A 46,023-nucleotide genomic window follows, 5' to 3' on the forward strand; every position below is an offset into this window, starting at 1 on the left:
CAAAGTTTTCAATATTAAGTCCTGTTCTTCCTAATCCAGATATAATTCCAGATGTTACAGTTTCACCTAAACCATATGGATTTCCTATTGCTATTGCATAATCCCCAACTTTTAAATTATCAGAATTAGCTATTTTTAAACTTTTTAAATTTTTTGTTTTATCTTGAATTTTTATTAAAGCAATATCCATTTGTGAATCTTGACCTATAATTTTAGCTTCATAAGTTTTACCATTATTTAATTCGACTGTAATGTAACTAGCATGATTAATAACATGATTATTAGTAACAATTATACCTTCTTTAGAATTTATAATTACACCAGAACCAATTGCATGAAACTTTTGTTCAAGAACATTATTATTATTTCCACAAATAGGAGTATTTTCATATGGTGATCCTTCTTTACATAATGAAAAATGTTCATTCAAATATTCTTGTATTTTAGGAGGTAATCTAAATTGTGATACAAAAGTACTTCCTTGAACATCAATACTTACAACTGAAGGAGTAACTTTTGATAATACTCTTGATAAACTTGGTAATGTATTATTATTGCATTTTTTTATTAAATTAAATGGTAACAATTTTGCATTAACATGTTGTTGTATTGTTATTCCAATAATAAAAAAAAATATATAAAAAAATATTTTAAATTTTTTCATAAAAAATCTCTTAATAGAGTTTAGTTTATTAAAGAAAATTTATATAAAATTATTTAATTTTAATTAAATATCATTTTTAAAATAAATTTTAATTTAAAATTTTTAAAATAATTAAAATATAAATTTTTTTACAAATTATTATACTTAATATAATATAGATTTTATCTTATATAAAGATATAAATATGTATGTTTAATAAATTAAAAATTATTGCAGCAAAATCAGCAATAAAATATATTAAAAATAATAATATTATTGGAATCGGATCAGGAACAACAATATCTCATTTTATTGATATTTTATTTACTGAAAAAAAAAATATTAAAGGTATAGTATCTGCTTCTAAAACTTCTACAAAAAAATTAAAAAAATATAATTTTAATATCTATCAAATTAATAAAATAAAAAAAATTGGAATATATTTTGATAGTGCTGATGAAATTAATAATAAAATGCAAATGATAAAAGGAGGAGGTGCCGCATTAACTAATGAAAAAATTATATCTAGTTTTTCAGATATATTTATTTGTATAATTGATGAATCAAAATATGTAAAAAAATTAGGTATATTACATCCAGTACCAATAGAAATTATACCTTTAGCAGAAAAATTTATTATTAGAAAATTATTACATATAGGAGCAATTGCTAAAAAACGTATAAATACAATTACAGAACATGGAAATATAATATTAGATGTATATAAATTAAATTTACATAAACCTATGAAAATAGAACAATATATAAATAATATTCCTGGTGTTGTAACAGTTGGTTTATTTGCACGACGATGTGCAGACATAGTTATTATAAGTAAAAATAACAATACAATCTCAATAATAAATAAAAAAAAATAAATTTAACTTAATAATTTATTTTAATTATTTAAATTTTAAAATTTTAATACATTATATGAAAATAAAATTTACAAAAATGCATGCATTAGGGAATGATTTTATTATTATAAATAATATAAAAAATATTTTCTTTTTAACAAAAGAAATAATACAAAAATTATCCAATCGATATTTAGGAATAGGATTTGATCAATTATTATTATTAGAATTATCATTAAATAAAAATATTGATTTTCATTATCGAATTTTTAATTCTGATGGTAATGAAGTAGAACAATGTGGTAATGGAGCGCGTTGTATTGCGCTATATTTAAAAATAAAAAAATTAACTTTAAAAAAAAAAATATGTTTAAGTACAAAAAACCGTTTAATATATTTAAAAAATTTAAATAATAATTTAATTTCTGTAAACATGGGTGTTCCTTTATTTAATCCAAAAGAAATTCCATTTATAACTAATAATATTAAAAATACATATAAATTTTATTTTCAAAATAAATATATTTATTTTAATGTTGTTTCGTTAGGAAATCCACATTGTGTTATTCAAGTAAAAGATGTATTAGATACTCCAGTATCATTAATAGGGCCATTTTTTGAAAATCATAAATCATTTCCTAAAAAAATTAATGTAGGTTTTATGGAATATTTAAACATTAATAATATAAAAATAAGAGTATTTGAAAGAGGAGTAGGGGAGACTATGTCTTGTGGATCTGGGGCATGTGCAGCTGTAGCAATAGGGATAAAGAAAAATATTTTATCAAAAAAAGTATATGTACATCTTACTGGAGGAATTATTATGATATCTTGGCAAGGAGGTAATCATGATTTATATATGCAAGGAAGTGCTAATTATGTTTATGATGGTAAAATATCATTATAAGAAATTTTATTTTAATTCTGGTATTTTAGTTAATGAAAAATTTTAATTTGTTAAATAATTTAAATAATAAACAAAAAGAAGTTGTATCTGAAATAAGAAAAAATCTATTAATATTAGCTGGAGCAGGTAGCGGAAAAACACTTGTATTAATTCGTAGAATAGCATGGTTAATTTATAAAGAAAATTGTTCTCCTAAATCTATTTTAGCTATGACGTTTACAAACAAAGCAGCATTAGAATTAAAAAATAGAATTAAATCTTTAATAAAAAACTATCAGAAAAATAATAATATTTGGATAGGTACATTTCATAGTTTTGCTTATTATATATTAAGAATTTATTACTTAGAAGCAGGATTAACTAAAAATTTCCAAATTATAGATACTTTTGATCAAAAAAATTTTATTAAAAAAATTTTAAAAAAATTATCTTTACAAAATAAAAATTTTTCTATAGAAAATATTTTAAAATATATAAATAATTTTAAAAATAATTTTTTTAACAAAAATTATAATTTTTTTAATGAAAATAATTCTTCTTATAATCCAATTTTTTCTAAAATATATGTTGAATATGAAAATTATTGTAAACTAACAGAAGTCATCGATTTTAATGATTTAATATTATATTTATATAAATTATTTTTATATAATCCTAATATATTAAAAATATATCAACAAAGGTTTCAAAATATTTTAATTGATGAATTTCAAGATACAAATGATATACAATATAAATTTATATCTTTATTATATAGTAAATATTATAATACTAAAATTTTTCTTGTCGGTGATGATGATCAATCTATTTATGGATGGAGAGGAGCACAAGTTGAAAATATGCATCGTTTTTTAAAAGATTTTGATAAAGTTAAAATAATTTTATTAGAACAAAATTATCGTTCTACTTCAAATATTTTAGAAGCTGCAAATAAATTAATTTCTTATAATAATACTAGATTAAAAAAAAAATTATGGACTCATGAAAATAATGGAAGACTTATTTATATATATTCTGCATTTAATGAATTTGATGAAGCTAAATATATTGCAAAATATATATGTAAAAATTTTATAAAAAAAAATATAGAATTAAATAATTGTGCAATTCTTTATAGAAATAATTTTCAATCTCGTATTTTAGAAGAAATTATGTTAAAATTTGCTATTCCATATAAAATTTATGGCGGGATTCGTTTTTTTGAACGTCAAGAAATAAAATATATTTTATCATATTTAAGATTAATATCTAATTATAATGACGATAATTCTTTTGAAAGAATTATAAATATACCTAAAAGAAGTATTGGAGAAAAAACATTAAATATAATAAAATATATTTCTAAAAAATATCTATTAACATTATGGGAATCTAGTATTTATTTGTTAGAAAATAAAAAATATTTAAATACTATGTCATTTAATGCATTAAAAAAATTTATTATTTTAATTAAATCTCTAAAAAGTAATATAAAAAATAAACCATTATCAATTATTATTAAAGAAACCATAAAAGATTCTGGATTATGGGAAATGTATAGTAAAAGTTGTTTTAATGAAAAAAATTTTAATAAAATAAATAATTTAAAAGAATTAATTAATGCTGCTGATGATTTTACAAAAAATTCATTAATAAATAAAAATGAATTATTTTATAAAAATATTAAAGAAAATTTATTAATAAATTTTCTTTCACAAGCATTATTATTAACTGAAGATGTTAATTTAAATCAAACAAATCAAAAAATTAATAATTACATACAAATGATGACTATTCATGCATCTAAAGGATTAGAATTTTCTGAAGTATTTATTATAGGAATGGAAGAAGGTATTTTCCCTAATAAAATTTCTTTTATTAATCAAAATATACATGAAGAAAGACGTTTAGCATATGTAGGAATTACTAGAGCGAAAAAAAAACTAACATTAACTTATACAAAAAAACGTTATTTATATGGTAAAGAAATTAATTCAATACCATCCAGATTTATTAATGAATTACCAAAAAATTGTATAAAAAAAATTAGTTATTTAAAAAAAGATAATATTTTATTTACATCAGATCATATTCTAAACGAAAAAAAATATCACATAGGACAAATAGTTTATCATAAAATTTTTGGGAAAGGAATAATTTTAAAAATAGAAATTATTAAAAATAATATAAAATTACAAATTAATTTTAATAATAAAGTAATAAAATGGATAATATCTGATTATATACAAACTTATATATAAGAAATATTTTTATAAAAAAATTTAAAAATATAAATTTATTAAATATTAATCAAAATAATATCCTAATTAGGAGTTATTATGTTAAATGCTTATAAAATATATAACAAACATTTAATTTATATAAAATTAAATAATAATTATAATAATCTTTTAGATGCAATTTGGATTGATTTAATAAAACCTGAAGATAATGAAAGGAAAAAAATTTTTTCTTTATTAGGACAAAATTTAGCTACTAGACCTGAATTAGAAGATATAGAAGCTTCTGCAAGATTTTTTGAAAATAATGAAGGATTACATATCCATTCTTTCTTTTTTTATAAAAATAAAGATGAATATGCAGGAATAACTACTGTTGCATTTACAATAAAAAATGATAGATTATATACTTTAAGAGAAAAAGAATTATCGACTTTCCGTTTATATAGAAAACGTATGTATAATCATAATACCATGATATATGGTAATCCTTACGAATTATTATTAGATATATTTGATACTAAAATTGAACAATTAGCTGATAAAATAGAAAACATATATAGTGATTTAGAATCTTTAAGCTGTATTATTATGAAAAGACATAAAAGTGACCAAGTTGATAATGCACTTTCTACCTTAGCAGAACTAGAAGATATTGGTTGGAAAGTAAGATTATGTTTAATGGATACACAAAGAGCAGTAAATTTTTTAATGAGAAAAACAAGATTACCTAAAATACAAATAGAACAGGCTAGAGAAATATCAAGAGATATTGAATCACTTTTACCTCATAATGAATCATTATTTCAAAAAGTTAATTTCTTAGTCCAAGCTGCAATGGGTTTTATTAATATAGAACAAAATAGAATTATAAAAATTTTTTCATTAGTATCTGTTATTTTTTTACCTCCTACTTTAGTAGCATCTAATTATGGAATGAATTTTTCTTTTTTACCAGAATTAAAATGGAAATATGGTTATTTTTATGCAATAATTATAATGATAATTTCAGCATTAGCTCCTTATTTTTATTTTAAAAGAAAAAAATGGTTATAATATACAAAATATTTTTATTTAAATTTTATTTAATATTTTTTTAAAAAAATATCAAATAATAGAGTGAATTATTTAAAATAATTCACCTATATTATTTCATTATTGAATATTATTAAAATAATTATTTTAATTTAAACTTATAATTATTAAAATTGTTAATTTAATATAATAATTTTAAAAAATATATTAAAAAATAAAAAAAACAATAATAACCTTTTCTATAAATATAATAAAGATATCATTAATAATGATATTAATAAAAATATAATTTTACAAAAATATTATGAATAGTTTTAATTAAAAATTATTTTAAAATTATCATAATTTTTCATCTTATAAAAAGTAATTTTATATATGTAAAAAAATATTTTCGATAAAAAATCATATTTTAGAATATTTTATAATAAAATATATTAGTGTTTTAATATTTATTAATAAATAATATATATTATAAAATTATTTTAAATATTTACTATTATTTATGTTATTACTTAATTTAAAAATAAATTTACATAATAATCTAATTATAAAAATAATTATCATATTATATATATCTTTATATATATAATTATTACTAATATATAAAATAATCTAAAATTTATTTTGTTATCTTATATTCATTATTTGTAATAATAATTACATATCATATTATACTATATTTAAAATTTGAAATTTTCTCTTTTCTTTATTATTTTAATATTAAATTAGATAATAATAGTATTTACGTACTTTTAATAATTTGAATATAAAAAAATATCTTTTTAAATTTTTTTTAATAAAAAATAAATAGTTATTATTAACAATAAATAAAATTTTTTAAAAAATGATTATTTTACAAAAATATTTTTATAAATTATATTTTATATATATTTTTTTACTAACATTAAAATATAATAAATATTATTTTATTAAAATAAGAGATTATAATGAATAATAATTACTTTAAAAAAAATATTTTATACGAAAATATTTTATATATTGAAAAATTATATAAAAATTTTTTAATAAATCCTAATTCTATAGATAAAAAATGGGTTAATATTTTTATAAATATTAGAGAAAAAAATAAATATTTAAATAAAAATAATAAATTTGAAAACGAATATTTTTATAAAAAAATATTTTTAAAAGAAAAAATTAATCAATTAATAAATAATTTTAGAATTTTTGGCCATTATTATTCAAATATAAATCCTTTAATTTTAAATAAAAAAAAAATAAGTAATCTCTTAGAACTAAAAAATTATCAAATTAATGAAAAAGATTTTCAAGAAAAAATAACATTAAATTCATCTTTTAAAAATGAAAAAATAATTAATATTTATAATTTTTTTAAAAAAAAATATTGTAATTCTATAGGTATAGAATATTTTCATTTATTAGAAAATGAAAAACAATGGATAAAAAAAAATATAGAAATAAAAGATTATAATTTAACCCAAATAGAAAAAAAAATATTTTTAGAAGAATTAATTGCTACTGAAATATTTGAAACAAATATAGGAAAAAAATTTCCAGGAGCTAAAAGATTTTCTTTAGAAGGTTGTGATGTTTTAATTCCATTAATAAAAGAAATAATACGTTATTCAGGTAAATTAGAGAATAAAACAAAAAAAATAATTTTTTCTATGGCACATAGAGGAAGATTAAATTTTTTAGTAAATATAATGGGTAAAAAAATTAAAAATATAATAGATGAATTTTTAAATATTTTACCAGAAAAAGATAATATAGATGATGTAAAATATCATTTAGGTTATTCTTCTATTATTGAAATAAATAAAAGAAAAATAGAACTAGAATTAGCATTTAATCCTTCTCATTTAGAAGTTATTAATAGTATCACCATGGGTGTTACTAGATTTAATAATGATTTATTAAAAAAGAAAAATATTAAAAATATTAATATTTTACCTATAAATATACATGGTGATGCATCTTTTAGTGGTCAAGGGATAATACAAGAAATTTTAAATTTATCTCAAACTAGAGGATATAGAGTTAATGGTACTATTCATATTATTATTAATAATCAAATTGGATTTACTATCTCGAAAAATATTGATATGAGATCTAGTTATTATTGTACTGATATAGCAAAAATGATTCAATGTCCTATTTTCCATGTAAATGCAGATGATTTAGAAAGTGTTATTTTTATAATAAGAATAGCTATAAAGTATAGAAATAAATTTCATAAGGATATTTTTATTGATCTTGTGTCTTATAGGAGACATGGACATAATGAAATGGATGATCCTTATATCACTCAACCATTAATGTATAATTATATTAAAAATCATAAAAAAATACAAGATTTATATTTTAATCAATTATTTTTAAAAAATATTATAGATAATGTAGAAAAAAAAAAAATATATCAAAAATATCAAACTTTATTTGATAAAGGAGATGTTTTTATTAAAACATTATTTCCTCTTAAAAAAAAATATAAAAATATAATTTTTAAAAATATAAAAATTAATGAGTTAAAAAAATTACTTTTAAAAATTAGCAGTTTACCTAAAAATTTTAATATTCATCCTATAGTAAAAAAAATTTATTTAAATAGAATTAATATGAGTAAAGAGATAAAAAAAATAGATTGGGGGGCAGCAGAAAATTTAGCATTTGCAAATATTCTAAATCAAGGAATATCTTGTCGTTTTTCAGGAGAAGATGTTAAAAGAGGTACCTTTTCTCATAGACATTCTGTTATATATGATCAAAAAAATGGAGTATCATATACTCCTTTAAATAATATTAATTTACAGCAAGGAATTTTTGATATTTATAATTCTATTTTATCAGAAGAGGCAGTTTTAGGTTTTGAGTATGGTTATTCTTTAAACAATATAAATGGGATAACAATATGGGAAGCACAATTTGGAGATTTTATTAATGGAGCTCAAATTATTATAGATCAATTTATTAGTTCTGGAGAAATAAAATGGAATTATAAAAGTGGATTAATAATTATTCTTCCACATGGATATGAAGGCCAAGGTCCGGAACATTCTTCTGCAAGAATAGAAAGATTTTTACAATTATGTGCAAAAAAAAATATGAAAATTTGTGTTCCTTCTAATGCATCTCAAATGTATCATTTATTATGTGAACAAGCTTTTAATCCTATAAAAAAACCACTTATTATATTTTCTCCAAAATCTCTTTTAAGAAATCCATTAGCATGTTCTTCATTAAAAAATTTTATAAATAATTCTTTTAAATTAGTTATAGATGAATTAAATGCTAAAATTAATATAAAAAATATTCAACGTCTTATTTTTTGTACTGGAAAAATATATTACGATTTATTAGAATATAGAAATCTTATAAAAAATAATAATATTATTATAATTAGAATAGAACAATTATATCCATTTCCAAAAAAAGATTTAAAAAAAATAATTAAGAAATATAAAAAAATAAAATATTTTTGTTGGTGTCAAGAAGAACCTAAAAATCAAGGATCATGGATATATATCCAAAATTGTTTTAAAACTAAATTAAATTTAAACATTAATTATTTTGGAAGAAATAAATCTCCTTCTCCTTCAACAGGATATTTTATTATTCATAAAAAACAACAACAAAAAATAATACATTCTGTTTTTAATATTGATATAAAAAATAAAAAAATTAATTTATAAGGATAAAAAATGGATAATATTAATATTATTGTTCCTGAATTACCGGAATCAATAAATAATGCAATTATAATCCAATGGTATAAAAAACCAGGAGAAGAAGTAAAAATTGATGATATTCTTCTAGAATTAGAAACAGATAAAGTGGTCTTAGAAATACCATCAACTATTAATGGTTTATTAGAAAAAATTTTAGTAAAGGAAGGTGAAAAAGTAAAATCTCAACAAATTATTGGTATTTTAAAAAAAGAAAAAGATTTAAAAGATAAAAAAATTATTAATAATATCAAAGAATCAAAATTTACTAATAATATTAATAATAAAAAAAAAAATTTAAAAAATTTAAATAATTTTAGTCCTTCTGTTAGAAGAAATATTAAAAAAAATAATTTTTCATTAAATGAAATAAATAATTTTAATAATAAAATTAATTTAAATTTAAAAAATTTTGATAATTTAAAAGAAAAAAAAGAAAAAATTTTAAATAATCATAATTTTGAAAAAAAGAAAATGAGTCCAATAAGAAAATATATTTCCAAAAAATTAATGGATTCTAAAAACAATACTGTTATGTTAACAACTTTTAATGAAGTTAATATGAAAGAAATTATTAATATAAAAAATAATTATAAAAATTTCATTTTTGAAAATTATAATATTAAATTAGGATTTACTTCTTTTCATATTAAAGCTGTTACCAAAGCATTACAATCTTTCAAAAAAATTAACGCATTCATTGATGGAGAAGATATTATTTACAATAATTTATATAATATAAATATTGCAATTGCTACAAAAAGAGGATTAATTGCTCCAATTATATATAATACAAATACATTATCACTAATTGATATTGAAAAAAAAATCAAAAAATTAATTATAAAAAGTAATAATAATCAATTATCTATTAAAGATTTAGTTAGTGGAACATTTACCATTACTAATGGAGGAGTTTTTGGTTCTTTAATGTCTACTCCGATTATTAATCCACCACAAAGTGCTATTTTAGGAATGCATGTTATCAAAGAAAGGCCTATTGTTATAGATCATAAAATATGTATCATGCCTATGATGTATTTAGCATTATCATATGATCATCGTTTAATAGATGGAAAAGAAGCTATAGGATTTCTTATGTTAATAAAAACATTATTAGAAGATCCTATAAAATTATTTCTATAAATTTTATTTAATTATTATTAATATTTTATTTTTTAATGATATTAATTATTATTGTAATAAAAATAAATAATTAAAATATTTATAAATTATTTTAAAAAAAAAATTTGTAAATATTTGAATCATATAAGGATTTATAATGTTAAATGTTATTGATTTATCAAGATTACAATTTGCATTAACAGCAATGTACCATTTTATATTTGTACCATTAACATTAGGACTTTCTTTCTTATTAGCGATAATGGAAACGTTGTATATTTTATCTAAAAAAAAAATATATAGAGATATGACCAAATTTTGGGGTAAATTATTTGGAGTAAACTTTGCTTTAGGAATAGTAACAGGATTAACTATGGAATTCCAATTTGGAACAAATTGGTCTTATTATTCTCATTATGTAGGAGATATTTTTGGTGCTCCATTAGCAATAGAAGGTTTAGTAGCTTTTTTTTTAGAATCAACTTTTGTTGGTTTATTTTTTTTAGGTTGGGATCGTTTAAATAAAATACAACATTTATTTGTAACATGGTTTGTAGCTATAGGTTCAAATCTTTCTGCTCTTTGGATTTTAATTGCTAATGGATGGATGCAAAATCCGATTGCATCTTCTTTTAATTATCAAAATATGCGAATGGAAATGAATAATTTTTGGAAATTAATTTTTAATCCTATAGCACAAATAAAATTTTTTCATACTGTAACAGCTGGATATACAACTGGTTCTATATTTATTATTGGAATTAGCTCATATTATATTTTAAAAAAAAGAGATATAGAATTTTCAAAAAAATCTATTATGATTGCTTCTTGTTTCGGTTTATTTTCTATTATTTCGGTAATAATATTAGGTGATGAATCAGGTTATCAATTAAGAAAAACACAAAAAACTAAATTAGCAGCTATTGAGGCTGAATGGGAAACACAAAAACCTCCTGCATCATTTAATATTATATGTTTACCAAATCAAAAAAAAAAATTAAATAAATTTTCTATTAAAATTCCATATATATTAGGTATTATTGCTACCAGATCTACTAATTTACCTATTTTAGGTATAAAAGATTTAATTAAAAATAATGAATTAAAAATTAAAAATGGCTTAAAAGCATTAATTGCACTAGAAAAAATCAAAAATGGAAATTCATATTTAAATAATATAAAAATATTTGAACAAAATAAAAAATATTTAGGATATGGTTTTTTATTTAAACAATATTATCAAGATATTTATCATATAAATAATGAACAAATAAAAAAAGTAGCCAAAATATCTATACCAATAATTAGTCCTTTATTTTTTTCCTTTAGAATTATGGTTTTATCAAGTTTGATTTTACTTATTATATTAATAATAGTTTTCTTTTTTACTCTTGTAAGAGATAGTATTGAAAAAAAAAAATATCTATTAAAAACATGTTTATATATAATTCCTTTACCATGGATTGCATCGGAATCAGGATGGTTTGTTGCTGAATATGGTAGACAACCATGGGCAATAAAAGATATATTACCTACATATATGGCAGGTTCTTCTTTAGAACTTACAGAAGTATTATTTTCAATAATAACAATTTTTGTTTTTTATACAATTTTATTAATAATAGAATTATATCTAATATATAAAATATCTAGTGTAGGGCCAAGTATTTTAAAAACTGGAAAATATTTTTTTGAAAAAAATACTTTACAAAAAAATATTTTAAAAAAAAATAATTAGGTTATTTAAATGTTGAATTACGAATTTTTATGTTTAATTTGGTCAATAATAATTGGTGTATTAATTACAGGATTTCTAATTACTGATGGATTAGATATGGGAGTTGGTATTTTATTATTTATAATAGGTAAAAATAATATTGAACGTAGAATAATGATAAATACTATTGCTCCTCATTGGGATGGAAATCAAGTATGGTTAATTACAACTGGAGGAGCATTATTTGCTGCATGGCCTATTGTTTATGCAACAATATTTTCTCATTTTTATATAATGATGATACTATTATTATTATCATTATTTTTACGACCTGTAGGTTTTGAATATCGTTCAAAAATTAAAAATAAAATATGGCAAAAAATTTGTGATTTATGTATTTCAATAGGAAGTATAATTCCCCCAGCAATTTTAGGACTAATATTAAGTAATATATTAGAAGGAATCCCATTTTATATTGATAAATATCATCATATATATTCTCAAAAACATTTTTTAAAATCATTTAATTTATCTAGTTTTATTATTAGTTTTACAACTATAATTTTAATTATAAATCACGCTGCATCTTATTTACAAATAAGAATAAAAGATTCTAATCTTAATAATAGATTACAAAAAGTATTAAAATTATCTTCTATATTATTAGTAATATTTGTTCTTTTATCATTTATAAATATTTTATTTTTTATGAAAGGATATAAAATTAATTATTTTATTAATAAAAAAACAAATATTTCTTACGTAAAAGATTATAATATTTTTCATCAAAGAAAAGCATGGATGTCTAATTTTCAAAATTATAAATATTTATATTTAATACCTTTATTAAGTATAATTTTACCATTTTTAACACTGTTATCATCTATATATAAAAAATTATTATTAACATTAATATGTTCTTCTTTTACTATTATTAGTATAATCTTAAATATTGGAATTATAATGTTTCCTTTTATTCTCCCTTCAAATATAAAATATTATCAAAGTTTAACTATTTGGAATGCGACATCAAGTCAATTAACATTAAATATAATGTTATATATAGTTATTGTATTTATGCCTATTGTATTGTTTTATACTTTTTGGTGTTATAAAAAAATGTTTTTTTATCTTAATAAAAAAAAGATCAAAAAAAAATCTGATTTTTACTATTAAAATAAAATAATTATAAATTTTTAATAAATGGATAATAAAAAATGTGGTATTTAATATGGTTATTAATAATGTTATTTACGTGTAGTTTTACCATTTTAATAATTTTAAAAAAAGAATTTAAAAAATAAATATTTAAAATTATTTAATTATAAAATATCAAATAAAATAGGTAATTTATTTTTAAATAAATATGTTATAATATAATAAAATTTTTTATTTTATATATTTAAAACTTAAAAATATTAAAATAATTTATTTATATAAAATATTTATTAAAATTAATTGACTTAAAATGGATTTTTTTTATATTTTAAATATAAAATTATTATATACTTAATAAAAAATGAACCATTTAAATCAATATAACGCAGATTCAATAGAAGTTTTAGAAGGATTAGATCCTGTAAGACGTAGACCTGGTATGTATACTGATCTTACTAGACCTAATCATTTAGCTCAAGAAGTCATAGATAATAGTGTAGATGAAGCATTAGCTGGTTATGCTAAAAATATTTTTGTAACTTTACATAAAGATCAATCATTAGAAGTTATTGATGATGGTAGAGGAATGCCTACTGATATACATTCTAGAGAAGGTATCCCAGCTATTGAACTTATCTTATGTCGATTACATGCTGGGGGTAAATTTTCTAATAAAAATTATCATTTTTCTGGAGGATTACATGGTGTAGGTATTTCTGTAGTTAATGCATTATCAAAAAAAATGGAAGTTAGTATTTTTCGTAAAAATAAAGTTTATAAAATAGTTTTTGAAAATGGATATAAAACTCAAAATCTTTCATTTTATGAAAATATGGATAATCAAAAAACTGGAACTAAAATTAGGTTTTGGCCTAATAAAAAATTTTTTGAACATCATACTTTTTTAATTTCTAATTTAATTAATTTATTAAAAGCAAAAGCAGTTTTATGCTCAAATTTAAAAGTATGTTTTACAAATAAAAATACTAAAGATTATTATTGTTGGATTTATAAAAAAGGATTATCAGAATATTTAATCAATTCAGTAAAAAACGTAATTACAATACCAAATCTACCTTTTATCGGAGAATATTTTAATGATACTAAACATTTAAACTGGGCATTATTTTGGATTCCAGAAAATAATAATAATATTATTACTGAAAGTTATGTTAATTTAATTCCTACTACATATGGAGGTACACATGTAAATGGATTACGGTTAGGGTTATTAGATGCAATACGTCATTTTTGTAATTTTCACAATATGTTACCTAGAAATATAAAATTATTAGGAGAAGATATTTGGTATCAATGTTCTTACGTATTATCTATTAAAATTCAAGATCCTCAATTTACAGGTCAAACAAAAGAACGTTTATCTTCTAGACAATGTACTATATTTGTTGCAAACATAGTAAGAGATTCTTTTATTCTTTGGTTAAATCAAAACTTTAAAATTAGTTCTATTTTAATTGATCTTTTTATTACAAATGCTCAAAAACGTATTAGAGAATCTAAAAAATTTATTAAAAAAAAAAATTACAACACAAACTCAATTTTACCAAATAAATTATCCGATTGTATTATTAATAATAAAAAAGAAACAGAACTTTTTTTAGTAGAAGGTGATTCCGCAGGAGGATCAGCAAAACAAGCAAGAAATAAAAATTTTCAAGCTGTAATGCCATTAAAAGGAAAAATTTTAAATACATGGGAAATAAATTCTGAAGAAATTTTATCCTCACAAGAAATATATGATATTTCTTTAGCAATAGGTATTTATCCTAATAATGAAGATTTAAAAAAATTAAGATACAATAAAATTTGTATTTTAGCAGATGCAGATTCAGATGGATTACATATTGCTACTTTGTTATGTGCTTTATTTATAAAACATTTTTTACCATTAGTAAAAAATGGACATATTTATGTTGCAATGCCTCCTTTATATCGAATAGATTTAGGGAAAAAAATTTTTTATGCTTTAGATGAAAATGAAAAAAATAAAATTTTAAAACAAAATTATCTTAAAAAAGATCAACAAAAAATAAATGTACAAAGATTTAAAGGATTAGGTGAAATGAATCCAACCCAATTAAGAGAAACAACTTTTAATCCTAATAGTCGTCGATTAATACAATTAGTATTAAATAATAATGAAAAAGAAATTCAAAAAACATTTTCTCTAATGGATATGTTATTAGCTAAAAAAAGAGCAGAAGATCGTCGTAAATGGCTACAAAAAAAAGGTGATATTACAACAATAATCAGTATTTAAATAATTAAAAATTAAAAAAAATTATCTATCTATAATATTTGAATAAATTTTAATAAATAAATTATTTTATTATAAAATAGTTAAAATTCAATTATATATTATATAATTTTTTATCAAAATAAGGAATAATGACCATGTCAGATAATTATATTTTTTATAATGACGTGGATCCAATTGAAACAAATGATTGGATACAATCTATAGAATCTGTAATAAAAGAAGAAGGAATTGAAAGAGCTAAATTTTTATTAAAAAAAACTATAATACATCTTAATAAATATGGAATTAATTTTAATCTACATAATAATAATTATGTAAATTCTATTTCTAGAGAACAAGATAATATTTATCCTGGAAATTTAATTTTAGAAGAAAAAATAAGATCTATCATTAGATGGAATTCAATAATGATTATTTTAAGAGCTTCTAAAAAAAATTTAGATTTAGGTGGTCATATTGCTTCTTATCAATCAGCTTCATATATATATGAAGTTTGTTTTAATCATTTTTTTAAAGCATATAATAATCAAAATAATGGAGATATTATTTATTTTCAAGGACATATTTCTCCTGGAATATATGCTAGATCCTTTGTTGAAGGACGTATCAGTGTTAATCATTTAAATAATTTCCGTCAAGAAGTTTTTGGTAGCGGATTATCATCATATCCTCATCCTAAACTTATGCCTAATTTTTGGCAATTTCCTACTGTTTCTATGGGATTAGGACCAATAGCTGCAATATACCAAGCTAAATTTATTAAATATTTAGAAAACAGAGAATTACAAAAAAAAACAAATAGAAAAATTTTTGCATTTTTAGGTGATGGAGAAATGGATGAACCAGAATCTAAAGGAGTTTTAAATATAGCTGCAAGAGAAAAATTAGATAATTTAATTTTTGTAATAAACTGTAATTTACAAAGATTAGATGGTCCCGTGTATGGTAATGGAAAAATTATTAATGAATTAGAGAGTATTTTTAAAGGAGCTGGGTGGGAAGTTATTAAAGTTATTTGGGGTAATACTTGGGAAAATTTGTTATTAAAAGATAAAACTGGCAAACTCATTGAATTAATGAATAATACTTTAGATGGAGATTTTCAAAATTTTAATTCTAAGAATGGATCTTATATTAGAAAAAATTTTTTTGGAAAATTTCCAGAAACATTAGAACTTGTTAAAGATCTCTCTGATCAAGAAATAGAAAAATTAAGTTATGGAGGACATGATCCTAAAAAAATTTATACAGCTTTTAAAAAAGCTTATAAAATAAAAAATAAACCTATAGTAATATTATTTCATACAATAAAAGGTTTTGGTTTAGGGAAAATAGCTGAAAGCAAAAATATTGCTCATCAAATTAAAAAAATTGATATTAATACAATAAAATATATACGTGATAATTTACATATTCCTATTAATGACAAAGATTTATATAAATTACCTTATTTATCTTTTAAGAAAAATTCTTTAGAATTTAAATATTTACATAATCAACGTAAAAAATTAGGCGGATATGTTCCATATCGAAGAATTAATTTTACAGAAAAATTAGTTTTACCTAAATTAGAAGATTTTAATATTTTATTTAAAAAACAAAATAAAATATCTACAACAATTATATTTGTACGTATATTAAATATATTACTTAGAAATAAAAATATTAGTAGTAGAATAGTACCAATAATAGCTGATGAAGCTCGTACATTTGGAATGGAAGGATTATTTAGACAAATAGGAATATATAACTCAAATGGATTAAAATATACCCCTCAAGATAAATCTCTATTAACATATTATAAAGAAGATATTAAAGGACAAATTTTACAAGAAGGAATAAATGAATCTGGAGCATTTGCATCATGGTTAGCGGCTGCTACTTCTTATTCTACAAATAATCTTCCTATGATCCCATTTTATATTTATTATTCTATATTTGGTTTCCAAAGAATTGGAGATTTTTGTTGGGCTGCTGGAGATCAACAAGCTAGAGGTTTTTTAATTGGAGCAACTTCAGGACGTACTACTTTAAATGGAGAGGGATTACAACATGAAGATGGACATAGCCATATTCATTCATTAACCATTCCTAATTGTATTTCATATGATCCTACCTATGCATATGAATTAGCTGTTATTATACATAATGGTTTAAAAAGAATGTATGGTAAAAAACAAGAAAATATATATTATTATATAACAACTATGAATGAATTTTACGATATGCCAGAAATAAATATAAAAAATATAAATGGAATTTGCAAAGGTATATATAAAATTTATTCTAATAAAAATATTATAAATAAAATTACTATACAATTATTAGGTTCAGGAGCAATATTACGTAATATGTTTAAGGCTGCGAATATATTATATTATGAATATAATATTAATTCAGATATTTTTAGTGTAACTTCTTTTACTGAAATTGCTAGAGAAGGACAAGATTGTGATCATTGGAATCTATTACATCCTTTTGAAAAACGTCGTATTCCCTATATTACAAATATAATGAAAAATTATCCAACAGTAGCTGCTACAGATTATATGAAACTTTTTGCAGAACAAATTCGTAAATATGTCCCCACTAATAATTATTTTGTTTTAGGTACTGATGGTTATGGACGTTCTGATAGTCGTCAAAATTTACGTGATTTTTTTGAAATTAATGAATTATATATAGTACTTGCGGTGTTAAATATATTATTAGATTTAAATTTAATTACTTTAAAAAAAATTTTACGTTTTATTAAAAAATATAAAATTAATATAAATAAAAATAATCCTAGAACTTCATGAAAAAGGGATAATATGTATAAAAAAATAAAATTTCCTGATACAGGAATAGAGGAGATGAAGATTACTGATATTTTAGTAAAGGAAGGAGACGAAATTTTAGAAGAACAATCAATTATGACCGTAGAAAGCGATAAAACATCTATAGAAATTCCTTCTACACAAAAAGGGATAATTAAAAAAATTTTTATATCTATAGGGAATAAAATACGTAAAGGAGATATAATATTAGAAATATTAAATAATGAAAAAAATAATTTAATTATTGATTCTAACAAAATATTAGAAAACAACAAAATAGAATTAGATAAGTTAAACTTTTTTAATAAAAATAATCAAGAAATAAAAGAATCTAAAATTTTAGAGAAAAAAAATAATATTATTAGAAATAATAATCTTGAAAAAAATAAAATTTTAAATATAGAAAAAAAAAATTATATATATGCTTCACCTATTATCAGAAAGATGGCAAGAAAATTAAATATTAATTTAGAAAATATAAAAGGAAGTGGTTTAAAAAATAGAATTACTAAAGAAGATATATTAAAATATTTTGATAAAAATAAAAAATTAGATAATAATAATTTTGAAAAATTTTCATCAATTTATACAAAATTTGGATCTTGTGAAAAAATTATTTTAAATAATATACAAAAAACTACTAGTAAAAATTTATCTAATAATTGGAAAAATATTCCTCATGTTACACAACATATTGAAACTGATATTACAGAATTAGAGAAATTTAGAATTAAAAAAAATAATGAATTTCATAAACAACAAAAAAATATAAAGTTAACTTTATTAAGTTTTATAATAAAAATATGTGCACATGCATTAAAAAAATATCCTAATTTTAATTCTTCTTTATCTGATTTAAACCAAAATTTAATAATAAAAAAATATTTTAATATTGGAATTGCTATTGATACAAAAAGAGGTTTATTAGTACCTGTAATCTTTGATGTTTTAAATAAAAGTATTAATGATGTATCTAAAATATTACTTGATTTAGCTAATAAAGCAAAAAAAAATAAATTACATCCTCTTGATATGCAAGGAGGTTGTTTTACAATTTCTAATTTAGGACAATTTAAAGGTAGTTTTTTTACACCAATAATTAATGCACCAGAAGTAGCAATTCTAGGTATATCACAAGCTAATATAAAACCAATATGGAATAAAAATAATAATAAATTTATTCCAAAATTAATGTTACCATTATCATTATCTTATGATCATAGAGTAATTAATGGAGTTGAAGGTATTAATTTTTTAAATTATATTTGTATGTTAATATCTGATATTAGAAATATATTAATATAACTTTTTTTATAAATTCAAACATATTAATTATTAATTAATAGAGATTATATCATGAATAATGTAATAAAAACTCAAGTTGTTGTAATTGGGGGAGGACCTGCAGGATATTCTGCAGCTTTTCGTTGTAGTGATTTAGGATTAAAAACAATAATAGTTGAAAATTATAAAAATTTAGGTGGAGTTTGTTTAAATGTAGGGTGTATTCCTTCTAAAACATTATTACATATTGCAAAAATTATCAAAGAAAATCAAAATTTATTAAAAAATGGAATTTTTAACAATATCCCTGAAATTAATATTAATAATATTATTAAATTTAAATATAATATTATTAATAAACTAACTAATGGGTTAAATTTTCTTTCAAAAAAACGTAATGTAGATATTATAAATGGAATGGGATTTTTTGAAACAGAAAATAGTTTAAATATTATTAATTATGATAGTAAAACTCTTAAAATTTTATTTGAAAATGCAATAATAGCAACTGGCTCACATCCTATTAAATTACCATTTATTCCTTATGAAGATCATAGGATCTGGAATTCTACAGATGCATTATTTTTAAAAAAAATTCCTAAAAAAATGCTGATTGTAGGAAGTGGTATTATTGGTTTAGAAATGGCAACAATTTATCAATCTTTTGGATCTAAAATAGATATAGTAGATATTTCAAATAATTTTTTACCAGAAGTTGATGATGATATTATGCAGGTATATAAAAAAAATATACAAAATAAATTTAATATATTATTAGGTACTAAAGTACTATCAATAGATAGTAATAATTTATTACAAGTTCATATGACTGATAATAATAAATCTATTTATTCAAAACAATATGATAATATTATTATTGCTATAGGTAGAAAACCTAACTCTAATTATATTAATAAAAAATTTAATAAAATTAAAATTAATAATTATGGGTTTATTAATGTAGATAATCAAATGAGAACTAATATTCCTAATATATATGCAATAGGTGATGTTGTTGGAAATCCTATGCTTGCACATAAAGGTATTCATGAAGGACATTTAGCTGCAGAAGTTATTGCTGGGAAAAATCATTACTTTATTCCTAAAGTTATCCCATCAATAGCTTATACTAATCCAGAAATAGCTTGGGTAGGTATAACAGAAAAAAAAGCTATAAAAAATAATATCAATTATAAAATTGCTTCTTTCCCTTGGAATTCATTAGGAAGAGCAGTTTCCTCTAATGAGGAAGATGGATTAACTAAATTAATTGTAGAGAAAAATTCTAATAGAATTATAGGAGGTAGTATTATTGGATATAATGCAGGAGAATTATTAGGTGAAATAAGTTTAGCTATTGAAATGGGTTGTGATATAGAAGATATTGCACTTACCATTCATGCACATCCAACTTTTTATGAATCTATAGGTATAGCTGCAGAAATATATACAGGATCAGTAACAGATATTATTAATATTAATAAATAATTTTTATTATAAAAATTTTATTTTTGAAATTACATTTCAAAAGAATAATTTAATTTTTTATTAAAATATTTTATATAGTAAAGATATTTTTAATTTTAAATTAAATTTTTATTTTAAAAAATAAAAATTTTTTTTATTATTTTATAATATATTTTATATAAAATATATAAATCATTTATATTAACATGTTCATTAATCTTATGAATAGTTGAATTAATTAAACCTAATTCAACAATTTGTGCTTTTGTTTTTATTATAAAACGCCCATCAGAAGTCCCTCCATTATTAATTAATGTGGGATATATATGATTAATTGAATAAATACTTTTTTTGACTATTTCTATTAAATTTTTTTCTTTTATATAATTTTTTGAAGTACTTAAAAATGGTAATCCTGATAATTCCCATTTAATTTCATATTTTATTATATATTTTCTTATAATATTATTAAAAGTTTTTAATATATTTTGATAGCATATTTCATTATTAAATCGAAAATTTATAAATATAATAATATTTCCTGGTATAATATTATTATTTTTAATATCTGAACTAATTCTTGTTATTTGCATACTAGTTTCTGGAAATAAATTATTTTTTTTACTCCAATTAATTAATATTAATTTATGAAGTAAAGGGATAACCATATGAATAGGATTTTTTGCTAAATTATGATATGCAACATGTCCTTGTATACCTATTATTTTTAATTTAATATTTAATGACCCTCTTCTTCCATTTTTAATATTATCTCCAATAATTTTATTACTTGTAGGTTCACCTAAAATACAAAAATCTAATTTTTCTTTTTTTTCTAATAAATGATTTATAATTTTAATAGTACCATTTGTTGCATTACCTTCTTCATCTGAAGTAATAAGAAAAGCTATACGCCCATTATAATCATGATATTTTGTAATAAATTTTTTAGCCGCAAAAATCATTGCGGCTAAAGAACCTTTCATATCACAAACTCCTCTACCGTATAAAATATTTTTATCTAAAATAGCCTTAAAAGGATCAAATTTCCATTTAGTAACTTCCCCAGGAGGAACTACATCTGTATGTCCAGCAAAAACTAAAGTATTATACATAATTTTATGATTATTATGTATTGCCCAAAAATTATTTGTATCTTTAATATTTATTAAATTTATATTAAAATTTAATTTTTTTAAAAGTTTAATCAAAATATTTTGACATCCTGCATCATCAGGACTAATAGAATGACATTTAATAAGTTGTCTAGTTAAATTAACAATTTTTTTTAACATATAAAATTTTACTTTAAATTAAAATATTAATATGGTTTGTTTTGTAAAGCTAATAAAAATACTTCTTCAATATTTTTTACTGTTAAAATTTTTAAATCTGTAATAATATTTTTTGGTATATCTTCTAAATTTTTTTTATTTTGTTCCGGAATTAAAACTATATTAATACCTCCTCTATGAGCAGCTAATAATTTTTCTTTTAACCCCCCGATAGCTAATACTTGACCTCTTAAAGTAATTTCTCCAGTCATAGCTAAATTAGCTTTTACAGGATTATTAGTTAAACTAGATACAAGTACTGTACACATAGATATACCTGCACTAGGTCCATCTTTTGGGGTAGCTCCTTCAGGAACATGTATATGAATATCTATGTTTTTATAAAATTCAATATTAATATTTAATTTTTTTGTCCTTGCTTTTACTACAGTTAAAGCTGTTTGTATTGATTCTTGCATAACTTCTCCAAGAGATCCTGTATATGTTAATTTCCCTTTACCTGGTATACATACAGCCTCAATAGTTAATAATTCTCCTCCAACTTCTGTCCATGCTAAGCCAGTAACTTGCCCTATTAAATTTTCATTTTCTGCTTTACCATAATCAAATTTTTTTACACCTAAATATTTTTTTAAATTCAAACAATCTATTTTAATAGATTTAATATTTTTTTCTATTAAAATAGCTTTGACAGTTTTTCTACATAATGTAGACAAAACTCTTTCTAATCCTCTAACTCCTGATTCTCTAGTATAATACCGAATTATATCTATAATAGCTCTATCATTAATAATTAATTCTTTTTCTTTTAAAGCATTACGATTAAACTGTTTTGGTAATAAATATTTTTTTGCTATATTTAATTTTTCGTCTTCTGTATAACCTGTAATTTTAATAACTTCCATTCTATCGAGAAGAGGTAATGGTATATGTATCGAAGAATTTGACGTTGCTACAAACATAACATTAGATAAATCATAATCTATTTCAAGATAATGATCATTAAAAGCAATATTTTGTTCTGGATCTAAAACTTCTAATAAGGCTGCTGCAGGATCTCCTCTCATATCATATGATATTTTATCAATTTCATCTAATAATAATAATGGGTTTTTTACTCCTGCTTTTACCATTTTTTGAATAATTTTCCCAGGCATAGAACCAATATATGTTCTACGATGGCCTCTAATTTCTCCTTCATCTTTAATACCTCCTAATGCAATTTTAATAAATTTACGTCCTGTAGCTCTTGCAATAGATTTTCCTAAAGAAGTTTTTCCTACACCTGGAGGTCCTACTAAACATAAGATAGGTCCTCTAATTTTATTAGATCTGTTTTGAACAGCTAAATATTCTAAAATATGTTCTTTAACAGATTCTAACCCAAAATGATCTTTATCTAAGATTTTCTTTGCTTTATATAATTTTTTTTTTAATCTACTTTTTATATTCCATGGTATTTGTATCATCCATTCTATATATCCTCGTACTACTGTTGCTTCTGCAGACATAGGAGACATCATTTTTAATTTTCTTAATTCAGAATATGTTTTTTCCTTTGCTTCTTTAGGCATTTTTGCTAATTTTATTTTTTTTTTTAAAATTTCATTTTCATTAGGATGTTCATCTATTTCTCCTAATTCTTTCTGAATAGCTTTCATTTGTTCATTTAAATAATATTCTTTTTGGCTTTTCTCCATTTGATTTTTAACTCTATTACGAATTTTTTTTTCTATTTGTAATAAATCAATTTCAGATTCCATAATAGCCATTAAATATTCTAATCTTTCATTAATATTAGACATTTCTAATATTAATTGCTTATTAGATAATTTTAAAGGAAGATGTGCTGCTATAGTATCTGCTAATTTAGCAGCTTCATTAATATTATTTAATGAATTTAATACTTCTGGAGGAATTTTTTTATTTAATTTTGTATATCGTTCAAATTGATTAATAGATGTTCTTATTAAAATTTCCTGTTCTTTAGTTTTAAGAATTGGAGAAGATAAATATTCTATTTGTGCTGTAAAATAACTATCACTATCAAATACAATAGTTAATTTTGCTCTTTGTAATCCCTCTACTAAAATTTTAACAGTACCATCAGGTAATTTTAACATTTGTAAAATAGAAGTAATTGTCCCAACAGTAAATAAATCATTTAAACTAGGATTATCATTAGATGCATCTTTTTGTGCAACTAACATAACTTTTTTATCATTATTCATAGCAGCTTCTAAACAACGAATAGATTTATCTCTTCCAATAAATAAAGGAATTACCATATGTGGATATACAACAACATCACGTAATGGTAAAACAGGAATTATAATTTTTTCTGAATGCTCAGAATTCATACATTTCTCTCTTTATTAAAATATGTTAAAAATATCTATATATATAAAATAATTAATTTTTTTTATATTTAATAATAGGTTCAGATAAATTATCAATAACTTCACTATTAATTTTAATTTTATATATATTTTTTATTGAAGGCATATCATACATTATATTTAATAATGATTTTTCTAAAATTGATCTTAATCCTCTAGCTCCAGTATTTAATACAATAGATTTTTTAGCAATTGCTTTAATCGCACTATTATCAAATTCTAATTTAATATTTTCATATTCAAATAAAATTTTATATTGTTTAATAAGAGCGTTTTTAGGTTTTAACAAGATTTGTACTAATTTTTTTTCGTTAAGTTCATTTAATGCAACTCTAATAGGTAATCTTCCTATAAATTCTGGTATTAAGCCAAACTTAATTAGATCTTCTGGAAGTACTTTTTTTAAAAGTTTATATCTATTTTTAATTTTATTAATATTTTTTTTTGTTTTCGAATGAAATCCTATATTAGTTGTTATATTAATTCTATTAGAAATAATATCTTCTAATCCATAGAAAGAACCTGCACAAATAAATAAAATATTTTTAGTATTTATTTGGATAAAATCTTGTTGGGGATGTTTACGTCCTCCTTTTGGAGGTACAGAAGCAATAGTACCTTCAATTAATTTTAATAAAGCTTGTTGTACACCTTCTCCAGAAACATCTCTAGTAAGAGAAACATTTTCTGATTTACGTGCAATTTTATCAATTTCATCAATATATATTATACCATATTCTGTTTTTTTTATATCATAGTTAGCATTTTGTAATAATTTTTGTATAATATTTTCTACATCTTCTCCAACATATCCAGCTTCTGTTAAAGTAGTTGCATCAGTAATAGCAAATGGGACGTTAAGAAAACGTGCAAGTGTTTCAGCTAATAATGTTTTTCCACTTCCTGTAGGACCTAATAAAAGAATATTACTTTTTTCAATTATATTATTTTTTTTATTATAATTATTTAATTTTTTGTAATGATTATATACAGATACTGCAAGTATTTTTTTAGCATGTGATTGACTAATAATATAATTATTTAAATAATCAAAAATTTTATGTGGAGTCATAAACTCCAAATTTTTATTTTTAAAAAAAATATTATTTTTATTGATACTTTGTTCTTCTAAAATATTATAATATAATTTAACGCATTCATCACAAATAAAAACCGATTGATTGCTTGAAATTATTTTTTTTACTTCATCTTGATTTTTTTTACAAAAGGAACAAGAAAATTTTATTTTTACATTCTCCTTATTATATGTCATTAAAAACCTCATTTTAATAAATAAAACAATAAATTTTATAATTTATATTTTAGAAAATTTAAAAAATATAAATATTATTTTTTACTCGTAATAATATTATCTACTAAACCATATTCTATCGCTTCTTGCGCTGATAAAAATCTATCTCTATTTGTATCTTTTTCAATAATTGAAATAGATTTTCCTGTATGTAATGACATAAGTTTATTTATAGAATTTTTAATTCTTAAAATTTCTTGAGTGTGAATTTCTATATCTGTTACTTGTCCTTGATAACTACCTAAAGGTTGATGTATCATTATTCTAGAATTAGGTAAACAAAATCTTTTCTTTTTTTTACCAGAAGCTAATAAAAATGCAGCCATGGAACATGCTTGACCGATACAAAGTGTACTAATATCAGAATTTACAAATTGCATAGTGTCATAAATAGACATTCCTGATGTAATGATACCTCCGGGGCTATTTATATATATAAATATATCTTTTTGTGAATTTTGTGAATCTAAAAATAAAATTTGAGCAACTATTAAATTTGCCATATTATCTTCGATAGGTCCAGTTAAAAAAATAATACGTTCTTTTAATAGTCTAGAATAAATATCATATGATCTTTCTCCTATTGAGGTATTTTCGATTACAATTGGAATTGTATTAATTTGATTTTTTTGAATAATTTCATTATTTTTTTTATATGACATTATTATCCTTTCATAAAAAATGTTATAAATTTTTATTTATTCTGAAATTTTTCCCATTCAGATAATGTATAAGTGTTTAATGATAATGAATGAATATTATTTATTTTTTTCCCTAAAATATGATAAATTAGTCTATGCCTAGTAATTAATGTTGTTTTATTAAAAACATTACTCACAATAATAATTTCTAAATGAGTTATTAAATTTTTAATATTATTATTTATATGATTATGATATTGACTATTATCATTAATTTTTAAATATATAGGTTGTAATTTAGATATTATTTTTTTTTTTATTTTTTTTATAATCATTATTATTGTATTTCCAAAATATTTAATATTATTAAAGATAATAAATTATCCTATAAGAAATATTTTAATATTATTAAAGTTAATAATATATATACTTTATAAAATATTTTAAATATTAGAAATTACTAATTTTATAATATTAGAATTACCAGCTAATATATTAGAAGAATTTTTATAATTATAATTTCCAATAAAATCTGTTATTAATCCCCCTGATTCTTTTATTATTAATTCACCAGCAAGTAAATAATTAAAATTTTTTACATTATTATTAATATAACAATTAATTTTATTTGCAGCTAAATAAGCTAAATCTAAAGATAAAGAACCACTAATTCTTATTCCAATTAAATTATTTTTAAATAAATTAAATAGATTAATATTATTTTTTTTTAAAAAAAAATAATTAGTATTTAATGCAAATAATAAAAAATTATTTTCTTTATTATATATATCACAACGTAATTTATATCCATTTAATTGAGCATTTTTACCTCTTATTGCAGTAAATAAATCATTTTTTAATGGATCATATATTAAAGCAATTTCTGTTTTTTCTTTGATACAAATAGCTATAGATATTGAAAAATGAGGTATTTTTTTTAAAAAATTCATAATCCCATCTAAAGGATTGATAATCCATGTAGTTTTTTTATATTTAATAATAAAAAAATTTTCTTTATTTAAAATAATAATATTTTTTGAATATATATTATAAAATATTTTAGTAATTATATTAATTAAATTTTTATTAATTTTTTTTATAAAAATATTACTATCATAATTACTATCAAATATATTGATACTTTGTATCTCATAATTTTTTATAATAAAATTTCCAATATTTCGTATTATACGTATAGCAATATTAAGCATTGGATAACGCATATATTATTTCTCATTTATATTTATTATAATATTATAAACTGAATAATTAAATAATATTTTTTTATTTTATAATAAAAAATTAATATTGAAAATATTTTTTTAATAAAAAATTTTTTATAAAAAATATTGTTTTTTTAAAAAAAACATTTATTATTAAAATAAATATTTTAATAATTTGTTTATTAATTATGTTACAAATAACACAATCAGCACAAGAATATTTTTTAAAATTATTATCTAAAAAAAATAAAAATATATGTATTAGAATTTCAGTTTTAATTAAAAATAATATATTTAAAGGAAATGTTTCTTTTTGTAATATACAAAAAATTAAAAATAATGATATTAAATTAAATTTTAAAAAACTAAATATATTTGTAGAATATAGTAGTTCTAAATTTTTAGAAGATATAAAAATAGATTTTATAAAAAAAAAATTATCTACAAAATTAGAATTTATTATTCTAAATAATAAAAAAATAAAAAATATTAAAAATATAAAAAATCTTAAAAAAGATATTAATAATTTTTTGAAAAATATAATTAATCCCAAATTATTAAATCATGGAGGATTTATTATATTAAAAAATATAACAATTAATAATATTTTATTATTAGAATTTCATGGTGGTTGTCAAGGATGTTCAATGAGTAATCATACGTTAAAAAATTGGATTGAAAAAGAAATAATATATAATTTTCCAAAAATAAAAGGAGTACTTGATGTAACATCTCATAAAAAAAATAAATTTTCTTATTATTAAGTAAATAAATATATCATTTTTTATTTAAATATTTTATGATTCTTAAAATATATACTTACTAATTTAGTAATATAAAAAATATTTATTTATTAAATATTTAAATAAGGAATAAAGATATATGCCAGTAATAGTTCCAAAACAATTACCTGCTATTAATTTTTTAAAAAAAGAAAATATATTTTTATTAATAAAATCTAAAAAATATCAAAAACATTCAAATTCATTAAAAATACTTTTTTTAAATTTAATGTTTAAAAAAATTGAAACAGAAAATCAAATAATTAGATTATTATCTAATTCTTCTTTATTTATAGATTTATCATTATTATCTATACGAGATAATAAATCATCTAATGATTTATCAATTAATCATATTAATAAATTTTATCTAAATTTAGATCAAATAGATAATAAATATTATGATGGTTTAATTATTACAGGTGCTCCTTTAGGATTAATTAATTTTACAGATATAAGATATTGGAAAGAATTTGTAAAAATTATACATTGGGCAAAAGAACATGTTAATTCTATTTTTTCTATATGCTGGTCTGTCCAAGCAATATTAAACATATTATATAATATACCAAAAAAAATTAATAAATCAAAAATTTTAGGTATTTTTAAGCATAAAATTTTATTAAAAAAAAATTTTTTAGTTCAAGGATTTGATGATTATTTTTTTGTCCCTCATTCTAGATATTCTGATTTTTCTTTAAATTTTATAAAACATTATACTGATTTTAAAATTATTTCTTATTCAAGGAAAGCTGGTGTGTATATTTTTTCAAGTAATGATAATAAATATATATTTATTACTGGTCATCCAGAATATGATGCTTTAACAATAAATCAAGAATATTTAAATGATTTACAAAATGGATTAAATATTAATATACCATATAATTATTATCCTTTTAATAATCAAAAATTAATACCAAAAAATAATTGGAGAAGTCATGGGAATTTATTATTTTTAAATTGGTTAAATTATTTATTTTATAAATAAAAATATTTTATATAATTTTTTTAAAAATATTTAATTTTACAAGGAGTTTAAATGTTAACAACTAAATATTTATTTTTTACATCTAAAAATAAAATACTTGATAACAATATCAATAGTCATTCTTTAATGATTAAAGCAGGAATGATTAGAAAATTATCTTCAGGAATATATACTTGGTTACCTACTGGATTAAAAGTAATTAATAATTTTAAAAAAATAATACATTATTTTATGAAAGATATAGGAGCAATAGAATTATTATTACCTATATTACATCCAAGTAATATATGGGAACAAAGTGGACGTATAAATGATTATGGTGATGAATTATTAAAAACTTTAGATCGTAGAAAACATAGTTTTATTTTAGGACCTACTCATGAAGAAGTTATAACTTATTTAATAAAAAATGAAATTAAATCATATAAATATTTACCTATTCACTTATATCAAATTCAAACAAAATTTAGAGATGAAATTAGATCACGATTAGGAGTTATACGTGCTAAAGAATTTTTAATGAAAGATAGTTATTCTTTTCATATGGATGATTTTTCTTTAAAAGAAACTTATAATATTGTACTAAAAACTTATAAAAAAATATTTAATATTATTAATATAAATTTTTTAGTTAAAAAAGCAGATAATAATGTTATTGGAGGTGACATTTCTCATGAATTTCATATTTTTTCTCAAAATGGAGAAAATTCAATTTATTTATCTAAAGATAAAAAATTATTCTTCAATAAAAAATTAGGAGAATATTTTATTTATAAAAAAAATAATATAAATAAAAAAAAAATTCTTAAAAAAAAAATATTAAATTTAAAAAATTGTTTAAACTATGAAAGTTTAGCTAAAATTTGTAATTCATCAATAAAAAATATTATTAAAACAAATATTATACAAACATCGGATAAAATAAATCCTTTTATTGCTTTATTAATAAGAGCTGATTATAAATTAAATTTACATAAAATTAAAAAAATTAATAATAAAATAATTAAAATTTTATCAGAAATAGAAATAAAAAAATTTTTTAACATAAATATAAATTCAATAGGACCTTTTAATTTAAAAATCCCTATTATTGGGGACTATTCTATAGTTAATATGTATAATTTTATTATAGGCGCTAATATTAAAGACAAATATTTAATTAATATAAATTGGAAAATAAATTTACCTATACCTTCTAATATTCAAGATCTTCGGGGTATAACTAAAAATAATTTAATGCTAGACAATAAAAATTTAGTAAAAATTAAACGTAGTATTGAAATAGCACATATTTTTCAAATTGGTAAAAAATATTCCAAAATAATGAATGCATATCTTTATGATAAAAATAAAATTAAAAAACCAATATATATGGGTTGTTATGGAATTGGTATTTCAAGATTAATTGCAGCTATAATAGAACAAAATTACGATTCTCAAGGGATTTATTGGCCAAATTCATTATTAGCTCCTTTCTTAGTAGCAATTATTCCAATTAATATAAATAAATATTTTATAGTTGAAAAATATTCTTTCTTACTTTATAAAAAATTTAAATTATTAGGAATCAATGTTATTCTTGATAACAGAAATTTAAATCCTGGTGCTATGTTTGCTGATATAGATCTTATTGGTGTCCCACATATCATAATTATTAATTATGATAATATTCTTGGTAAGAATATTGAATATAAAGATAGAAAAACAGGACTCAAAAATATTATTTCTATTGATTTAATTGTTGATTTTATTTTTAACAAAATTAAACTAAATAAATGTTTTAATATATTTTTTTCCAAAAGATAAAAAAATTATCTTTTTTAAAAATACTTGCTATACCCTCTTTGGTAACTAATTTATGTTCTAATTCTGCAATTAGTATATTATTATAAAATAATAATGGGATTTGGTCTCTTTTCCATTTAGGAACAGATAACTTTTTCCATATATAATTAATATTTTTTTTATTTTTAATTCCATTAAAATAACATTTTTCTGAAATATTAAATCTTATATATATAATTTCATTATTATGTGGTTTTCTAATATATATTGATTCTTTTTTATAATTTAAATTAAGATTTAATATTATTAATTTTCCTAATTTATTAGGTAATATAAGAGGGATATTAATATTATCCCATACTAAAATAGTATTTTTTTGTAGATTAGGAAAATATTTTATACAATATAAATAATTTTTATATTTACGAATAATATATTGTCCAATTTTAATTTGAGGAGTATTATGATTTTTACAACAAACAATTTCATTCCATATAATGGATAATATTTTTCTAGAAGGCATATAATAATATTTATTATATTCTATCCATTTTCTCATAATAAAATTTCTTTTTATTATATTAAAATTATATAATGGTTTAATAAATAAACTATTATCTTTTTGTATTAATTTAATTAATATTGGATTTATTAAATCTGTTAATAATTCTTCTTGTTCTTTATAATTTTGTATAGATCTAATAACTGCATTTTTAAAAAACGGCCATCTAGTAGTTATTTTTGGTAAAATAATATTACGTAAAAAATTACGATCATATTTTATATTTTTATTACTAGGATCTTCTATCCATTTTAATTTTTTTTTTATAGCATAACAAATTATTTGTTTTTTACTTATTTTAAGTAATGGACGAAATAAAATTAAATTATCAAAAATTTTAATTTTAGATATTCCTGATAATCCTTTTGGCCCACTCCCTCTTTTTAAAAATAAAAAAAAATTTTCACATTGATCATCTAAATGATGAGCTGTAACTAAAATTTCATTTTTATATATAATATTTTTAAAAATTTGATACCTTTTTTTTCGTGCATATTGTTCTATATTGTTTTTATGTTTAATATATATATTTTTATATATAAAAGATATATTCCATTTTTTACATTGCAAAAAACATTGTTTCATCCAAAACGTTGATTTATAATTTAAATTATGGTTAATATGAATAGCCCTTAATAATAAGGAATATTTATTTCTTAATTTAAATAAATTATATAGCAAAACTGTAGAGTCAATACCTCCACTATATGCTATTAATATTTTTTTATATTTATATAATATCTCTTGTGTTTTTTTTTCTATTAACATATTTTAATATTTTATATTAAAATTTAAATAATAAAATTTTAATTAAATTCTAGTTTAATATTATTATCTAATAAATTAATAAATTTATCAAAATTATTTTCTTCGATAGAAAGAAAATAAGATTTTTTATAAAAAATTTTATTTTTAATATTGGAACTTTTATAAAAAAAATATATTGGTATATTTTTTATATTTTTTTTTTTAAAAAATAAAATTTTTTTTAAATTTTTTAAAAAAAACATATTTTTTAAAATTTTTTTATTTATAAAAATAACGTTTATACTATTTAAGTATTTTTTTCTAGCAGTTGTAATTTTTAAAATACTATTAGCATCACAAATAAATAATTTTAATAAATTATTAAAGTATAAAATTCCATTTATTATAATAATATTATTTAATATAATAATATTATTATTATTTATCATATCTAATGATAAATGTATTTCAATAATATCAGAACTATCATCTAGATCAAAAAAAAGAAATTTTTGTTTTTTCGTATTATAAAAAGTACGTATATTACTAATAATACCCCCTATTGTTATTCTTTTAGGTATTCTATTAGTTTTTTTAAAATTAATAAGATTATTTTGTATATTATTTTCTTTTGTATAGAATAAAATTTCTTTTAAATATCCTTTTAATGGATGGCCTGTTAAATAACAACCTAAAATATTTTTTTCCTTTATAAGGATATTTTTTTTAGTCCAAAATAAGTTAATATTATTATCAAGATATTTATTATCTTCTAATAAGACTTTATTTTTTTTATTAAAAAAATCTATCTGTCCTGTTTTTTTTTCTTCTAAATATTTATTAATAATTTTTGTAATTTTTTCTAAATTATTTATTAATAATCCTCTGTTAAAATTAAAATCATCTAATGATCCAGATAATATTAATACTTCTATAACCCTTTTATTTATTTTTTTAAAATTAATTTTAGTAAAAAAATCAAATATAGATTTAAAATAACCATTTTTTTTTCTAGCTTTAAGGATATTATAAGCTTGTTGTTGCCCAATACCTTTAATAGCTCCTAATCCATATATTATATTACCATTTTTATCTACATGAAATTTATATAAGCTATTATTAATATTAGGTGGTAAAATATTAATTTTTAAATTTTTACATTCATTAATTAAATAAATAATTTTATTTATATTATCCATTTCTGATGTTAAAACAGCAGCCATAAATTCAGAAGGATAATATAATTTTAACCATAAAGTTTGATAAGATATTAAAGCATATCCGGCAGAATGAGATTTATTAAAACCATATGAAGCAAACTTTTCTAAAAAATCAAAAATTTTCATAGATAAGGTAGTATTAATTTCTAATTTTTTTGCACCATATAAAAACCGCTTTCTTTGTTTTTCCATTTCTTTATGTTGTTTTTTACTTATTACTCTTCTTAAGATATCTGCCTCTCCTAAACTATATCCTGCTAGTACTTGGGCTATTTTCATTACTTGTTCTTGATATAAAATAACTCCATAAGTAGATTGTAATATTGGTTTTAGTTTTTTATGTTGCCAATTTTTATCAGGATATGAAATAATTTCTTTCCCATGTTTGCGATTAATAAAATTTTCAACCATACCTGATTGTAAGGGTCCTGGTCTAAATAATGCTAATAATGCAATTAAATCTTCAAAATTATCTGGTTTTAATTGTTTAATTAATTTTTTAATACCTTTTGATTCTAATTGAAATATACCCGTAGTCTTAGCTAATTTTAAAAAATTAAAAATTTTTTTATCATCTAATATAATATTATTAATATCAATTAATTTTTTATTGTCTTTAATTAATTTTTTATTAATCATATTTACAGAATGATTAATTACAGTTAAAGTTCTTAATCCTAAAAAATCAAATTTTACTAAACCAATTTCTTCTATATCATTTTTATCAAATTGAGTAACTATATTTTCTCCATTATAATCACAATATATAGTTGTATATTTTATAATATTATCAGGGGATATTACAATACCCCCTGCATGTTTACCTATATTTCTTATTGTGCCTTCTAATTTTATAGAAGTAATAACTAATTCTTTTATATTATTATCTGATTTATATAAATCAGATAATTTTTTATTATTCATAAATGCTTTTTTTAGATTAATACCTAAATCAAAAGGAATTAATTTTGAAATACGATTAATAAAATCGTATGGATATCCTAAAACTCTACCTACGTCTCTTATCACAGATTTTGCAGTCATAGTTCCAAAAGTTATAATCTGGAATACTAATTCTTTGCCGTATATTTCTTTTACATGATTGATAACTAAATCACGTTTTTCCATACAAAAGTCAATATCAAAATCTGGTAATGATATTCTTTCCATATTTAAAAATCTTTCAAAAATTAAATCAAATTTTATAGGATCTAAATTAGTAATATCTAAAACATAAGCTACTAATGAACCAGCTCCAGATCCTCTTGCAGGCCCAACTGGAATATTATTTTTTTTTGCCCATTTGACAAATTCCATAACTATAAGAAAATAACTAGGAAATCCCATTTTATTTATAATATTTAATTCATGATTTAATCTTTTTTGATAGATATTTTTTTTTATTTTAAATAAATTTGATTCTGGATATAAAATTTTTAATTTTTTTTCTAAACTTATATAAGATTTTTTAACAATATATTTTTCAGGAGAGATATTTTTTTTTATATAAAATTTTGGTAAAAAATATTTACCAAATGATAAAAAAACATTACATCTTTTAGATATTTCTACACTATTAGATAGTGCTTCAGGAATATCTTTAAATAAAGAACACATTTCTTCTGTATTTTTCAAAAATTGTTCTTTATTATAAAGAGATTTTTTATTAATTTGATTTAAGTTATATCCCTTATTAATTGCAACTCTTATCTGATGATGATAAAAATCTTCTTTATTTAAAAAACGTACATTATTAGTTGCTACTATAGGAATAGAAAAATACTGAGATAGTTTTAATATTGAATTAATATAAATTTCTTCGTTATCATAATTAGTTCTGGTTATTTCAAAATAAAAACAATTATAAAAATATTTTTTAAAAAAATTAATTATTTTATTTATTAGAAAGAAATTTTCTTTTAAAATATTTATTCCTATTTCTCCTTGTAAACTTCCAGATAAAATAATTAATCCTTTATTATACTTTTTAAGTAAATTATAATTAATAACAGGTCCTAAATCATCATTATAACCATCTTTATAAGCATAAAAAATTAATAATTTAATATTTTGTAACCCAATATTATTCATTGCCAATATAGTTAATATTGAATATTTATTAGAATTAATGTTTTCAAAATTTTTAATTTTTAAATCTACTCCAATAATAGCTTTTAATCCTAATTCATGAGCTATTTTATAAAATTTTATTAAACCAAATATATTATTCAAATCAGTAATGGCTATTGCTGGCATATTTAATAATACGCTTTTTTTTAAGATTTGTTTGATTTTAGCTAGGCCATCTTTAATAGAATAATCACTATGTACATGTAGGTGAATAAATTTTGGATAATTCATATTTTTTATTTTAAAATTTTCATACATATTATTTTTGATTGACAAATAATTTTATTATTAATTTTTGCTGTGTTATTAAAAAATATTAATGAATTTTTTTGTTTTTCTAAATTACTTTCTATCATTATTTGATCTCCAGGAAAAGCTGGTTTTTTAAAACGTACTTTATCAATACCAGTAAGATAATAAAATATGTTTTTTTTTAATTTTTTATTATTTATACTTTTATATAATAAAAGTACTGAAGTTTGTATCATAGATTCTAATAATAAAACTCCTGGATAAATTGGATTTTGAGGAAAATGCCCTTGAAAATAAGGTTCATTTATAGAAATATTTTTTATAGCATTTAAAAATGTAAATTTTTTAAATGCTATAATACGATCTACTAAAATAAAGGGATATCTATGTGGTAAATTAGATAATAATTCATTAATATCTGACATATTATTTTAATTATTTTAATAAAGATAAATTTATTATATAATTTTTTTGTAATTAATCTATTTAAACTTTCTTTATTAAAAAGAAAAAACATTCTTTTGTTGATTTGCTAAATCAATTACATCATTTGTAATATCTTTAACATTTTTCATATAAGCTACAGCAGAAGCATCTAATACAAGATTATATTTACCTTTTTTTGCAATAATATTAATTAAATTATATATAAAAATTAATATTTTATTACGTGCTTGTTCTTGTTTTTGAGCATTTTTTTTTGTAAAAAATTTTATTTTTTTTAATAAAATATTTTTATCATATAAAATCTCTTTTTTTATTATTTCTCTATCTTTTTTTGATAATTTTGTATTTTTTAATTTTTCAATTTTAGATAAAAATATTTTTTTCATTTTTTCTATTTCTAAAAAATCAGAACGTAATTCTTGCTCTAATTTTTTAGACATATTATTTTTTTGAGGTATTGCATAAAAAATTTTTGCAATATTAATTATTACTATTTTAGAACAACAATAAGCATTGTTAAAAGGGACAATTAAAATTGTCATCAATAAGATTATTTTTAATAAATATTTCATATAATGATCTACTCCTATCTATTTTAATTAACAATTAAATTACCATTTTTTTAAAAAATTAAATTGAAAAAATTGAGTTTTATCTGTTTTATATTTTGTAAATGGGTATGCAAAAGATATATTTACATCGCCGAAAGGTGTATGAAATTGGAAAGATAACCCAATTGAAGATCTGATTTGTGAAAAAATATTAAAATTCGGAATTTTATATAATTTAAATAAATAATTATTTTTCCATGAAGTATCTATTAAATTACCAATATCTAAAAAAAGAGATGATTTTATTTGCTCTATATATTGATTATCTAAAAATGAAATAGGAATAATTAATTCATTATTAAAATTAAATAAAAAATTACCTCCAATTGAATTATTAGATAAACAGATAGTTTGCCCATTATTACAACGATATTTTTTTGAAGAATAATATATAGCTTTAGGACCAATACTATTGGTTTGGAATCCTCTTATTGTATTAGAACCTCCCAAATAAAAATTTTTATAAAAAGGATATTTACCACCTAAAAAACCATTTCCATAACCAAAATGGCTTTTAAATAAAAATACTACAGGATTATTTTTAAAATAACTTTTAAATATTTGTAAATTTAAAGGAATATATCTTGAATAATTAAAATTAATTTTAAAATTACGATTTTTACTATACCATGGGATAGAAAAATATGTTTTTAAAGAACTTAGTATCCCATTTTCTGGGATTATATCTAAATTTTTTAAATTACTATATAAAAAAGAATAATTAACTATAAATTCATCTAATAAATAATGATTATATAATTTATTATACATTTTATATCCTATATATCTAAGATAATTCCATAGATATAATTCTGGTTCAATATTACTAATATGATTTTGTATAAATCCAATACTATTGGTAATAGTATAATTATTATTAATAGGAAACTTTAAAATTCCAAAAAAACCTTGATTTTTATTAATATAATTATAAAACAAGTTATCATCTTCATTAATTGTATTTAAAAATATTTTTATACCAGCATTAATTTTTTTAAAAAAAAGATGATTTTTCATAATAAAAAATTGTAAATAAGAATGATAAAAATCTTTACTAAAATTAATATCTATATCATATCCAGTACCTATAAAATTATTTTGTTGTAAAATAGTATTAAATGCTAATAAACCTCCTTGAATCATTCCTAATCCTGACTTTAAAAATCCTTCATTTTTCTCATCTACTTGATATAATACATCTATTGTATTATTTAAATCATGATTTTTATGAAAAAATATTTCTACTTTATTAAAGTATCCTAAAGAAAATAATTTATCTTTAGTTTTTTTTATTAATTCAATATTAATTAGGTTTCCTTCTATTTGTAATAGTTCATTTCTTAAAATAGAATCTTTAGTAAAATTATTTCCTAAAAAATTAATTTTTCTTACATAATATTGACGATTAGTATTAATTTTAAAAATTATATTTATTTTATTATTTTTGTCATCTAAAATTGTTTTTATCATAATTTGTGAATCTAAAAATCCATTTTTTTCTAAAAAATTTTTTATTTTATATTTTAAATCTATAATTTTTTTATTTTGATAAATTGTCCCTGGTATAATATTAATTATATTTTTAATATGTTTATAATATTTTTTTTGATCAATATCTAATAATATTTTATTATAAAAATATCTTTTATCTTCTTTTATTTTTATTATTAAATAAACATTTTTTTTATTAAATGATAAATTTTGAATAATATTTTGGATTTTAAATTTTACATATCCATTATTTATATAAAAATTTTTTAATTTATCTAAAATTTTAATAATATAACTAATTTCATATTTATTTTTTTTTGAAAAAACAAATAAAAAATTATTATTTATTTTTAAATGATTTAATAAAAAATTAGTTGAATAATTATTATTACCTATAATATTAATTTGATTAATTTTTGCAAAACCATCTTCTTTTAAAGTTATTAAAATATTAACTTTATTATTTTTATTTTTTAGAATTTTTATTCTTATAAATGAAGAAAACATTGAAGATCTGAAAAAGAATAATTCTATATTTTTTCTAAAAAAAAATAATAAATTATTATTTAATATTTGACCCTTTTTTATTTTCAGTTCATTTAATAAATAATAAATAATATTATTATTAATTATTTTATTTCCTTTAACTATTATATTATTAATAATCGGTTTTTCTGTAATTTTTACAAAAATAAAATTTTTATTTTGGAAAACATTAATATTATTTACCATATTAGTTATATATAATATATGCATAATATTAGATATTTCTTTTAAAGAAATACATTTTTTTATATCTTTATAACAAGATATACCAAGATCTTGTAATTTAATTTTATTTAAACCAAAATATATTATATTTTTAATACAAGATTTTTTTTTTAAAATAGCTGAATAACAAATATTATTAATATTAAAAAATAATAAAAAAATAAGTATATATTTATAATATTTAAAAATTTTTAAAAAATATTTTTTTTTATTAAAACTGTTTAAAATCATTTATAAATGTAAACCCCATAATTATAGTTAAAATAACTATACTAATAGTATATATGAATTGTTTAATTTTATTTGATATTTTTTTACCAATAATTTTTTCATAAATTAAAAATAATAATTGTCCACCATCTAAAATTGGAATAGGAAATAAATTAATTATACTTAAATTAATATTTATTAAAGCTAAAAACATAAAATAATAAATAAAATTATTACGAACTAATATACTGGCGATATGTCCTATTGAAATAGGTCCATTTAATCTATAAATATTTTTTTTATTATTTAATAAATAAATAAAAGAATTTAGAATTAATTTTATTGATTTTAAAGTTTCACTTATGGATTTTTTTAATGATTTAATTAAATTTAATTTATATATACTTTTTGAAGTATCTTTAATACTTATTATTTGTGGTAAAAAACCTAAAAAACCATTTTTTTTATATTTTCTAAAAGAAGTTAAAATAATAAAATTCATATTTTGTTGTTTTCTTTTTATTTTTAAATGAATAAATTTATTTGGATTATTATATATTAATTTTTGAAAATTATACCAATTAATAAATTTTTTTCCTTCTATACTTAAAATTTTATCACCGATATGTAATTTTGATTTATCTGCTGGTGAACCAGGTATTATATATGTAATAATAGGATTAATCTTTAATCCTTTAGGTATTATTCCTAACATTAATATTAAATTTTTCTCTTTTGAAAATTTTATAAAATTATTATCAATATTTAATTTTTTATTTTTAATCAAGTTATAATTTTTTTTATTAATTTCTAAATTTATTTTTTTATTTAAATTAATAAATTGATTTAGTTCTAAATTTAAGAAATTCCAACTATTAATAGTTACATTATTAATTTTTTTAATTTCTAAATTAGATTTTAATCCAATTATATTAGCAATTGAAGTATAATTAATTTCATTAATAGTATTTTTTTTTATCGGTAATCCTATAAAAAAAATTATCCAATAAACTAATATTGCAAAAATAATATTTGCAATTGGACCTCCTAAAATAATTAATAATTGTTTAAAAAAACTTATTTTTTTAAAAAATAATAATTTAAATTTTTTTATATATTTTATATTATCATTACTGATAATATCAGGTATTTTAACATATCCACCTAATGGGATTAATCTTAGCACATAATTAGTTCCATATTTATCACGGTATTGAAAAATTTTTTTACCAAAACCTACAGAAAAACATTCTATATAAATATTAAATGATCTTGCTATATAAAAATGACCATATTCATGTATTATAATTAAACTACTTATAGTTATAATAAATATAATTATGTCATATAAAATATTAAACAAAATTTTAACTCCTAAAATTAGGATTTTTAATCTATATTAATAATATATTAATTAAAATTTATCTATAAAATAAATTTTATTAATCTCCACCAAACCGACGATTTCTTTTTATAAAAGAATTTAATGCTTTTTTAAAATCCTTTTTATTAAAATCAGGCCATAATTTTTTAGTAAAATATAATTCTGAATATGCAATTTGCCAAATTAAAAAATTACTTATACGATACTCTCCACCTGTTCTTATTACTAAATCTACGGGAGAAATATCGTTTAAACAAATATAGTTATTTATAATTTTTTCATTAATATTTTCAGGATTTAATAATCCTTTATTAATATCTACAACAATTTTTTTCACACTATTTACAATATCCCAACGACCACCATAATTAGCTGCTATATTTAATAATAAATTATTATTATTTTTTGTTAAATTTTCTGCTTTAATAATTGCTTTTTGTAAAGAAAAATTAAATTTATTTTTATTACCAATAATTTTTAAACGTATTTTTTTTTTTTCTAAGTTTTTTGTTTCAATATCTAATATTTCTTTAAATAAATCCATTAAAAATGTTACTTCATCACTGGATCTTTTCCAATTTTCACTACTAAAAGCATATAAAGTTAATGCTTTTATATTATATTTTAAACATAAACCAATTATTTTTTTTACAGTTTTAACTCCTTTTCTATGACCTAAAAAATTTAATTTTTTATTTTTTTTAGCCCATCTTCTATTACCATCCATAATAATTGCAATATGATTAGGATAAGAGATAATATTATTTTTTTCTTTACTAATTTTATTTATTTTCATTTTTTTTTAAAATTGGAAATTTTATATTTATAACTAATAAATAAAAAATAAATAATATAAAAAAATTCTATTTTTTAATCTAAATTACTAATTAAAATAATTCTTTTTCTTTCTTTTTTAAAAATTCTTTTATATAATTAATATAAAATGTAGTTTGTTTTTGAACAATACTATATAATTTTTGTTCTTGATTTTCATCTATATCTTTATTTTTTAAACAAAATTTAATTTTATTATTTGTTTTTCTACGTATATTACGAATATTAATTCTATTAAATTCTGCTTCTATTTTTATATTTTTAAAAATTTTTATTTTCCTAGTTTCTGTCATAATAGGCATTTTAACATAAATACTAGAATCTATTATTTTAGTTGTTACATCTAAATTTGAAAGTATAATACTTTTTTCTATATTTTTTATTATTGTATAATCAAATGGAGTTATTTTTAGGGTAGAAGAATTTTCGACAACTATAGAAGATATATGATGAATTAATATCGATTTATTATTTAATTTTAAAGAAATATTATTTAATAAATAAGGAGATAATCTAGTCTGTGATAGATTATTAATTTTATCTATAAATAAATCTATACATTTTTGCATATTTTTTTTATTATCATTTATAATATTATTATACATATAATATCCTTAATTTAAATTATATATTTTTATTTAATTATTTTTAATTACTGTCCCTTCAAGTTTACCGGTTAAAATTCTATAAAGTGATCCTGGTTTTTGAATATTAAAAATATGTATAGGAACATTATAATCACGCGCTAAAATAAAAGCTGTATTATCCATAATTTTAATTTTTTTTTTTATTACATAATCATAATCTATTTTATCAAAAAATTTAGCATTAGAATAATTAATAGGATCTTTTGAATATACCCCATTTACTTTTGTTGCTTTTAATATAGCATTAGCTTCTAATTCAATCCCTCTTAAACATGCTGTAGTATCTGTAGTAAATAAAGGATTACCAATACCACCTGTTAATACAATTATATTTTTTTTAATTAAATCCATTGCTTCAAAAGCATTATATTCTTTACATATCCCCTGTATTGGTAAAGATGACATTAAATATACATTAATTAATTTATTTTTAATTGATTGATATAACAATAAACCATTAATAATTGTTGATAACATACCAATTTGATCACCTAAAACTCTTTTCAAATTATTATTTCCATTACAATATTTACCTCTAAATAAATTTCCTCCTCCAATTACTATTGCTATTTCAATACCTAATGGTAAAATACTTTTTACTTCTTTTATAATATAATCTAATAATTTATTATCTATACCAGATAGATTTTTACCTTGTAAAAATTCTCCACTTATTTTTAATATAATACGATCATAAATTATTTTTGTTTTAATATTCATATAGTACTTATTATATTTTTTATATAAAATATATTTTATTAAATTGTATAAATAAAACAATTAATTTTTAATTATATTTGAACCTAATTCAAAACATATAAATTCAAAAATTTTCATATTATTTTCATTTAAAAAATGAAATACTGTTTTATTATTATCTAATAAAAATTTTTGATTATATAAAGTAATATTATTTATAAATTTTTTTACACGTCCTTCTATTATTTTTTTTATAATTATTTTAGATTTATTATTTTTTAATGCAATACTTTTTTGTAAATCATATTCATGATTTATAATATTTTCTGGAATATTTTTTTCAGAAATATAATCAGGTTGTAACATTGCTATATGCATAGAAATTTGTTTCATTAATAGATCATTATCTATATTAGATCTAATTATTACCCCGATACGTTTACTATGGTGTATATATTTTCCTATAAATTTCCCTTGAATATAACCTAACCTATTAATATATATATTTTCTTTTAAAATTCCAATTAAATTTATTCTTTCTTGATTAAAAATTTTTCTTAATATAGAAATATTAACTTGTTGATGTTTAAATACATATGTTAAAATATTTTTTCCAAATTTTATTATTTGTGATGATTTTGCTACAAAATCTGTTTGGCAATTTATTTCTAATAATATTCCAAAATCTTTAGTTATATAATCTAAAATTAATCCTTCTTTTGTTTTATTTTTTGATTTTTTAATAGATTCTATTTTTGCATATTTCCTTATATAATCTATTGCTTTATTAATATCTCCTTTTGTAACTATTAATGCTTTTTTGCATTCTATAATACTAATATTCGTTATATTTCTTAATTCTTTAATTTTATTAATGTCAATTTTCAATCTTAACTCCTAATTAGTTTATAAATTCTTTTTTATTATTAATATTTAAATTATTATTTGAAATTGCTTTAGTTACATAATATAAATATAATTTTATTGCACGAATAGCATCATCATTAGCCGGGATAACAAAATTAATACCTTCAGGATTTGAATTAGTGTCTACAATAGCAAATATAGGAATATTTAATTTTTTAGCTTCTTTTATAGCAATTTTTTCATAATTTGCATCAATAACAAATATAGCATCAGGTAATCCTCCCATATTTTTTATACCTCCTAAACTTTTTTCCAAGTTTAATAACTCTCTATTTCGTGTTAATACTTCTTTTTTTATTAATTGTTTAAACATTCCATTTTTTTTTTGTAATGATAATTCTTTTAATTTTTTTATAGATTGTTTTACAGTTTTCCAGTTAGTTAACATTCCGCCTAGCCAACGATGATTAACAAAAAATTGATTACAATTAATTGCTGTTTCTTTTATAAGATTAGATGCAGCTTTTTTAGTTCCAATAAATAAAATCTTACCTTTACGAGAACTTATTTTTTTTAGTTCTTTTAATGCATTATTAAACATTAAAACAGTTTTATCTAAATTAATAATATGTATTTTATTTTTATATTTAAAAATAAATTTTTTCATTTTAGGATTCCAATAACGAGTTTGATGTCCAAAATGCGCACCTACTTTAAACATTTTATTAATAGATATAGACATTATTCTTTATCCTTATTTATTATATTATTAAAATAATATTATAAAATTAATATTTATACAAAAAAATAATTTGATTAATTAAATTTAATAATATTTAAATTTAATCTAATTATTTATAATATAACATTTAATATATAAGATTAATAAATTTATAAAATAAAATAATGAAAATATTAATTAAAAATTCTAAAGAAATAAAAAAAATTAATAAATCTTGTCAATTAGCTGCAGAAGTATTAGAAATGATTGAAAATTATATATTACCAGGGATTAGTACAGAAGAAATTAATAATATATGTCATAATTATATTACAAAAATTCAAAAAGCTAAACCTGCAACTTTAGGATATAATGGATTTCCGAAATCTATATGTATTTCTAAAAATGATATTGTGTGTCATGGTATTTCAAATAAAAATGATATATTAAAACAAGGTGATATTGTTAATATAGATGTAACTGTTTTGTATAATAATTATTATGGTGATACATCAAAAATGTTTTTTGTTGGAAATAAAATTTCTACAAAATCTAAATTATTATGTTTAACTGCTCAAAAAAGTTTATATAAAGCAATTAGTATTTTAAAACCAGGAATTAGATTATATAAAATTGGACAGGTAATTCAAAAATATGTCGAATCAAAAAATTTTTCTGTTGTAAGAAATTATTGTGGACATGGTATAGGAAAAAATTTTCATGAGGATCCACAAATTTTACATTATGAAGCATATGATTATGGAATTTTATTAAAACCTGGGA

Annotated in this window: 34 protein-coding genes; 16 read left to right on the forward strand and 18 right to left on the reverse strand. The window is 19.1% G+C overall.

Annotated elements, in window-relative coordinates:
- Positions 1 to 664, reverse strand: a 664-nt coding sequence (locus GJU04_RS00985) for a trypsin-like peptidase domain-containing protein (RefSeq protein WP_168893045.1), incomplete at its 3' end; no start/stop codon positions are given.
- A gap of 188 nt (positions 665 to 852) precedes the next feature.
- Here GJU04_RS00985 and rpiA point away from each other — a divergent pair.
- The 12 genes from rpiA to lpdA all read left to right on the forward strand — a co-directional run bounded on the left by rpiA (position 853) and on the right by lpdA (position 21,240).
- Complete coding sequence (rpiA, locus tag GJU04_RS00990) at positions 853 to 1,521, forward strand: ribose-5-phosphate isomerase RpiA (protein WP_168893046.1); 669 nt, start codon at positions 853 to 855, stop codon at positions 1,519 to 1,521.
- A 61-nt stretch (positions 1,522 to 1,582) separates the two neighbouring features.
- The gene (gene dapF / locus GJU04_RS00995; protein WP_168893276.1) at positions 1,583 to 2,407 is read left to right on the forward strand and encodes a diaminopimelate epimerase; all 825 of its coding nucleotides are present in this window, start codon (positions 1,583 to 1,585) and stop codon (positions 2,405 to 2,407) included.
- A 32-nt stretch (positions 2,408 to 2,439) separates the two neighbouring features.
- Positions 2,440 to 4,647, forward strand: a complete 2,208-nt coding sequence (locus GJU04_RS01000) for a UvrD-helicase domain-containing protein (RefSeq protein ID WP_168893047.1) — start codon at positions 2,440 to 2,442, stop codon at positions 4,645 to 4,647.
- Between the two features lie 78 nt (positions 4,648 to 4,725).
- Positions 4,726 to 5,682: a magnesium/cobalt transporter CorA gene (gene corA, locus GJU04_RS01005; protein ID WP_168893048.1), complete on the forward strand. Its 957-nt coding sequence runs from the start codon at positions 4,726 to 4,728 to the stop codon at positions 5,680 to 5,682.
- A 926-nt stretch (positions 5,683 to 6,608) separates the two neighbouring features.
- Positions 6,609 to 9,335: a 2-oxoglutarate dehydrogenase E1 component gene (locus GJU04_RS01010; RefSeq protein ID WP_168893049.1), complete on the forward strand. Its 2,727-nt coding sequence runs from the start codon at positions 6,609 to 6,611 to the stop codon at positions 9,333 to 9,335.
- 9 nt (positions 9,336 to 9,344) lie between these two features.
- Entirely contained in the window at positions 9,345 to 10,514 is a 1,170-nt protein-coding gene (gene sucB / locus GJU04_RS01015; RefSeq protein ID WP_168893050.1) for a dihydrolipoyllysine-residue succinyltransferase, read from the forward strand.
- A 136-nt stretch (positions 10,515 to 10,650) separates the two neighbouring features.
- Positions 10,651 to 12,231 carry a cytochrome ubiquinol oxidase subunit I gene (locus tag GJU04_RS01020; RefSeq protein WP_168893051.1) on the forward strand — a complete coding sequence of 527 codons (1,581 nt, stop codon included), beginning with the start codon at positions 10,651 to 10,653 and terminating at the stop codon, positions 12,229 to 12,231.
- Positions 12,232 to 12,240: 9 nt separating this feature from the next.
- Complete coding sequence (cydB, locus tag GJU04_RS01025; protein WP_168893052.1) at positions 12,241 to 13,386, forward strand: cytochrome d ubiquinol oxidase subunit II; 1,146 nt, start codon at positions 12,241 to 12,243, stop codon at positions 13,384 to 13,386.
- A 343-nt stretch (positions 13,387 to 13,729) separates the two neighbouring features.
- Positions 13,730 to 15,649, forward strand: a complete 1,920-nt coding sequence (gene parE / locus GJU04_RS01030) for a DNA topoisomerase IV subunit B (RefSeq protein WP_168893053.1) — start codon at positions 13,730 to 13,732, stop codon at positions 15,647 to 15,649.
- 134 nt (positions 15,650 to 15,783) lie between these two features.
- A complete protein-coding gene (gene aceE / locus GJU04_RS01035) occupies positions 15,784 to 18,450 on the forward strand; it encodes a pyruvate dehydrogenase (acetyl-transferring), homodimeric type (protein ID WP_168893054.1) in 2,667 nt (888 codons plus the stop codon).
- A gap of 12 nt (positions 18,451 to 18,462) precedes the next feature.
- Complete coding sequence (locus GJU04_RS01040) at positions 18,463 to 19,773, forward strand: 2-oxo acid dehydrogenase subunit E2 (RefSeq protein WP_168893055.1); 1,311 nt, start codon at positions 18,463 to 18,465, stop codon at positions 19,771 to 19,773.
- Between the two features lie 51 nt (positions 19,774 to 19,824).
- Entirely contained in the window at positions 19,825 to 21,240 is a 1,416-nt protein-coding gene (lpdA, locus tag GJU04_RS01045; protein WP_168893056.1) for a dihydrolipoyl dehydrogenase, read from the forward strand.
- Between the two features lie 113 nt (positions 21,241 to 21,353).
- Here the strand turns inward: lpdA and dapE are convergent, their stop codons facing one another.
- The 6 genes from dapE to GJU04_RS01075 form a co-directional block, all read right to left on the reverse strand.
- On the reverse strand, positions 21,354 to 22,514 hold the full coding sequence (gene dapE / locus GJU04_RS01050; RefSeq protein WP_168893057.1) for a succinyl-diaminopimelate desuccinylase: 1,161 nt from the start codon (positions 22,512 to 22,514) through the stop codon (positions 21,354 to 21,356).
- 26 nt (positions 22,515 to 22,540) lie between these two features.
- Positions 22,541 to 24,874: an endopeptidase La gene (gene lon, locus GJU04_RS01055; protein WP_168893058.1), complete on the reverse strand. Its 2,334-nt coding sequence runs from the start codon at positions 24,872 to 24,874 to the stop codon at positions 22,541 to 22,543.
- A gap of 52 nt (positions 24,875 to 24,926) precedes the next feature.
- Entirely contained in the window at positions 24,927 to 26,186 is a 1,260-nt protein-coding gene (gene clpX / locus GJU04_RS01060) for an ATP-dependent Clp protease ATP-binding subunit ClpX (protein WP_168893059.1), read from the reverse strand.
- A gap of 74 nt (positions 26,187 to 26,260) precedes the next feature.
- The gene (gene clpP / locus GJU04_RS01065) at positions 26,261 to 26,887 is read right to left on the reverse strand and encodes an ATP-dependent Clp endopeptidase proteolytic subunit ClpP (protein ID WP_168893060.1); all 627 of its coding nucleotides are present in this window, start codon (positions 26,885 to 26,887) and stop codon (positions 26,261 to 26,263) included.
- A 32-nt stretch (positions 26,888 to 26,919) separates the two neighbouring features.
- Positions 26,920 to 27,201, reverse strand: a complete 282-nt coding sequence (locus GJU04_RS01070; protein WP_168893061.1) for a BolA/IbaG family iron-sulfur metabolism protein — start codon at positions 27,199 to 27,201, stop codon at positions 26,920 to 26,922.
- A gap of 108 nt (positions 27,202 to 27,309) precedes the next feature.
- Entirely contained in the window at positions 27,310 to 28,089 is a 780-nt protein-coding gene (locus GJU04_RS01075) for an inositol monophosphatase family protein (RefSeq protein ID WP_168893062.1), read from the reverse strand.
- Between the two features lie 188 nt (positions 28,090 to 28,277).
- Between GJU04_RS01075 and GJU04_RS01080 the strand changes: the two genes are divergently transcribed.
- The 3 genes from GJU04_RS01080 to GJU04_RS01090 all read left to right on the forward strand — a co-directional run bounded on the left by GJU04_RS01080 (position 28,278) and on the right by GJU04_RS01090 (position 31,668).
- A complete protein-coding gene (locus GJU04_RS01080; protein ID WP_168893063.1) occupies positions 28,278 to 28,853 on the forward strand; it encodes a NifU family protein in 576 nt (191 codons plus the stop codon).
- 118 nt (positions 28,854 to 28,971) lie between these two features.
- Positions 28,972 to 29,862: a homoserine O-succinyltransferase gene (locus GJU04_RS01085; RefSeq protein ID WP_168893064.1), complete on the forward strand. Its 891-nt coding sequence runs from the start codon at positions 28,972 to 28,974 to the stop codon at positions 29,860 to 29,862.
- 51 nt (positions 29,863 to 29,913) lie between these two features.
- Positions 29,914 to 31,668, forward strand: coding sequence for a proline--tRNA ligase (locus tag GJU04_RS01090; RefSeq protein WP_168893065.1), 1,755 nt, complete (start codon positions 29,914 to 29,916; stop codon positions 31,666 to 31,668).
- On the opposite strand, the gene tilS is transcribed toward GJU04_RS01090, so the two are convergent.
- The 11 genes from tilS to rpsB form a co-directional block, all read right to left on the reverse strand.
- The gene (gene tilS / locus GJU04_RS01095) at positions 31,643 to 32,977 is read right to left on the reverse strand and encodes a tRNA lysidine(34) synthetase TilS (protein ID WP_168893066.1); all 1,335 of its coding nucleotides are present in this window, start codon (positions 32,975 to 32,977) and stop codon (positions 31,643 to 31,645) included. The two genes, GJU04_RS01090 and tilS, sit on opposite strands and share 26 nt — an antisense overlap.
- A 38-nt stretch (positions 32,978 to 33,015) precedes the next feature.
- A complete protein-coding gene (gene dnaE, locus GJU04_RS01100) occupies positions 33,016 to 36,564 on the reverse strand; it encodes a DNA polymerase III subunit alpha (protein ID WP_246208777.1) in 3,549 nt (1,182 codons plus the stop codon).
- On the reverse strand, positions 36,543 to 36,983 hold the full coding sequence (gene fabZ / locus GJU04_RS01105) for a 3-hydroxyacyl-ACP dehydratase FabZ (RefSeq protein ID WP_168893067.1): 441 nt from the start codon (positions 36,981 to 36,983) through the stop codon (positions 36,543 to 36,545). The genes dnaE and fabZ overlap by 22 nt, the downstream gene beginning before the upstream one ends.
- A gap of 75 nt (positions 36,984 to 37,058) precedes the next feature.
- Positions 37,059 to 37,577, reverse strand: a complete 519-nt coding sequence (locus tag GJU04_RS01110) for an OmpH family outer membrane protein (protein WP_168893068.1) — start codon at positions 37,575 to 37,577, stop codon at positions 37,059 to 37,061.
- A 39-nt stretch (positions 37,578 to 37,616) separates the two neighbouring features.
- A complete protein-coding gene (gene bamA / locus GJU04_RS01115; protein ID WP_168893069.1) occupies positions 37,617 to 40,109 on the reverse strand; it encodes an outer membrane protein assembly factor BamA in 2,493 nt (830 codons plus the stop codon).
- Positions 40,090 to 41,451 carry an RIP metalloprotease RseP gene (rseP, locus tag GJU04_RS01120; protein ID WP_168893070.1) on the reverse strand — a complete coding sequence of 454 codons (1,362 nt, stop codon included), beginning with the start codon at positions 41,449 to 41,451 and terminating at the stop codon, positions 40,090 to 40,092. The genes bamA and rseP overlap by 20 nt, the downstream gene beginning before the upstream one ends.
- A 79-nt stretch (positions 41,452 to 41,530) precedes the next feature.
- Complete coding sequence (gene uppS / locus GJU04_RS01125) at positions 41,531 to 42,268, reverse strand: polyprenyl diphosphate synthase (protein WP_168893071.1); 738 nt, start codon at positions 42,266 to 42,268, stop codon at positions 41,531 to 41,533.
- A gap of 91 nt (positions 42,269 to 42,359) precedes the next feature.
- Entirely contained in the window at positions 42,360 to 42,911 is a 552-nt protein-coding gene (locus GJU04_RS01130) for a ribosome recycling factor (protein WP_168893072.1), read from the reverse strand.
- A gap of 33 nt (positions 42,912 to 42,944) precedes the next feature.
- Positions 42,945 to 43,673 (reverse strand): UMP kinase, encoded by a 729-nt coding sequence (pyrH, locus tag GJU04_RS01135; RefSeq protein WP_168893073.1) that lies wholly within the window; start codon positions 43,671 to 43,673, stop codon positions 42,945 to 42,947.
- Positions 43,674 to 43,733: 60 nt separating this feature from the next.
- Positions 43,734 to 44,540, reverse strand: a complete 807-nt coding sequence (tsf, locus tag GJU04_RS01140) for a translation elongation factor Ts (RefSeq protein ID WP_168893074.1) — start codon at positions 44,538 to 44,540, stop codon at positions 43,734 to 43,736.
- A 13-nt stretch (positions 44,541 to 44,553) separates the two neighbouring features.
- Complete coding sequence (gene rpsB, locus GJU04_RS01145; RefSeq protein WP_425482529.1) at positions 44,554 to 45,261, reverse strand: 30S ribosomal protein S2; 708 nt, start codon at positions 45,259 to 45,261, stop codon at positions 44,554 to 44,556.
- Between the two features lie 164 nt (positions 45,262 to 45,425).
- On the opposite strand from rpsB, the gene map reads away from it, so the two are divergent.
- Positions 45,426 to 46,023: type I methionyl aminopeptidase (gene map, locus GJU04_RS01150; protein WP_168893075.1), on the forward strand; the 598-nt coding region annotated here is incomplete at its 3' end.

Origin of the sequence: Enterobacteriaceae endosymbiont of Donacia marginata, assembly GCF_012567685.1 — a bacterium.
In the GTDB taxonomy this organism is placed as follows: Bacteria; Pseudomonadota; Gammaproteobacteria; order Enterobacterales; family Enterobacteriaceae.

Bases quoted from the DNA above. Each gene is read 5' to 3' on its own strand.
- rpsB (WP_425482529.1), bottom strand. From the start codon at position 45,261: ATGTCTATATCTATTAATAAAATGTTTAAAGTAGGTGCGCATTTTGGA.
- GJU04_RS01110 (WP_168893068.1), bottom strand. From the start codon at position 37,577: ATGAAATATTTATTAAAAATAATCTTATTGATGACAATTTTAATTGTC.
- GJU04_RS01085 (WP_168893064.1), top strand. From the start codon at position 28,972: ATGCCAGTAATAGTTCCAAAACAATTACCTGCTATTAATTTTTTAAAA.
- GJU04_RS01000 (WP_168893047.1), top strand. From the start codon at position 2,440: ATGAAAAATTTTAATTTGTTAAATAATTTAAATAATAAACAAAAAGAA.
- rpiA (WP_168893046.1), top strand. From the start codon at position 853: ATGTTTAATAAATTAAAAATTATTGCAGCAAAATCAGCAATAAAATAT.
- bamA (WP_168893069.1), bottom strand. From the start codon at position 40,109: ATGATTTTAAACAGTTTTAATAAAAAAAAATATTTTTTAAAAATTTTT.
- sucB (WP_168893050.1), top strand. From the start codon at position 9,345: ATGGATAATATTAATATTATTGTTCCTGAATTACCGGAATCAATAAAT.
- lpdA (WP_168893056.1), top strand. From the start codon at position 19,825: ATGAATAATGTAATAAAAACTCAAGTTGTTGTAATTGGGGGAGGACCT.
- fabZ (WP_168893067.1), bottom strand. From the start codon at position 36,983: ATGTCAGATATTAATGAATTATTATCTAATTTACCACATAGATATCCC.
- GJU04_RS01130 (WP_168893072.1), bottom strand. From the start codon at position 42,911: ATGTATAATAATATTATAAATGATAATAAAAAAAATATGCAAAAATGT.
- corA (WP_168893048.1), top strand. From the start codon at position 4,726: ATGTTAAATGCTTATAAAATATATAACAAACATTTAATTTATATAAAA.
- GJU04_RS01020 (WP_168893051.1), top strand. From the start codon at position 10,651: ATGTTAAATGTTATTGATTTATCAAGATTACAATTTGCATTAACAGCA.
- GJU04_RS01070 (WP_168893061.1), bottom strand. From the start codon at position 27,201: ATGATTATAAAAAAAATAAAAAAAAAAATAATATCTAAATTACAACCT.
- clpX (WP_168893059.1), bottom strand. From the start codon at position 26,186: ATGACATATAATAAGGAGAATGTAAAAATAAAATTTTCTTGTTCCTTT.
- clpP (WP_168893060.1), bottom strand. From the start codon at position 26,887: ATGTCATATAAAAAAAATAATGAAATTATTCAAAAAAATCAAATTAAT.
- GJU04_RS01090 (WP_168893065.1), top strand. From the start codon at position 29,914: ATGTTAACAACTAAATATTTATTTTTTACATCTAAAAATAAAATACTT.
- GJU04_RS01080 (WP_168893063.1), top strand. From the start codon at position 28,278: ATGTTACAAATAACACAATCAGCACAAGAATATTTTTTAAAATTATTA.
- GJU04_RS01075 (WP_168893062.1), bottom strand. From the start codon at position 28,089: ATGCGTTATCCAATGCTTAATATTGCTATACGTATAATACGAAATATT.
- tilS (WP_168893066.1), bottom strand. From the start codon at position 32,977: ATGTTAATAGAAAAAAAAACACAAGAGATATTATATAAATATAAAAAA.
- parE (WP_168893053.1), top strand. From the start codon at position 13,730: ATGAACCATTTAAATCAATATAACGCAGATTCAATAGAAGTTTTAGAA.
- cydB (WP_168893052.1), top strand. From the start codon at position 12,241: ATGTTGAATTACGAATTTTTATGTTTAATTTGGTCAATAATAATTGGT.
- pyrH (WP_168893073.1), bottom strand. From the start codon at position 43,673: ATGAATATTAAAACAAAAATAATTTATGATCGTATTATATTAAAAATA.
- uppS (WP_168893071.1), bottom strand. From the start codon at position 42,268: ATGAAAATAAATAAAATTAGTAAAGAAAAAAATAATATTATCTCTTAT.
- GJU04_RS01040 (WP_168893055.1), top strand. From the start codon at position 18,463: ATGTATAAAAAAATAAAATTTCCTGATACAGGAATAGAGGAGATGAAG.
- dnaE (WP_246208777.1), bottom strand. From the start codon at position 36,564: ATGTATGAAAATTTTAAAATAAAAAATATGAATTATCCAAAATTTATT.
- dapE (WP_168893057.1), bottom strand. From the start codon at position 22,514: ATGTTAAAAAAAATTGTTAATTTAACTAGACAACTTATTAAATGTCAT.
- lon (WP_168893058.1), bottom strand. From the start codon at position 24,874: ATGAATTCTGAGCATTCAGAAAAAATTATAATTCCTGTTTTACCATTA.
- GJU04_RS01010 (WP_168893049.1), top strand. From the start codon at position 6,609: ATGAATAATAATTACTTTAAAAAAAATATTTTATACGAAAATATTTTA.
- aceE (WP_168893054.1), top strand. From the start codon at position 15,784: ATGTCAGATAATTATATTTTTTATAATGACGTGGATCCAATTGAAACA.